General features: G+C 41.9%; 49 protein-coding genes, 1 other RNA gene and 2 pseudogenes (2 of these 52 only partly in view). 23 read left to right on the top strand and 29 right to left on the bottom strand.

The features are described from left to right. Positions 1-397, bottom strand: the 5' end (the start) of a protein-coding gene (locus ACNS8M_RS04330; RefSeq protein WP_168418632.1) for an extracellular solute-binding protein. Its footprint begins 1,442 nt before the window's first position; 397 of the gene's 1,839 nt are visible here — the first part of the coding sequence; its start codon is at positions 395-397; the stop codon falls past the left edge of the window. 64 nt (positions 398-461) lie between these two features. Further along, a complete protein-coding gene (locus ACNS8M_RS04325) occupies positions 462-3,737 on the bottom strand; it encodes a LysM peptidoglycan-binding domain-containing protein (RefSeq protein ID WP_419225204.1) in 3,276 nt (1,091 codons plus the stop codon). A 212-nt stretch (positions 3,738-3,949) separates the two neighbouring features. Between ACNS8M_RS04325 and dnaQ the strand changes: the two genes are divergently transcribed. From dnaQ to nudC, 3 genes are all read left to right on the top strand, one after another. Continuing rightward, positions 3,950-5,413: a DNA polymerase III subunit epsilon gene (dnaQ, locus tag ACNS8M_RS04320; protein ID WP_419225203.1), complete on the top strand. Its 1,464-nt coding sequence runs from the start codon at positions 3,950-3,952 to the stop codon at positions 5,411-5,413. Positions 5,414-5,540: 127 nt separating this feature from the next. Beyond that, positions 5,541-7,184: a chemotaxis protein gene (locus tag ACNS8M_RS04315; RefSeq protein ID WP_419225202.1), complete on the top strand. Its 1,644-nt coding sequence runs from the start codon at positions 5,541-5,543 to the stop codon at positions 7,182-7,184. Next, the gene (gene nudC, locus ACNS8M_RS04310; RefSeq protein WP_168418636.1) at positions 7,184-7,957 is read left to right on the top strand and encodes an NAD(+) diphosphatase; all 774 of its coding nucleotides are present in this window, start codon (positions 7,184-7,186) and stop codon (positions 7,955-7,957) included. Before ACNS8M_RS04315 ends, nudC begins: the two co-directional genes overlap by 1 nt. Positions 7,958-8,050: 93 nt before the next feature. Here the strand turns inward: nudC and ACNS8M_RS04305 are convergent, their stop codons facing one another. The 3 genes from ACNS8M_RS04305 to ACNS8M_RS04295 form a co-directional block, all read right to left on the bottom strand. After that, positions 8,051-8,944 carry an alpha/beta hydrolase gene (locus ACNS8M_RS04305; RefSeq protein ID WP_419225201.1) on the bottom strand — a complete coding sequence of 298 codons (894 nt, stop codon included), beginning with the start codon at positions 8,942-8,944 and terminating at the stop codon, positions 8,051-8,053. Beyond that, positions 8,934-9,611: a BON domain-containing protein gene (locus ACNS8M_RS04300; RefSeq protein WP_419225200.1), complete on the bottom strand. Its 678-nt coding sequence runs from the start codon at positions 9,609-9,611 to the stop codon at positions 8,934-8,936. Before ACNS8M_RS04300 ends, ACNS8M_RS04305 begins: the two co-directional genes overlap by 11 nt. Before the next feature lie 110 nt (positions 9,612-9,721). Then, entirely contained in the window at positions 9,722-10,168 is a 447-nt protein-coding gene (locus ACNS8M_RS04295) for a YraN family protein (RefSeq protein ID WP_286428509.1), read from the bottom strand. A 193-nt stretch (positions 10,169-10,361) separates the two neighbouring features. Here ACNS8M_RS04295 and rsmI point away from each other — a divergent pair, with 193 nt between their 5' ends. After that, the gene (rsmI, locus tag ACNS8M_RS04290; RefSeq protein WP_286428511.1) at positions 10,362-11,204 is read left to right on the top strand and encodes a 16S rRNA (cytidine(1402)-2'-O)-methyltransferase; all 843 of its coding nucleotides are present in this window, start codon (positions 10,362-10,364) and stop codon (positions 11,202-11,204) included. Positions 11,205-11,323: 119 nt separating this feature from the next. Here rsmI and ACNS8M_RS04285 read toward each other — a convergent pair whose 3' ends face one another. The 5 genes from ACNS8M_RS04285 to ACNS8M_RS04265 form a co-directional block, all read right to left on the bottom strand. After that, complete coding sequence (locus ACNS8M_RS04285; protein ID WP_019836366.1) at positions 11,324-11,572, bottom strand: hypothetical protein; 249 nt, start codon at positions 11,570-11,572, stop codon at positions 11,324-11,326. Positions 11,573-11,748: 176 nt separating this feature from the next. After that, positions 11,749-12,999, bottom strand: coding sequence for an FAD-dependent monooxygenase (locus ACNS8M_RS04280; protein WP_168461729.1), 1,251 nt, complete (start codon positions 12,997-12,999; stop codon positions 11,749-11,751). Next, positions 12,996-14,207: a 2-octaprenyl-6-methoxyphenyl hydroxylase gene (gene ubiH, locus ACNS8M_RS04275; protein WP_168461728.1), complete on the bottom strand. Its 1,212-nt coding sequence runs from the start codon at positions 14,205-14,207 to the stop codon at positions 12,996-12,998. Before ubiH ends, ACNS8M_RS04280 begins: the two co-directional genes overlap by 4 nt. A 42-nt stretch (positions 14,208-14,249) precedes the next feature. Further along, a complete protein-coding gene (pepP, locus tag ACNS8M_RS04270) occupies positions 14,250-15,581 on the bottom strand; it encodes a Xaa-Pro aminopeptidase (RefSeq protein ID WP_286428513.1) in 1,332 nt (443 codons plus the stop codon). Positions 15,582-15,677: 96 nt separating this feature from the next. Continuing rightward, on the bottom strand, positions 15,678-16,316 hold the full coding sequence (locus ACNS8M_RS04265) for a UPF0149 family protein (protein ID WP_168418643.1): 639 nt from the start codon (positions 16,314-16,316) through the stop codon (positions 15,678-15,680). A gap of 64 nt (positions 16,317-16,380) precedes the next feature. Between ACNS8M_RS04265 and ACNS8M_RS04260 the strand changes: the two genes are divergently transcribed. The 6 genes from ACNS8M_RS04260 (at position 16,381) to ACNS8M_RS04235 (ending at position 19,918) form a co-directional block, all read left to right on the top strand. Further along, on the top strand, positions 16,381-16,932 hold the full coding sequence (locus ACNS8M_RS04260; protein ID WP_168461725.1) for a hypothetical protein: 552 nt from the start codon (positions 16,381-16,383) through the stop codon (positions 16,930-16,932). 1 nt (position 16,933) lies between these two features. Further along, entirely contained in the window at positions 16,934-17,218 is a 285-nt protein-coding gene (locus tag ACNS8M_RS04255) for a cell division protein ZapA (RefSeq protein ID WP_168418645.1), read from the top strand. A gap of 110 nt (positions 17,219-17,328) precedes the next feature. Continuing rightward, a non-coding RNA gene (ssrS, locus tag ACNS8M_RS04250) (6S RNA) lies at positions 17,329-17,511 on the top strand. A 140-nt stretch (positions 17,512-17,651) separates the two neighbouring features. Next, complete coding sequence (locus tag ACNS8M_RS04245; protein WP_419225199.1) at positions 17,652-18,197, top strand: integrase arm-type DNA-binding domain-containing protein; 546 nt, start codon at positions 17,652-17,654, stop codon at positions 18,195-18,197. A 56-nt stretch (positions 18,198-18,253) separates the two neighbouring features. Beyond that, a protein-coding gene (locus ACNS8M_RS04240) for an IS3 family transposase (protein ID WP_419225198.1) occupies positions 18,254-19,329 on the top strand; the annotation gives its coding sequence in 2 pieces (ribosomal slippage) (positions 18,254-18,506 and positions 18,506-19,329; 1,077 coding nt in all). Between the two features lie 151 nt (positions 19,330-19,480). After that, positions 19,481-19,918 (top strand): DUF302 domain-containing protein, encoded by a 438-nt coding sequence (locus tag ACNS8M_RS04235; RefSeq protein WP_168542650.1) that lies wholly within the window; start codon positions 19,481-19,483, stop codon positions 19,916-19,918. A 66-nt stretch (positions 19,919-19,984) separates the two neighbouring features. Here the strand turns inward: ACNS8M_RS04235 and xseB are convergent, their stop codons facing one another. Both xseB and xseA read right to left on the bottom strand, forming a co-directional pair. Next, a complete protein-coding gene (xseB, locus tag ACNS8M_RS04230; protein WP_168418647.1) occupies positions 19,985-20,185 on the bottom strand; it encodes an exodeoxyribonuclease VII small subunit in 201 nt (66 codons plus the stop codon). Further along, entirely contained in the window at positions 20,175-21,440 is a 1,266-nt protein-coding gene (xseA, locus tag ACNS8M_RS04225; protein ID WP_419225197.1) for an exodeoxyribonuclease VII large subunit, read from the bottom strand. Before xseA ends, xseB begins: the two co-directional genes overlap by 11 nt. A 359-nt stretch (positions 21,441-21,799) precedes the next feature. On the opposite strand from xseA, the gene ACNS8M_RS04220 reads away from it, so the two are divergent. The 3 genes from ACNS8M_RS04220 (at position 21,800) to ACNS8M_RS04210 (ending at position 24,547) form a co-directional block, all read left to right on the top strand. Then, on the top strand, positions 21,800-22,777 hold the full coding sequence (locus tag ACNS8M_RS04220; protein WP_168461869.1) for a DUF1852 domain-containing protein: 978 nt from the start codon (positions 21,800-21,802) through the stop codon (positions 22,775-22,777). A gap of 23 nt (positions 22,778-22,800) precedes the next feature. Next, positions 22,801-23,829, top strand: a complete 1,029-nt coding sequence (locus ACNS8M_RS04215) for a methionine synthase (RefSeq protein WP_168418650.1) — start codon at positions 22,801-22,803, stop codon at positions 23,827-23,829. A gap of 226 nt (positions 23,830-24,055) precedes the next feature. Beyond that, positions 24,056-24,547, top strand: coding sequence for a flavin reductase (locus ACNS8M_RS04210; RefSeq protein ID WP_168418651.1), 492 nt, complete (start codon positions 24,056-24,058; stop codon positions 24,545-24,547). A 66-nt stretch (positions 24,548-24,613) separates the two neighbouring features. Here ACNS8M_RS04210 and ACNS8M_RS04205 read toward each other — a convergent pair whose 3' ends face one another. Both ACNS8M_RS04205 and ACNS8M_RS04200 read right to left on the bottom strand, forming a co-directional pair. Further along, entirely contained in the window at positions 24,614-28,072 is a 3,459-nt protein-coding gene (locus tag ACNS8M_RS04205) for an MASE3 domain-containing protein (protein ID WP_419225196.1), read from the bottom strand. A 330-nt stretch (positions 28,073-28,402) separates the two neighbouring features. After that, complete coding sequence (locus tag ACNS8M_RS04200) at positions 28,403-28,858, bottom strand: universal stress protein (protein WP_168526109.1); 456 nt, start codon at positions 28,856-28,858, stop codon at positions 28,403-28,405. A 286-nt stretch (positions 28,859-29,144) separates the two neighbouring features. Between ACNS8M_RS04200 and ACNS8M_RS04195 the strand changes: the two genes are divergently transcribed. The 4 genes from ACNS8M_RS04195 to ACNS8M_RS04180 all read left to right on the top strand — a co-directional run bounded on the left by ACNS8M_RS04195 (position 29,145) and on the right by ACNS8M_RS04180 (position 33,801). After that, a complete protein-coding gene (locus ACNS8M_RS04195; protein WP_168418654.1) occupies positions 29,145-29,846 on the top strand; it encodes a VIT1/CCC1 transporter family protein in 702 nt (233 codons plus the stop codon). A 223-nt stretch (positions 29,847-30,069) separates the two neighbouring features. Next, positions 30,070-31,788: a phosphoethanolamine transferase gene (locus ACNS8M_RS04190; RefSeq protein ID WP_419225195.1), complete on the top strand. Its 1,719-nt coding sequence runs from the start codon at positions 30,070-30,072 to the stop codon at positions 31,786-31,788. Next, complete coding sequence (locus tag ACNS8M_RS04185; RefSeq protein ID WP_419225193.1) at positions 31,781-32,449, top strand: response regulator transcription factor; 669 nt, start codon at positions 31,781-31,783, stop codon at positions 32,447-32,449. The genes ACNS8M_RS04190 and ACNS8M_RS04185 overlap by 8 nt, the downstream gene beginning before the upstream one ends. Positions 32,450-32,454: 5 nt before the next feature. After that, a complete protein-coding gene (locus ACNS8M_RS04180) occupies positions 32,455-33,801 on the top strand; it encodes a sensor histidine kinase (protein ID WP_419225192.1) in 1,347 nt (448 codons plus the stop codon). Here the strand turns inward: ACNS8M_RS04180 and ACNS8M_RS04175 are convergent. The 5 genes and pseudogenes from ACNS8M_RS04175 to ACNS8M_RS04155 all read right to left on the bottom strand — a co-directional run. After that, positions 33,798-34,490 (bottom strand): phosphatase PAP2 family protein, encoded by a 693-nt coding sequence (locus tag ACNS8M_RS04175; RefSeq protein WP_419225191.1) that lies wholly within the window; start codon positions 34,488-34,490, stop codon positions 33,798-33,800. The genes ACNS8M_RS04180 and ACNS8M_RS04175 overlap by 4 nt on opposite strands. A gap of 42 nt (positions 34,491-34,532) precedes the next feature. After that, entirely contained in the window at positions 34,533-34,919 is a 387-nt protein-coding gene (locus tag ACNS8M_RS04170) for a diacylglycerol kinase (protein ID WP_419225323.1), read from the bottom strand. A gap of 231 nt (positions 34,920-35,150) precedes the next feature. Continuing rightward, positions 35,151-36,281, bottom strand: a complete 1,131-nt coding sequence (locus ACNS8M_RS04165) for a DUF389 domain-containing protein (RefSeq protein ID WP_419225190.1) — start codon at positions 36,279-36,281, stop codon at positions 35,151-35,153. Between the two features lie 33 nt (positions 36,282-36,314). Then, positions 36,315-36,638 carry a GGDEF domain-containing protein gene (locus ACNS8M_RS04160; protein ID WP_419225188.1) on the bottom strand — a complete coding sequence of 108 codons (324 nt, stop codon included), beginning with the start codon at positions 36,636-36,638 and terminating at the stop codon, positions 36,315-36,317. A gap of 57 nt (positions 36,639-36,695) precedes the next feature. Further along, positions 36,696-37,259, bottom strand: a pseudogene (locus ACNS8M_RS04155) (IS30 family transposase); the annotation flags it as partial. A gap of 48 nt (positions 37,260-37,307) precedes the next feature. On the opposite strand from ACNS8M_RS04155, the gene ACNS8M_RS04150 reads away from it, so the two are divergent. Beyond that, positions 37,308-38,336, top strand: coding sequence for a transposase (locus ACNS8M_RS04150; protein ID WP_419225187.1), 1,029 nt, complete (start codon positions 37,308-37,310; stop codon positions 38,334-38,336). Between the two features lie 14 nt (positions 38,337-38,350). On the opposite strand, the pseudogene ACNS8M_RS04145 reads toward ACNS8M_RS04150, so the two are convergent. The 9 genes and pseudogenes from ACNS8M_RS04145 to ACNS8M_RS04105 form a co-directional block, all read right to left on the bottom strand. Next, positions 38,351-38,833, bottom strand: a pseudogene (locus tag ACNS8M_RS04145) (IS30 family transposase); the annotation flags it as partial. Positions 38,834-39,008: 175 nt separating this feature from the next. Then, entirely contained in the window at positions 39,009-39,908 is a 900-nt protein-coding gene (locus ACNS8M_RS04140) for a LysR family transcriptional regulator (RefSeq protein ID WP_168418659.1), read from the bottom strand. A 48-nt stretch (positions 39,909-39,956) separates the two neighbouring features. Then, positions 39,957-41,672 carry a D-lactate dehydrogenase gene (gene dld / locus ACNS8M_RS04135; RefSeq protein ID WP_035311162.1) on the bottom strand — a complete coding sequence of 572 codons (1,716 nt, stop codon included), beginning with the start codon at positions 41,670-41,672 and terminating at the stop codon, positions 39,957-39,959. 90 nt (positions 41,673-41,762) lie between these two features. After that, positions 41,763-42,917 carry an FMN-dependent L-lactate dehydrogenase LldD gene (lldD, locus tag ACNS8M_RS04130; protein WP_016659249.1) on the bottom strand — a complete coding sequence of 385 codons (1,155 nt, stop codon included), beginning with the start codon at positions 42,915-42,917 and terminating at the stop codon, positions 41,763-41,765. After that, positions 42,914-43,663 (bottom strand): transcriptional regulator LldR, encoded by a 750-nt coding sequence (gene lldR / locus ACNS8M_RS04125; protein WP_005179260.1) that lies wholly within the window; start codon positions 43,661-43,663, stop codon positions 42,914-42,916. Before lldR ends, lldD begins: the two co-directional genes overlap by 4 nt. A gap of 24 nt (positions 43,664-43,687) precedes the next feature. Further along, positions 43,688-45,358: an L-lactate permease gene (gene lldP, locus ACNS8M_RS04120; protein ID WP_419225186.1), complete on the bottom strand. Its 1,671-nt coding sequence runs from the start codon at positions 45,356-45,358 to the stop codon at positions 43,688-43,690. Between the two features lie 520 nt (positions 45,359-45,878). Continuing rightward, positions 45,879-46,376 (bottom strand): hypothetical protein, encoded by a 498-nt coding sequence (locus tag ACNS8M_RS04115; protein ID WP_004970693.1) that lies wholly within the window; start codon positions 46,374-46,376, stop codon positions 45,879-45,881. 97 nt (positions 46,377-46,473) lie between these two features. Next, positions 46,474-47,724: a YncE family protein gene (locus ACNS8M_RS04110; protein ID WP_419225185.1), complete on the bottom strand. Its 1,251-nt coding sequence runs from the start codon at positions 47,722-47,724 to the stop codon at positions 46,474-46,476. 447 nt (positions 47,725-48,171) lie between these two features. Beyond that, positions 48,172-51,159 (bottom strand): heavy metal translocating P-type ATPase, encoded by a 2,988-nt coding sequence (locus tag ACNS8M_RS04105; RefSeq protein WP_419225184.1) that lies wholly within the window; start codon positions 51,157-51,159, stop codon positions 48,172-48,174. An 84-nt stretch (positions 51,160-51,243) separates the two neighbouring features. Here ACNS8M_RS04105 and ACNS8M_RS04100 point away from each other — a divergent pair, with 84 nt between their 5' ends. From ACNS8M_RS04100 to lon, 3 genes are all read left to right on the top strand, one after another. Then, positions 51,244-51,624: a MerR family transcriptional regulator gene (locus ACNS8M_RS04100; RefSeq protein WP_168417816.1), complete on the top strand. Its 381-nt coding sequence runs from the start codon at positions 51,244-51,246 to the stop codon at positions 51,622-51,624. Between the two features lie 68 nt (positions 51,625-51,692). Continuing rightward, entirely contained in the window at positions 51,693-52,283 is a 591-nt protein-coding gene (locus ACNS8M_RS04095) for a 5-formyltetrahydrofolate cyclo-ligase (RefSeq protein ID WP_419225183.1), read from the top strand. Between the two features lie 213 nt (positions 52,284-52,496). Then, on the top strand, positions 52,497-54,923 hold the full coding sequence (gene lon, locus ACNS8M_RS04090; RefSeq protein ID WP_419225182.1) for an endopeptidase La: 2,427 nt from the start codon (positions 52,497-52,499) through the stop codon (positions 54,921-54,923). A gap of 358 nt (positions 54,924-55,281) precedes the next feature. Here the strand turns inward: lon and ACNS8M_RS04085 are convergent, their stop codons facing one another. Continuing rightward, the gene (locus tag ACNS8M_RS04085) at positions 55,282-56,247 is read right to left on the bottom strand and encodes a M28 family peptidase (protein ID WP_419225181.1); all 966 of its coding nucleotides are present in this window, start codon (positions 56,245-56,247) and stop codon (positions 55,282-55,284) included. 158 nt (positions 56,248-56,405) lie between these two features. On the opposite strand from ACNS8M_RS04085, the gene rlmH reads away from it, so the two are divergent. Both rlmH and ACNS8M_RS04075 read left to right on the top strand, forming a co-directional pair. Further along, complete coding sequence (gene rlmH / locus ACNS8M_RS04080; RefSeq protein WP_168417820.1) at positions 56,406-56,888, top strand: 23S rRNA (pseudouridine(1915)-N(3))-methyltransferase RlmH; 483 nt, start codon at positions 56,406-56,408, stop codon at positions 56,886-56,888. 150 nt (positions 56,889-57,038) lie between these two features. Beyond that, a protein-coding gene (locus tag ACNS8M_RS04075; RefSeq protein ID WP_419225180.1) for a dioxygenase crosses the window boundary here: on the top strand, positions 57,039-57,671 show its 5' portion. 144 nt of this gene lie beyond the right edge of the window; the window shows 633 of its 777 coding nt (coding positions 1-633); its start codon is at positions 57,039-57,041; its stop codon lies beyond the right edge, outside the window.

Raw genomic sequence — 57,671 nt, 5'->3', positions numbered from 1 at the left:
TGCCATCGCTAAACTTTGCTTGAGGATTCAAATGAAAAATCACAAAGGCTGTTTGCTTCGGGTCATAGCTAACTTTTTCAGCCAATAAGGGATACATCACTCCCGGCTCGTCTAAAGAACTGCTCATGAGTGAATCAAACAAAAAATTCACCCCATCGGTGGAGCTGCCTTTGCCATTCATGTCATTTAAATTGTCAAAAGTGCCATTACTGGCGCGAATCAAATCTCCACCTTTGGGTGCATGCGGATTGGCATAAGGCATGGCTGTACGCCCCGCATACTGAGGTTGGCTATGCACCGCAATATATGGTGTAGTTTGAATGGCAGCCCAACCGAACTGTGGCAATGCCAGACATCCCACTAGACAGAACAATGTTTTGTGTAGCGCGAAAGACATGCGCACAGCTCCTTGTGCAGTATCACTCAGGATGCAGCCCACAGCGCATCCTGGAGATTGATCATTACAGATTCGGGACTTTAATCACATCACCAATGCGCAATTGCGTATTCGGCTGCATGTCATTTAAATCGGCCAAAGCTTTGCTGTCGATACCATAACGGTTGGCCAAACCAATCAATGTATCTCCACGTTTGACCTTATATTCAGTCACAGTTTTTGGAATTTGAATACTTTGACCAATCTGTAAGCCTGAACGTGGGGTTAAGCCATTTAAACTAGCCAATTCAGCAACTGAAATACCAACACGGTTGGCAATTGAATTTAAGGACTCGCCACTTTTTACGCGATAAGCTTCAGTCGCTTTAGTACTGCTACTTTTAGCTACGTTTGATACTTCGGCTTTTGCATCAACAGTTGCAGCGCTGGCATCAACTTTTAAGCGCTGCCCAATACGCACATTGGCGGTACGCGATAATTCATTCAGCTCTGCCAAATAACTCAATTGCAATTTATATTGGCGAGCAATACTGCTTAAAGTTTCCCCTGCTTTCACGACGTGAATATCATTGGCAGTTTCAGTCGCTGCTTCAACTTGGGCTTTTTTATCAGGAACATCACCCGTGAGTTTCAGACTTTGTCCTGCTCTTAAACCACCGTTACGGCTAATGTTATTCAACTCTGCTATGTATTCCTGACTCAAGTTATATTTGGTAGAAATAGCAGATAAGGTATCTCCACGTTGTACCGTATAACGCTCAGGTACATTAACGCCCGCAGGTACTTTTAAGCTTTGACCAATGCGTACCCCACTTTGGGTGGTTAAATTGTTCAAACTGGCCAATTCAGCCAACGAAATTTTGGCTTGGTTGGCAATACTGGATAAAGTATCGCCACGCTGTACCTGATAATTTTCTGTTGGATAGTTTGGTGCTTCAGTTTTTGCTTCTGACTTACTGGCCTCGGCTTTGTTCGCTTCAGCTTTCTGAGTCGTTGCTTCATTTACAGGGACATTAATACGCTGACCCACCAATAAACTGCTGCCCGCCGTCAGACCTGGGGTTAAATCTGCCAATTCCTGATTAGACAAAGCATAGCGATCAGCTATCAGTTTTAAATATTCGCCACGTTTCACCACATAGCTTTTGGTCACGACTTTTGTGGCTTGTTCTGCCGCTTTTTTATCCGCTTCCGCTTTGGCTTTAGATGCCGCAGTTTCTTTTAAACTTAAACGCTGTCCGACCAATAAACCACTGGTAGTGCTCAAATTATTATAATCTGCCAATTGTTTAACGCTTAAACCAAACTGACTGGCAACACCTGTTAAAGTATCATTGGCTTGCACCACATATTGCTCAGGCATGGTTTTCGGTTTGGCTGGCTCTGCCTGTGGCTTGGCATCGTACAAATAAATACTGGTGCCTACATACAAAGTTGCATCGGGTGCAATTTGGTTCCACTTCGCAATATCACGCCAATTCAAACCATTTTTCATGGCAATACTGGCCAAAGTATCGCCCGCCAATACGGTATAAGTAGTCCGTTTGCCTTTTGGCGGAATAACCACAACTTCAGAGTCCGTACGCACAAAGTTTTTACCCTGATTGCGCTTGGCTTCTTCTGAATCTACACGTGTGCTTTCTGCCACACTTTTCGGGTAAGCAAAGCCTTTGGTTAACTCTTTACCTTGCTGCTCTGCCACAGACTGGCTGGTTTGAATTGCTGTAAGCTTAATTTTCCCATCGTATGGATCGACAATCTCAGTGCCTTGAGGTGCAATTTGTTTTAGTTCCGCCACAAGTTGCTCTTGCTCTGCCTTAGAGGCTACAGGCTGCAACACCTCTTCCACCGTTTTATTACTGCCTTCTGCCTGTACCGCAGCAAGAATCTGTTCACGCTCGGTCGTTGAAATTGGTGGTTCAATCCGTACAGGTTGAATATTTGCCGCAGGCGTAACTGCAACAGGAATACGCGGTGCACTTGGTACATCACTCCCTGCTGCAAATGCAGCCAAGGCATCTGAGCCTCGTGGTGTACGTGACAAACGTGCAGGTGTTGTTGATGCAGGTTTAGACGCACTGGCTGTCGTGGAGGTATTTGAGGGTGTGGTGCTTGCGGCTTTTGCGGTTGCTGCTGGCGTAGCAGATGCTGTTTTACTCGTTGTCGTTCTACTGGTGGTTGCCGTGGTCAATGCGGGTGGCGCAGATTTAGACGGTGTGATCGTTACTCCAGATGAAGAAAACGACGGCGTGTTACTTGTATTGCTTGCCCATAAACCACCACCACTTTGTAATTTTTTTAATCGTGCATCTACCGTTGGACTTAAATCTGCAGGAATTAAAATTCGCATTGGGCTTTGCGTGTCGATCCGATCACCACGATGCCCTGGGTTAAGCGAATAGAGTTCCGCACGGCTTAAACCTGTAATGCTGGCCACATCATTTAAATTTACCGCACCTACATTTAACTCACGGAAGTGAGGACGGTTGGCAATAGGCGGTAAAGACACGCCATAAGCATGTGGACTTTTAATAATTTGCGCCACAGCCAAGAAACGTGGCACATAATTCATGGTTTCCTGAGGCAATTTCAAAGACCAATAATCGGTTGGCAAGCCAGCAGCTTTATTACGGTTAATCGCTTGCTGAATACGACCTGGCCCTGCGTTATAGGCTGCCAATGCCAATTCCCAAGAACCAAACTGATTATACAAACTGCCTAAGAACTCATAGGCAGCACGAGTCGACTCCACTACATCTCGGCGGCCATCATACATTGAGGTTTGTTTTAAGCCGTAAATACGGCCTGTACTTGGAATAAACTGCCATAAACCTGCAGCAGCAGCACTACTGGTTGCAGCGGGGTCATACGAGCTTTCAATGACAGGCAACAATGCCAATTCAGTTGGCATACCACGGCGTTCAGCTTCTTTTACCGTGTGATACAAATAACGCGAAGCACGCGCACTTAAACGATCCAAATATGGCTGACGTGAAATAAACCAGCCACGCTGTGCTTCAATACGCGGGTTCCAATGGTTTAAATCCATTTTGAAACCCACGGTCATACGCTTCCAGACATCGCCATGTTTTAAAATTAATAGACGATCGCCTTCAACTGCACGCATATCGGTTGCAGATAGTAAGTCTTCCAAACCATCCAGTGTGCTGGCATCTAAATAACCCGACCCGACCTGACTTGAAGTAAGTGGCTTGCTCGCACCCTGGGTCGAGCTACAGCCAGACATCAAGCCCAAGGCAGCCAATGCTGAACCTAAAACTGTAATTTTAAAAAATGAAGGTAAAGTCGGCTGCCACAAGCGCGTGGTTGGTTTATACATAAAAGAATCCAAACAACTCGTATATAAATTATTTTTTAGACATGCCATTGTAGAGGAGCTAGACAACGACACAAGGCTTTAATTTAGCGTGTTTCCGCTATAAATGTTACAAGAAATTAAAAAAATAGCAGGAATTTTGGGTCTAAACTAAATTTGCGATATACAATAGCTTTTTGTTTTGAATTATTTTGCTGAGTTTTCGGATCTGATTTATGTCTCAAACAATCACATTATATGTTGATGGTGCTTGCCGTGGTAATCCTGGCTTAGGGGGTTGGGGGGCGTATATCATCACCGAACAGGCAGAGCATAAATTACATGGTGGCGAAGCACAAACCACCAATAACCGCATGGAACTTACTGCAGCCATTGAAGGAATTTTATTTTGTCCAACCGATGCCAAATTGATTATTTGGACAGACTCCAACTATGTCAAACAAGGCATTACCGAGTGGATTCACGGCTGGAAAAAGAAAAACTGGAAAGATGTCAAAAACCCAGACCTTTGGCAAAAATTAGATGCCACGTGTCAGGGGCGTGAAATTGAATGGAACTGGATTAAAGGCCATGCAGGACATGCAGGCAATGAAATGGCAGACCAATTGGCCAACTTGGGTGCAGATCAAGTTCAGAAAACCTTGAATTCTCCATCTAATGCAGCACCCACTTTGGATGCACCGCAACAGGATAAAAAAAAAGCTGAATCTGACTGGTTACTAGATGATCCTTTCGGTTTTGACCTGATTGAAGATGAACCTGAAATGGAAAATACAACACCAGACAGCAATTTAGAAAGTAACGATCAAAAACACAGCATTATAGAGGATGATGAAAGCACACAGGCCGCTACTGGTGATACTTTAAATAATGATCGTGAAATAGCACTAAACTCAGAAAATGTCACCTCAAGTGAAAATATTGTGGATGCTACATCTGCAATGCACCCGCATATTGTGGTGACGCCTGCCACACTTGCGCTACACGGCCCGCGCCAACTGATTTTAGATACGGAAACCACAGGTTTTTATTATCAGGACGGTGACCGTATTATTGAAGTGGGTGCGCTGGAAATGATTAACCGTAAACTCACGGGCAGTTCTATCCACATTTATATCCAGCCTGAAAAACTGGTCGGTGAATCAGAAAATATTCACGGTATTTCAGATGAGTTCTTAAAAGATAAACCAAAATTTGCCGAAATTGCAGATGTGCTGTATCAATACCTCAAAGGTGCAGAAATTATTGCGCATAACGCTACCTTCGATATGAACTTCCTAGACATGGAATTCAATCGCGCAGGTTTGGGTAATTTATCAGAAGTGTGTACCGTAACGGACTCATTGCTGATGGCAAAAAGCAAACACCCTGGGCAAAAAAACTCCTTGGATGCTTTGGTCAGACGTTATGAGATTCCTGCGCGTGACCGTACCTTCCACGGCGCATTACTGGATGCCGAAATTCTTGCCGATGTATACTTGGCAATGACGGGTGGACAGGTTGCATTTGATATGGATACCCTGTCTGCAAGTGAAGAACAACAACGTCAAAGTGACCGTTTAAGTATTGATATTGACCTAGCGGTAATATTACCTTCAGAAGATGAACTGGCTGCGCATGAGAATTGGGTCAAACAATTTGAAGAAAAACACGGTAAACCTTGCTTTTTTGCCAAATAAAATCTACGAGTTTTGTAATTTTATGTATTTAAAGATTCGCCAGTTCAGTTATAGTTAAAGCAAATAGGACTTTGTATTTTTGCAAAGAACCAACAAACAGATAAAACACTAGGAAAGGTGCAGATCCATGTCTTACCAAACCTCTATACATTTTGATCCAACTGCCTTGCTGATAATAAAAAATGAGGTTGATAATTCTATCAAACTGGTTGAATCCGCAGTAAGCACCTTAGCAGAAGATCAAACTTTACCTTTTGGTATTGATGATGCACTGAATCAATTTGAACAGTGCGCTCAGGTTTTAGCCTTAATTGATATGGAAAGCTTGGCAAAAATTGCGCAATACTCTGCAGAACTGATGCGCAAAATTATGGGGAACCCAAGCAATATCAACACACAGGAAGTGATTGCGCTCAGCGAAGGCACAACTATGCTCAAGCGTTATATTGAGTTTATTTGCCTGCGTGAAGTTAAAATTCCACAATTTTTGCTCGATACCTTAAACCGTTTAGAACTGCCTTTAGGTAAACCATTAACGCAAGAAGGTCAACATATTGAAGGCCTGCTCGATTGCATCACCCCTAGCTTTCAATTGCCGCAAGCGCCTTCATTAGAAAAGTCGGCTTATGTGCATCGCTTGTATAAATTGTCATTACACAAATTACTCAAGCAAGAAGAATCTGAAATGGATCTTCAAGCAATCAAATTAGTCGGGACATATTTGGCAGGCTTGGCAGAAAGCCATCCGAGCCAACAATATTGGGGTTTGGTACACGTTGCCTTCAACCATATTGATGACTTGTTGCTAAATGAGCCACGCTTACGCACCCTCATTGGTATTGAACACAATATGCGTCAATACTTTGCAGCGCCAGAAACATTCACTGCGACCTTGACTGATCTCGCGAACATTTTAAGTCTGTGCATTAGTCAAGAAGATGAGATTTCACAACATATTCGCAGCCAGATGAATCTTGGTGAAGACTTATTGACTGACACACAATTACAAGTATTCAGCCGTCATTTATATGGTCCAGATTTTGACACCATGCACACCATTAGCGACTTAGTGACCACAGAAATGGCACAGATTCGCAATGACATTGAATACAACTACCAAAACATGAGTCCTGAAAAAACACAGGAATTGCAAAGTAAGTTAAAAGAGTTGGCGAACTTATTTAAAGTACTGAACTTAAATGAAGCCAATCAAGACTTAGAACGTCAGGCAGAATCATTAAGCCGTCCTGAATTGCTCAAAGATGAAAACTTTGCCCAGCAATTAATGAACGTGATTTTATCTGCCATGAACTCAATTGGTGTGCTTGAACGTCATCACACCTCTAGTCGCTTGCAGTTGCGCGTCAACAACATGAATATTTCGCTAGATCGTTTAGATGAAGCGCATGAAGCCTTGTTGACCGAAACCAAATTACTGATTGATTTGATTACGCAAACCCTGACTCAGCATTTGCAAAGTCAAAATATTGCAGAATTGGAGCATACTTCTGCTCAAATTCGTGAGGTTGCGGGTGCAATGTTGTTCTTAAATGCAGAAAGTGGTCAAAAAGCCCTAAAAGTCTCTGCCGATTTTGTAAAAACACAAGTTGAAGCAGGTCAGAACTTAACTGCAGAGCAAGTCAATCACATCTTGGATACACTTGCCAGCGCAGATATGCTGATTGACAATTTAAAGAACAAACAGCCTGTTCTGCACAGCATGTTTAAGGTAGCATTGGACAGTAGTGAAAAATTGAAAACTGTAGCCTAATGACTGAACTCTCACTTGCATATATTTTTCAGCAACAACAACTTTTGGTCGATGAAAACTTCCAACTGCCCCGTGTGGAAAAACTGGCAAGTGACTTAAGCTTTAGCTCGGGCGATCAAGTGATTGCCCGAGACCTCCTCGAAGATGAACCAATCCCAAATGGCTTTCAATTAATTCCTATCCGACAGTTATTACAACTGTGGAACACTCAGCAATTTGAGCAAGCCAGCCGTGCCATCCAGTTATTGGAATGGCGTCGTAATCATAAATTCTGCAGCCATTGTGGTCACAAAACTGAAGTGCATGCCACCCAATATGCCATGGTCTGCCCTGCTTGCGGCTATCATCAATACCCACGTGTCAATCCATGTGTGATTACCGTCATTACTCGCGGTGAAGACGAAGTACTACTGGCGCGCAATGCACGCAACAAACAGCCAATTTATGGCCTTATTGCAGGCTTTGTCGAAGTGGGTGAAACCTTAGAAGAAGCGGTACGTCGTGAAACCGTTGAAGAGGTTGGCGTGCAACTTAAAAATATTCAGTACCTAGCCAGTCAGCCTTGGCCATTCCCAAGTAATCTGATGATTGCTTTTAAAGCCGAATATGCAGGCGGTGAAATTCAGTTACAAGAAGAAGAAATTCGTGATGCGCAGTTCTTTAAATTTGATCAGCTACCTGAAATTCCCTTTAAAGGCAGTATTGCACACGCCATGATAATGCACGTGACGCAAGGCACTGCTGTTGCAGATGATACCAAAGCTTGGCTATAAGTCTGCTGTTATCCTAAATACAAAAACCGTTGCCACAAATTTGTTGCAACGGTTTTTTATTGCTACTCAACCAAATACTAGGTTGAAGATCAATCAATATAACTCATCTTCAAGGGCCTGATCTAAAGCTCGCATAATTTGAGTCTTGGTCGCAAAGAAACGACTAAACAAACTGGATACCGATGCCATAACACTGACATGCCCTGTTCTTGGAATGACCATAATTTCACTGTGATTGCCGTATTTCTTTAACACGTGGTCGAAGTCAGTGGCATTGCTTGGCCCGACAATTTGATCCTTTTCTGCCACCAGTAAATAGTGCTTAACTGGATTCGCCTCAACAAAATAGTACGGCATCACATCTTGATACGGTACATCCTGATCAAAAGCATCGGCACACAGTGGGTCATCCTTATAATCAAAGTGATAAGGCCCTGCCAAACCAATAATTGCACGGATGTGATTCTTACAGCTTAAGGCATAAGGCTGCGGATGATATAACAAAGACATCACATTAAATGCCCCTGCCGAATGTCCCATCAAGACCACCTGTGCAGTTGCAATACCCAATTTATGTTGATGCCGAGTCAAATAATTCAACGCTAAGGTTAAATCATCAATATAGGTGGGAAAAATATGCTGTGGCGCAAGCTGATAGTTAATGATCGCAACGTCAAAGCCTTCTTTTGCAAAAGCTTCACCCACAAAACGATAATCCTGTTTATCACCGCGTGACCATGCACCGCCATGCACAAATACCAGCAATGGACGCTGCGGGCGTGGTGTTGTGGTACGGTACACATCCAGACGATGCCTTGCCCGCAAACCATAAGCAATATTACTTTGAAGGGTATAGCCCTGCCGTGGGGTTAAGCGATTGAGCGCATAACTGCCTAGGCTATACAGACGAAATTCCTCATAAATGCGTTTCGCCTGTTCTAATCTTTTATTGAACTGTTTAAGCCAGTGTTCCACATTATTGAACATGTGCAGGTTCAACCTGATCTGGATCTATCGCAACGGGTGTCTGTGTTTCAGGCGCAACCATCGGGCTTACAAAATTGGCATTATTGCTTGGCTGGAGTTCAATATTATCAATCAGGGTAATAATTTTGGTGACGTTTCCAACTTGTTGCAGCACTTGATTTAGGTCTTGCAATTCTGCGTTATTTAAACGTCCCATCACATACAACACACCATCTTCAGTATGAATACGCACTTTACTGTCAGATACCACAGGCGCTTTCATAATCAAACCACGGGTATTTGCAGTCACTGTGGTGTCCTGCATAATGGTGCTGTAACTGATTTGATTACCTACCGTAATATAATTATGGATGGTTTTTACATCACTCATGGCACGTACATTGTCTTCTGCCAATTGCTTTAAATGCGCATCAGGCACTTGTCCTGTCAGTAATACATTGCCATGAAAACTTTCAACATTCACGCGAGACTGTTTAAAGCGCGAATCTAGTTTGTATAAATTAATTTTAGCGGTACGTTCAATTGAATTATCAATAAACACTTGCCCAAGTGATCGTGCGCCACTTTCTGTTCCTACTGGCGCTGTACCTGTACCACTTGAAATAAAACTTGCACAACCCGATAAACTTGCTACACACAGCAAGGTCACTGCAATACGGTTTAACACTCAGCAAGACTCCTCATTATTTTCTTTCAACTCTGGCAGTGCTGCACATTTCATGCTTCAGTTTTTACGACAAGCACTCACCAGCTGATGTTTTATGCTTTAAATTTCACTCAAAGATTAATCAACTCTGCATCAAAAGTAAAAGCATTTTCAATCCATTGCAGATCATACGGGAATTTGGAAAAGTCTTGCTGTACTGTTTTTGCAAATTGCCCAGAAAAATCAAAACAAATCACATCAAAACGACAATAAAATTCTGAAAATTGTGGATTTTCTGCCAAAAACTGCAAGGCGGTTTTCATGATTTTCTGCTGCTTAGATAATGACACCACTTCATAAGCTTTTGCATAACTGCTTTTAGAGCGCGCTTTCACTTCAACAAATATCAATTGTTGTTGCCGAATCAAAATACCGTCAATTCCACCAAACACACTATGATAATTTTGCTGTAGCAATGTCCAACCCTGCTGCTGCAAATACTGCCATGCAAATTGTTCGGCCCATGCACCCAATGCCTGACGCATCAAATTTTTATTGTTGGTTTTATTCATTTTCATTTTTATATTCACAAGTGCTGCATGATTGATACAGATTCTGCCTAGTTTCGCCTTACATACATACATACGTCAGATCGCAATTCAGGTAGAATAGCCATTCGGTCAGTCGTTAGTGAATGACTCAGAGCAATGCTGTATTTAATCGAATTTTAATTAATTTTTTTAGTATGTTATTTCCCACGGAGAAAACTCAATGAGTGCCCAGTTATTTGTTGTTGCCACCCCAATTGGTCACTTAGATGATATGAGCTACCGTGCGATTCACGTACTCAAATCAGTAAGTCTGATTGCCGCAGAAGACACTCGCACCTCTGCACAATTGATGAAACATTTTAATATTTCTACCCCACTCACTGCCTGTCATGAGCACAATGAAAGCAACAAAATCGAGATTTTAGTACAAAAATTACTGAATGGCGAAGACATGGCGCTGATTAGCGACGCAGGTACGCCACTGATTAGTGACCCAGGGTTTAAGTTGGTACGTGCCGCACAGGCCAATGGTATTCGTGTGATTCCTGTTCCGGGCGCTTGCGCAGCCATTGCAGCATTGAGTGCGGTTGGCTTACCGAGTGATCGATTCAGCTTTCAGGGCTTTTTATCTGCTAAACAATCTCAACGGGTACAACAACTTGAAAAACTCAAAGATGAAACCCAGACGCTAATTTTCTATGAAGCGCCACATCGAATTTTAGATTCAGTCAAAGATATGGCTGGGGTGTTTGGAGCCGAACGCCCTGTTGGTTTTGCCCGAGAAATTACCAAAACCTTTGAAACTATTAAAAAAATGACTTTGGGTGAACTGGTTGAGTTTATCGCTGCAGATCATCACCAACAAAAAGGTGAAATTGTATTGGTGGTAGGCGGTGCCAGTGAAGAAAAAGACCTAGAACAAGAAAAACTAGATCAACTGTTACAGCGCTTATTGCAAGATTTATCGGTGAAAGCTGCATCACAATTGGCTGCTGACTTAACAGGGATTAAAAAGAAAATCGCCTATCAACGTGCACTGGAGTTAAGCCAAGCAGCAGACTAAGCACATTTAGTTTACTGCGTTGTCTTGAATATTCATTCAATAAAAAAGCATCACCTTGAAGGTGATGCTTTTCTATATATTTCGACCGTAGTCAGTACAGTTAGCCTGAATACGACCACTTAGTCGCGTGCTGACTCATCTGGTGGTACTTCCGTAATTTTTCCACCACGTGCCAAGAACGCTGCAACTTCATCTTCCAAAGCCTGACGCTGTTTCAGTTTAGCAGTCACGGTCAAAGTTTCTGCTTCTGCTAAATCTCCATCTGCAGCGCTTTCTTCTGAATCTGCAGCGCCTTTTTCGGCTGCTTTCGCTTCATCTTCGTCTACAGTTGAATCTTCTACATCATCGTAATCGTTCATGTCCGTCATCTTAATCTCCCCACAAATGACTTCAACTTGGTCCAATTGAAAACTGGTTATGAATTACGATGAAATTTAGCAATCTCTTGGCCTTTCGCATAGAGTCTAAATTAAAAAATTCGTATCTTTTTTAATCAAATTCGTAATCAGGTATGTATGACCGTACAAAAAACGACTCTTTAGGGTTAAACCGCGTAACGGGTATCTTGTAACAGACTTAATCCATTGGCTTGTGCCATAAAGGCATCTTTTAGTGCAGGCTGTTGTTCAACCTGTTTCAAACCAAAATTACGCGCCCATACCACAGGGAATAAAGTCGTGGTTTCCATCCAGCCAATAGCAGACATACTGTGCATCATGGCATCGTTCTGCCCTTTACGACGGTGTTCATAACGCTTTAAGGTCTGCTCATGCGCCCAGACACCGCGTTTAAAGTCATGCAGTAGTACATCACAAAGTACTGCAGCGTCTAAACAGCCAATGTTCACCCCTTGTCCTGCAAGTGGATGAATCACATGCGCAGCATCACCAATCAATGCCAGCCCCTCTTGCACATAGCGCTGTGCTGCACGGGCCTTGAGCGGGAAAATAGCACGTGGTGTTGCCTCTAATACCTCTCCCAACATGTGATGACTTTCACGGGTCAAGAGTTGAGTAAAATCGGCATCATTCAGCTTGGCGTATTCTTCGGCATAGTCATCGGGCAAAGTCCAAACAATAGACTGCCAATGCCCTTCTTGCTCATCCTGTAAACTGGCCATTGGTAAATACGCCAACGGGCCTGTTTCCAAAAATATTTGCCGTGCTACATGCTGATGTGGCAATGCAGTACGAATCGCACAGGTTAAACCTGCCTGACGATAATCCAGCACATCAAAATCAATAAAGGCCTGTTCGCGCACAAAGGAGTTGGCACCATCTGCACCAATCACCAGTTTAGTTTGTAATTGGGTACCATCAGCCAAATGAATATGCCAAACTCCTACACCACGCTCCAAACGTGTCACTTTGACTTGCGTGCGATAATCCTGCACTTGCTCTAGCATTCGTTGCTGAATCGCAAGGTTTAAAATACTTGGCTCTACCATTGAACCAAGCGCTTGTTCAATCACGGGTGTATTCGTAGCACTACTGCCAAAATTAATTTCACCATAGCCATTTTTATTCCAAACCTGCATGCCGCTATACGGCATGTGGCGCACAAGTTTAGGCCAAACACCTGCGGTTTTTAATAGGTGGATCGTAGCCTGACTGAGCGCCAAAACACGTGGATTGGCAACCGCTAAAGTTTTCTCTGCATCTAAAATGGGTGCAGCATCCAAGACTGTAGCTTGCACGCCACCCTGTGCTAACAGTAATGCGGTTAAACCGCCAACCAAGCCACCACCAATAATGACTGCATCTAACACTTGCACTTGTTGATTTGCTGTACTCATGCTTTTAACCCCATTGCATAGTTGGCTACCAATGGCTTAATGCCTGGAATCGTATCAAAAGCAACGAGGCCTGTATTACGCATGAATTTTAGGATTGGGTTTTGATTGCTAAAGCCACGTACAACACTATCGCAGAATTTAATAACGCGTTGCTGATCCTTTAAGCGAGATTGCTCATAGTCACGTAGTACAGCTGGGTCACCTAAATCTGCAGATTTTGCTGCCTGTTCGGTAAGATAACGCAATAAAACATAGGCATCTCGCATACACAAGTTAAAACCTTGCCCTGCAACAGGGTGAATCGTATGCGCTGCATTACCCATCAATACCACGCGACCAACCGCCTGTTTTTCTGCTAAAACTTGTGACAATGGAAAACTAAAACGACGTCCTGTTTTTTCAAATTTTCCTGCGCGGTCGCCATAAGCTTGTTGCAGGGCATCTAAAAAGTGTTGGTCGTTTTCATCGCCAATCCATTCATGCTCTGTTCCCTTTGGTACAGGCCACACCACAGAACGACGATATTCACCTGGCAATGGCAGCAACGCCAAAGGCCCTAAATGGCTGAAACGCTCAAAGCCAACATGCGCATGTGGCTTAGAGGTTTGCACCGTAGTCACAATAGCCACTTGGTCATAATCGTGTTCCGATGCACCCACGCCCAAAGCTTTACGGCAGAAAGAATCACGACCATCGGCAGCAATGAGGAGTTTTGCAGAAAGTTGTAGTTGCTCCTGACCACGCACCGCCTCGATATATGCAAAATCTGCGTCTTGTTTCAGTGCTGTCACCTGCACGCCATCAATTAACTCAATAAGCGGCTGTTTACGCACTTCGGTTAACAACACACGACCGAGCCATGCATTTTCAATGACCTGCCCAAAACTTTCGACTTTTTCTTGTTCAGCCAATAATCGCGCCTTACCAAAACTGCCTTGCTCTGTAATCTGAACTTCTAAAATAGGCGTGGCATGTTGCTGCAAGGCGTCCCATAAACCCAGTTCTTGGTAAATTTGTACACTGCGACGTGACAATGCGCTGTTACGGGCATCGAAACTGGAATGATACGGTGCTAAATTGGCATCTTCATAATTGGGGTATTGAATCGCTTCCAGCAACTTCACCGCAATATTGGCTTTGGCTAACATTAAGGCAAGGCTTAAACCCACCATACCACCACCGACAATGATGACTTCTTGTTGCTGCATTTCGTTCCCCAATCTGCTCAATTTCACTGAATCATACTGAATTTAGGCTTTGGCTTGAGCCATGAGCGCTTCAATCTCTGCTACTGTTTTTACTACATTTGCAGTCAAAACACGAGGTCCATTTTGTGTTGCCACCACATCGTCTTCAATGCGAATCCCAATACCACGCCATTTTGCATCGACTGTTTCATCATCTGGGGCGATATATAGACCTGGTTCAACCGTAACAACCATGCCTTCCTCATACACACGCCAGTCTTCGCCCTGCTTATAAGTGCCGACATCATGCACATCCATACCCAGCCAATGGCCTGTGCCATGCATATAAAATTGACGATAACTTTCCGAATCAATAATTTGTTCTAAATCGCCCTGCATAATGCCCAAATCAAGCAGCCCTTGTACCAAAATACGTACCGCAACATGATGTGGTTCTTTATAAGAATTACCAATTTGCACAGCATCAATGGCTGCAATTTGCGCATCCAATACAATGTTATACAGTGCTTTTTGTTCTGGGCTGAATTGACCATTTACAGGGAATGTACGGGTAATGTCTGAGGCATAGCACTGATATTCACAGGCTGCATCAATCAGGACCAAATCACCATCTTTAAGGATTTTGTCATTTTCGACATAATGCAAAATACAGGCATTTTCTCCACCACCGACAATGCTGTTATAGGCAGGAACACAGCCATTTTTGCCAAAAATATAATTCAGTTCGGCTTCTAATTCATATTCCATCATGCCCGCTTTGACCGTTTGCATGGCACGGGTATGTGCCTCGGCACTAATGTCTGAAGCAATTTGCATCAACTCCAGTTCAGACTCGGTTTTATGCAAACGCATTTCATCCAGCAAACGATCTAGTTGCACAATTTTGGCGGGTGCAGTATTGCCTTGACGATGTTGTGCATCGGCTTGTTGGTTCCATGCAGCTACACGTGCATCAAATTCAGCCTGATGACCCAAACGGTAATATAGCGTGTCTTTGTTAACAATTTTCGCAATGATTTCTGCATCTAACTGATCAATTGCAAAAGACTCATCTGCCTCGTACTGCTCAATTGCACCTTCTAGCCCTGCCCGATAACCATTCCAGATTTCCATTTCACGGTTACGTTCACGGCAGAACAAGGTGTAAGTGTAGCCTTCATCAATCGATTCATAAGTTTCAATTACTGCAACTGCTTCAGGTTCTGCAAAACCTGTCAGATAGAAAAAACTGCTGTCGGCACGATATTTATAGTCTGCATCACGATTACGTATTGCAACAGGACTGGTCGCAATAATAGCAACACTGTTGGGGCCCATGCGTTCAGCAAATTGATCTCGACGTTCTTTAAATTCGACTTGAGTCAGTTTTTTCATATTGGGTTCTTTCATTGAAAATATGTTGATGAAATTAGAATGATTATGATGCGTTCAATTAACTTACACTTTCGCAACTCAAGCCACAACGCCCGATTAACTCGGACGATGTGGTGTAAACATTTCTACCACTGAAGATGGATTTTGCCCTGTTTCTGCGGTCTGTACACGTGATTTAGCGTGTACGTTTTGCAATAAAGAGCTTTCTTCCACAGCTACTTTTTTACGGCCCACAGACAAACTCACAGGAATTAAACGAACAAATTCATACAGTTCCTGATAACTTTCCTCGCCTTCTTCATCATTATCTGAGTCTTCAAATTCAACTGCAGCCACATCTTGTAAATGTTCAATCAGTTCAATTTCGTCTGAACGGATATGCCCAGAAGCCAAACCAAAACCGAGTACGACACCCGCACACCAGTCGGCTAAAGCTTGTACGCGTTCTTGTAAAAGATGTTCATCATCTGGCAACAATGGCAAATAATCCAATTCATCTTCACACAAGGCATGTGCCACATCTTCAGATTCATCGGTTAATAGTGCCAGGGCTGCTGGCTCTAAATCGGGCACATTTAAGGTTTGCAAAATCTGCTGCCACTCAGTTTCTGTTGGTGCATTTGTCACACAAACTATACCTGTGAGTAAGCCGTGTAACTCACTTGGACTTGAAATTTCTTCAATGCCAGAAAAATTGCGAAACCATTCTGACCAACCTGAAATATCGTCTTGCATTCGTTTATCCAATCTCTATACTTCGTATATATTACCTTTGTTTGCAATACTGTGCGACCACGATATGTTAGAAGAATTACAGCGTCTACAAGCGCATATTGGTGTTTTAAAAACACGAATTGACCATTATGAAAGTGAAAACACGGCCCTCAGCACAGCCAAACAAACTGCTGAGGAACAGCATCATGCACAAATTGTGCAAAGAAACGGCATTATTACCGCAAAACAAGATGAAATTGAAAGTCTGACCGAGCAATTAAGCAGCACACAGGCACAGTTGCAACAACTGAATCAGGATGCAACGGCTTTGGCAGATCGTTATGGACGTTTAGAAAAAAGCTGTACCGATCTTAAAAACCGCTTTCAGGAAATTTTGGCAGAGCGTAACGAGTTACGCATTTTGAAAGAAAAGATGCTAAATGATCAACGTATGAATCAGCATGAAATTCAAACCCTGAAGCAAGAACGTGATAGATTGTTACAAAAAAATGAGCATGCCAAAGCCAAAGTTGAAGCCATTATTCAGCGTTTGGCAATTTTAGGTACGGCTCAAGACCATCATGCGCAAGAAATTCAACAACTTGCCCACCCTGCCGAAGTGAGTGAGGAAGGTTAATATGTCAGTTCAAATTCCAATTGATTTACGTGTTTTAGGACATAGCTTCCGTTTGGCCACCACTGAAGACCAAAAAGCAGATTTAGAACGTGCCGCGCAATTATTGAATGAGCGCTATGATGAATTTCGTCGTAAAGCGCCACGTATGGAACCTAGCAAACTGATTATTATGGTTGCATTGGAATTGATGCAAGAGGTTCTTTCTATGAACAAATCTTTGCAACATTATGCGCATTGTGAGCGTTTGCTGAGTACGATTCTGCAAGAAGTTGAAGCCTTAACTTAAGTGTTGGTTTTTTAACTTAAGTTTGCATAAAGGCTGTGCAAACAAGATCAAACTTTACAGTTCAACTGTGAACATGAGTTGCCAAGCCCCTGAGATGGGGTATACTAATTCTAACTCTGAGATGTTCGCCAGCGAGTCTATATCCCTGCCGATACTTAAATCTTAGGATTGCGTTCTGCATATTTAGAGCGTATGCCCATCTTGTATGGGAAACCCAGCAAGTATGCGTCGCGTCCGCCTTGAACTTCTTCGGGTTCAGGGTAACGACATGCAGCGGCATCTTCGGAGTGTTTCTAAATGATTGTTTTATAACGATCATGAACAAAATTCTTCAAATCTCCACCAAATGAATTTTCATTTTTTAGATCTTTGTATACTCCATGTATACCCAAGTTCTATTCACTTATTCAGCGACTGCTGATAGGAAATGAAAATGTCCAATAAAAAAACACATATTACCCTTTCATTTGTTAAAGGTCTCATTAAACAACTAAGTGATCCTTATGCAGATGAATCCCTTAAGGATTCCAAACAATACTGTTTTGATATTCCAAGTGGGAAACAACTTTTTTTTCGTGATCTTAAACTGATTGGATTTGCTATCAGAGCGACTCGCCACTCTCTTGTATATACTGTTGAAAAGAAAATGCCAAATGGTGTTCCCTGCCGTGTCACTATTGGAGATCATGGTATTTTTACACCAGAAACTGCTAGACAGAAAGCAACCGAATATCTCCTTGAAATGTCCCAGGGAATAAACCCAAACGACAAAAAAGAACAACTACGCCAAAAAGCCTCCCAAGGACGATTAAATTATCAGCAAATCCCAACTTTGATAGATGCTTATAAACACTACATAGAAGCTAGAACAGAGCTAAAGCCAAATACAGTTGCTGTGTATGACAGAGATATGAGCTTGTACTTAAAAGATTGGCATCATTTAAAAATTACAGATGTAACGATGGGTAATCCCCCCTAAAAATAATAGGATCTAAAAGTAGAATTTTCTCTTAAGATACGAGCAGGAGATTCTGCATGAAAACATCTAAATTTACTGACAGTCAGATCATGTCCATCTTGAAACAGGCAGAATCTGGCACACCTGTAGCGACCCTTTGCCGTGAACACGGCATGAGTAATGCTACCTTTTATAAATGGCGTGCCAAATATGGTGGTATGGATACATCATTAATGGCTCGACTGAAAGAGCTAGAAGCCGAAAATACCAGACTTAAAAAGATGTATGCGGAAGAGCGATTAAAGGCCGAAATCACCCAGGAAGCGATGGCAAAAAAGTGGTAAAGCCATCTTGCCGGCGTAAGATGGCACAACAGGCAGTTGCCCAGCATGCCATTAGTATTCGTTTGGCTTGTAAAGCATTTGGCATTAGTGAAACCTGCTACCGCTATCAAGCCAAACTCAGCGATGACAATGCACTCATTGCTGAACAGCTCATTGAACTCACTGAGGAAAATTCCGATTGGGGCTTTGGTTTGTGCTTCTCGTATTTACGGCATGTTGAGAGTTGCTGCTGGAATCACAAGCGGGTTTACCGCATTTACTGTGAGTTGGCACTGAATCTGCGTATTAAACCGAGAAGAAGACTAAAACGGCATGCGCCTGAACCATTGAAAGAACCAATCCGAGAAAATCAGGTTTGGTCATTAGATTTTATGCATGATCAGCTTTCCGATGGTCGCAAGTTTCGATTATTGAATGTGATTGATGATTACCGCCGCGAAGGCCTAGCCATTGAAGCAGGGTTCTCATTGCCCACAATCAGGGTTATTCGTACGTTGAATCAATTGCTGGAGTGGAGAGAAAAACCGTTAGTGATCCGATGCGATAATGGTCCCGAATTTATCAGTCACGAATTTGTGCGCTGGGCTACTGAGCACGGTATTCGTATTGAATATATTCAACCGGGTAAGCCACAGCAGAATGCGTATATTGAACGCTATAATCGGACCATACGTTATAGTTGGCTGAGCAAGCATTTATTTGATACTTTGGATGAAGTACAAGATTATGCAACAAACTGGTTGTGGCATTACAACCATGAAAGACCACATCAAGCTAACAAAGGAAAGCCACCTCTAATGGCTGCTTAACCTCTACTTTTAACTTCGGTTATTTATGGGAGGATTACCTTACCAGATGCATAAAAGCTTAAAATCCGTTTCAATGAACTATTCAAAATTATGGAAAATTCCCAGAATTGTCATAACACAGCGTACACAATACAGAATTCAGGAGATAAAAATGAAGTTTTTAAAAGCAATCGTAATTTCTGCCGTAATGATGGGAGGTAGCATGAGTTTTGTACAAGCAGGTGAACTTTTGCACATGCAAAGTCATCGTGAATTTAAAGAAACCGTAACGCATTTACGTGACGGCTTGGCTGCAAAAGGGATGCATATCTTTGCTGAAATTGACCATGCAGCTCAGGCCAACAACGTTGCTCTAAGCATGCCAGCAACAACGGTTTTGATTTTCGGTAATCCTAAAGCAGGAACACCGCTCATGCTCTCTGCTCCAGATGTTGCACTAGATTTGCCTTTAAGAGTGCTGATTCGTCAAAACGGTGAACGCGTTGAGGTACTCATGCACCCTGTGAACGACTTGAATTTACCGCAAGAATTAAAAGAAAAGTTAAGCCCTGTGGAAGCTTTGGTTAAAAGTTTAGTTGAAAGCCGTTAATCAATTGAAGATAGATGCGTTTGCTTTGGCAAAGTTAAAGCAATGTTTTAACAAATAAAATTACCTTTAAGATGTTTCCTTAAAGGTATCGTTCAATGCTTGCTGCACCGCATCTATTCTAGCTTTACAAGCTTTATAGGCCTGCATAGATTCTTCAACAAGATTCATCAGGTTATCAATATCTGGCTGTTCTTGTGCTTCCAACAATTCTGCATTTTTCTTCAGAATTTCATAGCCTTGCTTAAAGCTCAGTTCTTCATGATTCATGGGCGTGTACCTGCTGTACGGTGGCATCAATTTTGCCATCCTGTAATTCAATTTGAATGTGTTGATCTGTAATTTGCTGCACTGAACGAATGGCCTTACCCTTGCTTCTTGCAATTGCATATCCCTTTGCCAAAACTGTTTTCGGGTTCTGTAATAAAGTCTCACGCATTAATGTTTCAATCTGGGTCGAAGCAAGTTTAATCTGTTGCTGGGCAAAATATTGATGATTATTTTTTAGGTCTTCAATGCTGCGCTGTGCTTCTGCAATATGCTGTTGAGCCAGTGTTTTAACACGCTGTAAGCATTGATCATTTTGACTTTGATAGGCCACCAATTGATGTTGTGATACCAATTTGATGGTTTGTAATGCACTATTCGCTTCATTGACACGCTCCACAATTAAATTGCGAATCCCTGCAATCACTTTGCTAGGCGTATCAAATGAGCGATGTGCGATTTCATCTAAAATAGTACGGTCTTTTTCATGGCCAATGCCCACCCAAATAGGCACACTGCGTTTGCATAATAAAGCCGCAAGTTCATAATCATTCAAATAGGCCAAGTCATTAACTGCACCGCCACCCCGAATAATTACAATTAAGTCTGGTGCGGTTGGGTAATCCACGACCCACTGTTTCAATGCAGTCGCTAAAGCAGACATAATACTTTGAGGAGCAGTATTCCCTTGAAAAGTCGCAGAATGATAAACAAAGTGACAGACCTGCGCACGAGCCAAAACATCGGCGTCTTTTTTAAAATCTCCTAAACCTGCCGCATTTTCAGGTGCAATCACCAATACATTTTGTATATCAAAAGGTGCAGCTAACTGTTTATTTTTATGAATTAAACCTTCTATGGTCAGGCGCTGTAAAATTTGCTGATAGCGTTTGGCTAAATCACCCAGCGTAAAACTTGAATCAATTTCTTCAATATTGACCGAAAAACCATATTGCGGGTCAAAACGTGCTTTGACTTTAATCAGCACATTCAGGTCTTTTGTAAGCTCTATACCACTTTCACGTTCAAATTTTAAAACAATTTTTTGTGCGGTAAATTTCCAAATGGTGGCCTTACAACTTGCCACGACTTTATGGCTGTCTTCATCTTTTTCAGCCAATTCAAGATAATAATGCCCTGCTTTGATATTCAGATTGCGTATTTCGGCTTTTACCCACACAGCTTCATCAAAGGTCAACTGGATGACTTCTTGAACCGTTGCTAGGTATTCACTGAGGCTGAGCTGAAAATCTGACATATCTTAAATACAAAACGAATCTCCGCTATCTTACAAAATTATTTGCACATTCACATGATTAAAACTCAATCTAAAGCTGAGCCATTTGGCATGGTTTTCATTACTTAAAACACATAAGTGAATTTAATTCACTTACGACTGAGATTAAATCATTTTTATTCATGTTTTAATTGAGGTATAAATCTGCTCATGCTTTTAACGACACACATATTTATCGTTAGTTTTTGATTAAACCATGTGATTTAGCCTGTAAAACAAGCATGCAACTGATTGGAGAATGCCAAAACAGCATTTAGCAACTCCCAAAACAGCGTGAATAAAATTCAGGTTTTTCACAGAAATTTAGGTATTCGATCATCATGAGTCAAGAGTTTACATTTACACTAAAAACCATTCGTTTTGATGAAAATTATCATCCATCTGCGAATACACGCCTCACCACTAACTTTGCGAATTTGGCGCGTGGAGAAAGTCGTCAAGAAAATCTGCGCAAGACGTTAAAGATGATCAACAACCGTTTCAATGATTTAGCTCGTTGGGATAACCCAAACGGCGATCGTTACACGGTTGAAATTGAAATTGTTTCTGTGGATATTGATGTAGAGGGCAACGGCAAGACATTCCCAACGATTGAAGTCTTAAAAACCACAATTGTCGATCATTACAAGAATCAACGTATTGAAGGTATTGTGGGTAACAGTTTTTCATCTTATGTACGGGATTATGATTTCAGTGTTTTACTGCGTGAACACAATCAGAATCGTAATCAATTCAGTACACCAGAAAATTTTGGGGATTTACACGGAAAAATCTTTAAAAGCTTCTTAAACTCGAAAGCGTATCAAGATCACTTCAAAAAGTTGCCTGTCATCTGCTTAAGTGTTTCAAGCAGCAAAACTTATCATCGTACTGAAAATCAACACCCGATCTTGGGTGTGGAATATCAGCAAAATGAATTTTCACCTACCGATGAATATTTCAAAAAAATGGGCCTGCAAGTACGTTATTTCATGCCGCCAAATAGCGTTGCGCCTTTTGCTTTCTACTACACAGGTGACTTACTGAGTGATTACAGCAATCTTGAGTTAATCAGTACCATCAGCACCATGGAAACTTTCCAAAAGATTTACCGCCCAGAAATTTACAATGCCAATTCGGTTGCAGGTCAGTGCTATCAGCCAAGTTTGAACTATCAAGATTATTCATTGACTCAAATTGTATATGACCGTGAAGAACGCACACAACTTGCGATTCAACAAGGTAAATTTACCGAAGAAAGTTTTATCAAGCCTCACAAAGCCATTCTTGAACAATGGGCTGCCAACTACGTTGCTTAACTGACCCAAATAGATGATTGATTATGAAAATTTTATTGCCTACATCTACCGCTGGTAGCCTGCCTAAACCTGCATGGCTTGCAGAACCAGAAAAGCTTTGGTCGCCTTGGAAATTACAAGATGAGCAACTGCTTGAAGGTAAACAAGATGCACTGATTGTCGCTTTACATGAACAACAACAGGCTGGCCTTGATATAGTCAGTGATGGTGAGCAAACCCGTCAGCACTTTGTTACCACTTTTATTGAACACTTAAATGGTGTCGATTTTGAGCAACGTGAGACGGTGCGTATTCGTAATCGTTACGATGCTAGCGTTCCAACAGTTGTGGGTGAAGTGACCCGTCCTAAATCTGTATTTGTGCAAGATGCCAAATTTTTACGTCAGCAAACCAATCAGCCAATCAAATGGGCGTTGCCTGGCCCTATGACCATGATTGATACCTTGTACGATGCACATTATAAAAGCCGTGAAAAACTCGCCTGGGAATTTGCCAAAATTCTGAATCAGGAAGCTAAAGAACTGGAAGCCGCAGGTGTCGACATTATCCAGTTTGATGAGCCTGCTTTTAATGTGTTTTTTGATGAAGTTAATGACTGGGGCATCGCGACCTTAGAACGTGCCATTGAAGGTCTGAAATGTGAAACCGCTGTGCACATTTGCTACGGTTATGGCATCAAAGCCAACACTGACTGGAAAAAAACACTCGGTTCAGAATGGCGTCAATACGAAGCAGTATTCCCTAAACTACAAAGCTCCAACATCGACATTGTTTCACTAGAATGTCACAATTCACGTGTGCCACTTGAGCTCATTGAACTAATCCGTGGCAAAAAAGTCATGGTGGGGGCTATTGATGTTGCAACACATCAAATTGAAACAGCTGAAGAAGTGGCTGACACATTACGCAAGGCATTGCAGTTTGTAGATGCAGACAAACTCTACCCTTCAACCAACTGCGGAATGGCACCTTTACCACGCAATGTCGCCCGAAGCAAAATGCAGGCTTTAACTGCAGGTGCAGCATTGCTCAGAAACGAACTTGCTTTCTAAAACTGCGCACTCATCTTTCTGCAATTTTCTGATGGGTTCAGGCAAACTGGGCTGTTAAATCGGGTGTCATTTCCCAGTTTAACAGCGCAGTTAAAATGCCATTCATCACATCGTAATATCCACAGCCTCATTTAAATTCTTACTCATGTGACACAGCACATGATGATTCTTGATTTATTTATAGAGCAATGCTGAAAGTTCTAATGAGGAGCTTAGGAACAAAGTAATGGTTGAAGCAACTGACTTTAAAAATGCAATGTCTTGGTTAACAGGTGCGGTAAATGTCGTGACCACATCGGGAGCCTCTGGTCAGCATGGATTTACTGCATCTGCGGTATGCAGTGTGACAGATACACCACCAACGCTATTGGTCTGTATGAATCAGGCTGCACGTTCACATCTACATTTTATAGAAAATAAAATTTTGAGTGTGAACGTTCTGGGTGCACATCATCAACATCTTTCAAATGTGTTTTCTTCCAAAATGAGTTCAGAAGAACGCTTTGAACATGCCACTTGGACAAAACTTAAAACAGGCGCACCCGTACTAGAAGACGCGTTGGTCAGTTTTGATTGTCAAATCGAGCAAACGCAAGAAGTTGGCACACACACTATTTTTATTTGCCGTATTGTCGCTATTCAACATAGCCCACATGAGCAAGGCTTGGTATATTTCAATCGTGCTTATCACCATGTCGGACAAGCATCAATGCTTTAAAATTTAGTCAGAAAATGTTAAAGCAGCCGATTTGCTCATGCGAGACCAACAAGCCACGTATATGGATTAGTTGGGCAAGGTATAGCCTTTTTCATTAAATAAACGTAACGCAGCATCACACACCTCTGTATCGTAAATGGTACCGCGTCCACGCATAATTTCAGCCAATGCCACATCTACCCCCAAGGCAGGTCGGTATGGACGGTGTGATGCCATAGATTCAATCACATCTGCCACAGTCAGCACGCGTGCTTCAGGTAGAATTTCATCACCTTTTAAGCCATTTGGATAACCTGTCCCGTCCATACGCTCGTGGTGCTGCCCAATAATATCTGCAATCGGTATAATAAATGGCACATCTTTTAAAATGTCATAACCTGCTTGCGCATGCCCTTTCATCATTTCCATTTCAATTGGGGTTAAGCGTGAAGGCTTGGTTAAAATTTCTGAAGGTATCGAAATTTTACCAATATCATGCACCAAGCCAATTTCTTCCATTTGTAAACAACGCTTATCATCCCACCCCATTTCTTTGGCAATTGCACTGGCAATTAGGCCGACACGTCGCTCATGACCCGCAGTATATGGGTCTCGCATTTCTACCATAGTCGATACCGCTTGCAAAGTACCGTACATGGTGTCTTCGAGTTGTTTCACGAACATGGCAATTTGTTCTTCGGCTTCTTTTTGTTCGGTAATGTCTTGTGCCATGACAATCGTTGCAGGTAAACCATCATCCCAAATAATCATACGTGCATGTAGTGCAAAGGCACGGACTTGGCCATTTTTATGGCACATGGCAACAGTGCAAGACACGTTTGAACGTCCGCCCGCTTGTACCTGTTCCTCTGCATGCCGAACCACCTCAAGATTTTCTGGCGTTTGATCTATGAAATCAAATACATATTGACCAATCAACTCATCAACTGACCAACCCAACATTTCAGAATAACTTGGGTTCACATATAAATAGTAGTTATCGCGCTGCACATACATGCCCACCACGGTTTTTTCAACCATGCCACGGAAACGTTGTTCACTATCAATTAACGCCTGTTCAGTTTGGCGGATGGTGGTTAAATCTGTCCAAGCCACAATGGCGTCTTGCCCGACAATTGCCAATGTACGATGTGCAATACGTAAACTTCCATCTTTGGCTATTAAGCTAATTTCAGGGAATTGAATCTGTTTGCCCTGTTTCGCCGCAACAATCGCATCATGCCAATTGTGTCGCATAAACTGTTGTAACTTTTCATCGGGTGCAACTTTGTTCACCCAATGCTCACGGGTGACTAGCTCATCGCCTTTATATCCAAGCCAGTTTTCATAAGCTAAATTGACCGCCACAATGCGTTCATTTGCCAAGGAAATAATTTGCATTGGCACAGGTGACTGAAAAAACACTTCTTCAAAGCGTTGTTCCATTTGCTTAGAACGACTTTCGGCAAGCCGTCGCTGTTGTTCTGCAGAAAAACGCTCTAAAGCCGATGAGATATCTTTAGACAGATTTTGTAATAACTGAATTTGCTCATGGTCAAACTCATCACTACTTGTGGTATAGAGTCCAATTAAGCCCCAGAAATATCCTTGAAACATCAACGGCGTTAGTGCTGCTTGGCAGATTTTTTCTTGTTTTAAATAGCGACGCCACGCTTGGTATTCCTGCGATGCATTTTCATACTGATCATCATTTAAAACATAGGTATACACATCAATATCGGCACTGCTGTTTTTCACTTTTTGTAGTGGATATGGCGCTTCTTGGTTCAATGCCTGCTGCAACGTCATCAGGATGTGTGCATCGATATTGTGATGAAATTCTATAGACAGCATTTGATCTGCATGGCTATCTAACTTCATAGCAATAAAAATTTTGTCAAAGCTACCTAGACGCAATAACACATGCTGTAGTTCTTTTAACAAACCATGTTGGTTTTTGCTATGTGCAATAACACGGTTTGTTTCACTAGATAATTGATATAAATAGGTCAAGCGCTCCACACGTGCTTGAGACTTTAAGCGACTATAGACCTCTGTAATTTGACTGCAGATATGATCAATTAAATTTTGTTCTTCTGGCGTAAATTCGGGCATCAGCTCGGGCTGTTCGTACCAAATTCTGAGCATACCAAAGCTTTGTTGTTGATGCTGAAATACAGATTGCAACTCAGACTGATTTTCAGTTGTACGGGCATCGCCTAAATTGCCCCACTCACTTTCAATATTAATGCGTAGCTGTTTAGGGTGTGAAAAGCCTGAAGGAATAATCTTTAAAGCTTTGCCAAGCAAATCTGCCATATCGGCTTTATGTTCATTACACAGCTGATTAATCTGATTTAAGCAACGTACTTCTTTTACCCGATCACGTAAATCTCGGAGTAATCGCTCACGTTGTGTGACATCACGAACCACCATCACCCACACGGTTTTTTGACCTAAACGCTCAGTAAAAGGTGCGACATGACATTCAATGGTTTTCTGATCGGGCAAAGCCAGTTGTACCAAAAACTCATGTGGTTTTTGATTTAAACGTGAACATACAGGGCAGTTTTCAGCAAGCACGCGCGGATCATGCAATAATTCATGTACAGAACAACCCACTAAGCGTGCTGCAGACCTACCATGCACACGTGTAGCTGCTAAATTTGCCTGCTGAATTGTTTGATTGGCTTTTACAATATAGGTTGGGTCTGGAATGGTGTCATAAGTGCTTGCTGCTTTTGACAACATGCTAAACGGCTCTTTCAGGGTCGATTCCACTAAGGCAATATAAATAAACCAGTACGAATAAACCTTGAGTACATGCCCCCATAAATTGGCATCTGAATAAATCGATACATATTGAGTAAAGGTAAATTCCGAAGCCATCATGGTGAGCATGGACAAGCTAATACCAAAGGTCAGTTTTGGATTTAAGTATTTACGGCGTTGCCATAAATAAACCAGAGCGACTGCCAAAACCGCAATAATCAGATATTCACTATAAATTTTAAAGGATGTGAGCCCCTGCCCATCCACAAAGGCGGCTGGGAAATACCCTTGCATAATGGCAACCACCAGTGAAATGCTCACCACCCCAAAAAATACATTCAGCTGCAATGGCTTAATGGCACGGGTGAGCATAAACGGCGCGGCTAACATAGCAAAAGCTTGCAACAATCGTGCTGCTATCCAAAGCTGAGTGGCAGGGTTTGCACTTTCAATCGGCAGCAGTTGCATGCCTTGAAAAAGTAACGTGTGGAATAAGTCAATCAGTCCACACCAACCAATTGCGATGGCAATAAACACCACAAAATAGTTTCGAGTAAAATGCCGAGAAATGAGGGTCACAATCAAGGTTGTAACCGCAATCACAATTGAAATTAATTCAGCTAGTGTATGGGTGAATAAAAAACCAAGCGAACGATTGCTACACCAAATCAGCACTGCAAAATAGGTGGGCGTCAAGATCATCATATAAGGAGAAATAAACGACTTTAAGTCGAATACATCTGGTGATAACTGGTCACGAGATGATTTAGCCATAATATTTCCCCTATGAGATAACCTCATGGTATTGAATAAAATCGCACATCCATACCCTAAAGTATTTTAAAGCACGACTTACACCTACAGCCCCAATACATCAGGGACTACCGCTTTGTAAAATTAAATCCTACCCCTACATTTTGCCAAATTTATGCAACTTTTCAATAATTTAATTCTGAATTTGCATCATATCAAACAGACACAAAGGTCAAATCATCGGCTATTTATGCAGCTTACTTTCACTCAAACTTAAGTTTTACTTAATAATGCTAAAATAATTTCACTGGGGTGTGAATCTATACAATACTGATCTAGCAAAGGCTTGCTTTATGCTTCTGCCTTCACCACCAATACTGGCAATTGCGTAGAACCCAATACATGCGCAGCCACACTGCCCAATAACATTTTTTGCATTCCTGTACGGCCATGCGACCCCATAACAATACAATCGGCTTCCAGTTCTGTAGCGAGCGACACAATACTCTGCCCAATAGATAAACTTTTAATCACTCGAGTTTGCGCATCTACACCAACTCTTGCCGCAATATCACTGGCTTGTTGCAAAGCTTTTTCTGCATTGGCATAGACTTGTACAAAATATTCTTTCATTGGCGCAGAAACGTAGTAATAGGCAAAATCTAAATCTTTATACGGGTCTTCTGCCACAAGGCTAATCAGGGTCAATTCACCATTACAGGCTTTTGCAATTTCAGCAGCATGCTGTACCGCTGCTAAAGAAATTTTGGAACCATCTACAGGTACTAAAATATTCTGAAATGACATTTGAATTTCCCCTTTAAATTTATCAATTTATGTTCAGTACGATGACATTCATCTTACAGTCTATTGATCAATTTACAAGGAGCCTGTTGCTATACAATCTATGCTCGCCCGCGATGTTATAACCGATACAAAAATATGGATTCCGTACAGATCGCCTGAAATTCCAATCAAATTTCGCAGCAAGACTGCCCCTGATTTGACGATTTATTACGATAAATTTTATAGAATAATTTATGCTATAAATCACATATCCATTGATGAAAATTAAATAACAAGAGAGTTGTCTATGCCGCATTCTTACCACCGCGAAAAACATTATATTGAACGCTCTGGATGGTTACGCGCTGCAGTATTGGGTGCAAATGATGGGATTATTTCAGTCACCAGTTTAGTGGTCGGCATGGCAGCCAGTGGTGCCTCTTCACAAACTTTATTGGTCACTTGTATTGCGGGTTTAATTTCAGGTGCAGCCTCTATGGCCGCGGGAGAATATATTTCGGTCAAATCGCAACAAGATATTGAACAAAATGACCTTGCCATGGAAGCACGTGAGTTAGAATTGCATCCTGAACACGAACTAAAAGAGCTTAAAAATATTTATATGTTGCGTGGTTTAGATGAAAACCTTGCCGAACAAGTAGCGCAACAATTAACTGCGCATAATGCTTTAGATGCACATGCACGTGATGAAATTGGAATTTTAGAACATACCTCTGCCCAGCCTTTTACGGCGGCATTTTCATCGGCCTTGGCATTTACCGTGGGTTCACTGTTTCCATTGGTATCCATTCTACTGTTACCAGAACAACAACTCGCTAAAGGCGTCATGTTGGTGGGTGTCATCAGTTTAGGCATCATGGGGGCTTTGGCGAGCTATGTAGGCGGTGCAAGCATGTGGAAAGGTGCTTTGCGCGTCATGGTGTGGGGTATTGTGGCCATGTTGTTCAGTTCATGGATTGGCTCAATGTTCCATGTCGCTGTTGCCTAATTTTAAATTCAGTTAAAGCAGCCCTTAATCTAAACACAGAGAGGGCTGCTTGATCTCTAAACAAGTTACATTTATTCTTAAAATGCTTATTTTTCTCTAAACCGTTTGCATTGCTACACAATAGCCCTACCTGCTTTACACAATTTTTAAAAATCATTTTAAGCCAAGCTTAAGTTTGCAATTCTAGGCTAAAGCATCTCACAACATCTTCGATTGCATGACGATGACTCAACAACCGCAACCACATCACCCACCTTCTATTTTTTCGAGATTCAGATGGGGCGCTCCATCTATTTCATTGTTTAAGTTTAATTTACTGCTAGCTGTTTGGCTGGGTTTAGTCTTAAACTATGGATTTTATGAAAAAATTCATCAATTTACGCCGTATCAGGGTGTCAAAGCCACAGGCTTATTAATCGCAACAGTGCTTGTGATTGTGGCGGCGTATCATCTGTTATTGCAGTGGCTGAACTGGCGCTGGAATGCCAAAATAATGGCCAGTATCTTCATTGTGGTGGGTGGTTTTAGTGCCTATTTTGTGAATAGTTTGGGTGTTGTCATCACCCCTGACCAAATTCAGAATATGCTGCAAACCGATGTGCGTGAAGTGCGTGATTTGTGGTCTATACGCTTGATCATTTGGAGCACCCTATTGGTGATTGCTCCCCTGTGTTTGGTGTGGATAGTCAATATTCAAGCTACATCACTGCCACGCCAATTGCTACAAAAAACCTTGGCCAGCATGCTGTCACTGGTGTTTATTTTAGGATTATTGATTTATTTTTATGTTGATTATGCGGCTATTTTTCGTGAGCATCGTGACTTAAAAGGCATGCTATCCCCCCAAAATGCCATCGCGTCTAGCCTGTCTTATTATAAAAAGAAAGCACCCAAACAACATTTACCCCTGCTGCACTATGGTGAAGATGCGCATCGTATTCAACGCACCCAAGCAGGTACACCACCCAAAATTATGTTGCTGGTGGTCGGTGAAACCGCACGTGCTGAAAGTTTTTCACTCAATGGCTACACTAAAAATACCAATCCAGAATTGTCTAAATTGCCTATTCTAAACTTTAATCAGGTCAGTTCTTGCGGTACAGCAACCGCTGTGTCTGTACCTTGTATGTTCTCTGGCATGCCCCGTGCAGATTATGATGAGCAACTGGCTAGCCACCGCGAGGGGTTACTTGATATTGCACAACGTGCAGGCTATCAAGTGACTTGGATTGACAACAATTCAGGCTGTAAAGGTGCATGTGATCGGGTGCAGCAATATCAGATACCCGCTGCGTTAAAACAGAAATGGTGTGATGCCAGCGGAGAATGCTTGGACGAAATTTTAGTCGATAGCTTGCAGAGCTATTTAAGTCAACTTGACCCAAAAGATACACGCTCTCATCTGATTGTGTTGCATCAAATGGGCAGCCACGGACCTGCATATTACAAACGCTCTACTGCGGCTTATCAACCTTTCCAGCCCATGTGTAACAGTAATGCCATTCAAGGTTGCAGTGCCAATGCCTTGACTAACACGTATGACAACTCAATTGTGTACACTGACCATGTATTAAGTCAGTTGATTCAAACCTTGCAGCAACAAAAACATTATCAAACTGGCTTCTGGTATGTGTCAGATCATGGCGAATCGACAGGTGAGCATGGCTTATATTTACACGGTGCACCGTATTCAATGGCACCAAGCCAGCAAACTCATGTACCTATGCTCATGTGGTTTTCAGAGGCTTGGCAGCAACAACAGCCTGCTCAAGTTAACTGTCTGAAAGCACAGACTGCTCGCACCTTAAGCCATGACAATCTTTTTCCGAGTTTATTAAGTCTATTGGACATAAAAAGCCAAGTGATTGACCCTAAAAATGATATGCTCAATCAATGCGCATCCTCAACATCTACGCTCAACCACGAGTCCGCCCATGCCTAAAATATTAATCATTGAAGATGACTTTATGATTGCCGAGTCGACCCAGACCCTGTTAAAGCTGCAACAGTTTGAGGTTTCGTGGGTCAATAATGGTATTGATGGGTTAAAAGCTTTACAACAGCACAGTTTTAATTTGGTCTTGCTGGATTTAGGCCTACCCATGATGGATGGTATGCAGGTACTGAAAAATATACGGCAACTCTTTCCACAATTACCTGTACTGATTATTTCCGCACGTGATCAGCTACAACAACGGGTTGAAGGTTTAAATCAGGGTGCCGATGATTACTTAATTAAACCTTATGCTTTTGATGAGCTATTAGCCAGAATTCATGCTCTGCTCCGACGCAGTGGACAACCAATTGTTGGCAATGACAGCAGCATTTTACGCTATGGCGATTTAAGCCTAGACACCGAGCAACATCTGGCTAAATTTAAAGGGGACTACATCGAACTGTCTAACCGTGAATGGGCCATATTATTGGCATTAGTCAGTCATCCCAATAAAATTTTTTCTAAAAGCAATTTAGAAGATAAATTATATGATTTTGACAGTGAAGTCAGCAGCAATACCATTGAGGTGTATATTCACCATTTACGCGCCAAACTTGGCAAAGACTTTATTCGTACCATTCGTGGTTTGGGCTACCGTTTAGGATAAAATTAATGCCTTCCTATTCTTTGCAAAAACGCCTGATTATTTATGTTTCTGTTTTTAGTGTAATGCTGGGCTGCGTGTTGGTTTTTGCGGCCTATCGTATTGCACTTGAAGAAATGAACGAAATATTAGATGCGCAGATGCAAAGTCTGGCAGAACGTATTGCAGCCACTCAGCCTCAACCCACCCAAAGCCAAATTGATCTACAACAACGTTATAGCGAAGAAGATTTATTTGTCGATATCTGGTCTTATGCAGATACCGAATCTCCACAACATCCGCATGGCGTCTTGCTCGCTCCTGTCCCTAAAGCGGGTTTTTATAGCCATCAAACTGCATCGGGCTTATGGCATACCTATATTTTGCCGCAACAGGATGTGCAAATTCAGATTAGTCAGCAAAATAGCGTGCGGCAGTATTTGGCACTCGAATTGGCAGCGAATATGTTTATTCCTTATGCCTTATTTTTACCTTTTGCCCTACTCACTTTGGGCTGGCTGATTCGACATAATTTTCAGCCTTTAAATGCCTTTAAAAATGAATTGGCAAGCCGTAAAGCACAAGCACTGGACCCAATTCAGATGCAGCAATACCCTGTAGAGCTTGCTCCTACCATTCAAGAAATGAACCAGCTATTTATGCGTATTTCAAGCGCACAGCAAGAACAGCGCCAGTTTGTGGCAGACGCTGCGCACGAACTACGCACACCGCTTACCGCACTCAATTTACAAGTGCAGATTTTGCTGCAACAGTTCCCGCATAGTGATGCATTACAAAATTTAAGCCAAGGTGTTTTACGCTTGCAACACTTGGTTAATCAATTGCTGAGCCTAGCCAAACAAGATGCATCTGACAGCTTGACCGAACCCAATCAAAGCTTGTCTTTAAATCAAATGACCATTGCCTGCGTGGAACAACTGATTCAACTGGCACTGCAAAAAAACATCGATTTAGGTGTAGAACAACAGCAGGAGCTGAATATTTATGGACAAGCCTCTGCAGTCCATTCCATTATTTATAATTTGATTGATAATGCGATCAAATATACCCCTAAACATGGGGTAATTAATGTGTCTATTCTTCAACAAGCTGAAGCAGTGCTGTTGCAAATTGAAGACAGCGGTACAGGTATTGACCCTGCGCAATTCAACCAGATTCGACAACGTTTTTACCGCATTCACAACCATGCAGAAATTGGAAGTGGCTTAGGTCTTTCAATTGTCGATAAAGCAACACAGCGCTTAGGCGCAACGCTCGAGTTTTCTAAAAGTACCAGTTTAGGCGGCTTGTGCGTACAGGTAAAATTCCCCTCTACTGCAACGCAATCCCATACAATCCACTCAACAGAGGCTTAAATATATTCTACCGTTTCTGCCTTAGCGAACCGATCTGCAAACAACGCATAAGCCATTACATTTAAGCCCCAAATAATCCAGCCCGTCCAAAGCGTATGGCTTAAAAAATGCGCCCCGCGCATCATTTGTGCCCAGCCCATGGTAAAACCTAAAATCAAAGCGGCAAGTAGAAAAAAATACGCCCGCTTAGGCCGTGTAGTGCGATAAATAAAATATCCGACCAATAATGCAAAACCGCTTGAAGCATGTCCACCTGGGAAACAATGCCCTGCGGTGGCACTTAATTCCCATAAAATTCCCTGCGTTGTAGCCACTGCCATATCCCATGGGCAGGCATGCGCCGATTGTGATTTTAAAATGGCAATTGTGCTCGTTGCGAGCATCACCATAATAAAGAAATACCCAAATTCCCAGCGTCGTGGCTTGAATTTTTCAGAATAAAAAGACATCAGCCATGCAATGCCATAACTGAGATACACCGCAATTAATACATATTTAACATAGCGATGATTCAACTCTGCCAAAGCCCAGTGCTGACGCAACGGAAATGCAGCATTAACATCAATATAAGCTGTGATCAACTTTAAGTCGACTGCACCCGCAACCGTAAAAAAGTTAAGTAGCAGTATCGCACTGAGAATTAAAAATAAGCTCTGAGTCAATAAAAAGCGTGTGGTCTGGGGCTGCATATAAAATGCTCTGTAATATAGATAATGGGATGGCTGTGATTTTTAGTTTACTGATGCAGGCAGCAGACACAGCACCCACGTCACTACAATCATGCTTAAGGCAACAAACTGCGCTGCACTACCCATATCTATAGCATTTTTAGACAGTGGATGTTGTTCTAGTGAAATCCGATCGACCACTGCTTCAATGGCAGAATTCAGCAATTCAACAAGAAGTGCCAATAAACACACCGCCACCATAACCACCTGTTCAGCACGACCGACAGGTACAAAAAAACTGGATGGAATTAAAATTAGATTGAGCAACACAATTTGCCGAAAGGCCGCTTCTTGGGTAAATGCCGTTTTAAAACCTGCCCATGAATAACGAGTGGCATTGAGAATTCGTTGCACACCAGTTGTGCCTTTATAGGGAGAACGAGAAAGCATCATTCCATCACATTCTAAATGAAGGTGACTCATGCTAGAGGACTCATCTTAAAACTGGCTTAATTGCAGTGGGTTAATTTATTAAAAATAATTCTTGTTCCATCGTGGGATATTGAAGAAAGCTAGGATCTATAACTTTTTAATATCTAAAAATCATTGTTTTAGAAAAAAATCTCACCTTTTTCAATATCAGAATATTTTAAGTTTTGGATTACCCTACCGCAAAACAACTCACGGTTGCACCAACTGCTCTGCTTCCACTTTTTTCATATCAAATTCAGGACTTTCCTTCGCCTGAATAATTTGTACTGGAATAAAACGCACCTGTACCATACTTGGTTTGCCTCTTGGGTCTTGTTTTAATTTCTGATTCAAATCTGAAATTTTCTGTGCTTGAGGAGCAAGATCACCACGTAAAACTACCCGAACCAAAGTCATGTCACTACGACGGTCAAACTGAACTGTATCAATTAAATTATTATGCTGATTCAATTGTTCAGCAATGGTCGTTTCTATATGGTTTTCATAAATTTGCTTATTAAGCATAAAAAGAAAATTAAATGTTAAATAAACTCCTAAACCCAATAAAAAAATCAAACTCATTGCATTTCTTTTTATGAATTCGAGTACATTACTCTGTACTTCTTCATCTGAACCACGTCTAAAACCGGCCATCCACAATACAAGTGAAGAACTAATTTGTATGGCAACAATATTGGTCATGGCCAATAATGCCGCATTGGCCGCATGTTTCCATTCTAAATGAGCCAATAAAATACCACTCGCTACCAAAGGTGGAACCAAAGCTGTTGCGACCGCAACCCCAACCACTGCCACCGACAGACGTGGAGAAACTGCTGCAAATGCACCCGCTGCACCACCAGCAAGTGCAATCATCAAATCCATAATGGTAGGTTGAGTGCGGGATAAAATTTCATGGGTAATTGGAAGATTAATATTGATTAAACCCAACACCACACCAATCACAACAATCATAATCACGCCTAACACAAGCGTTTTGAATGCTGTTTTAAACAACAACCAACGGTTATCAATAAATGCTAGCGCAATCCCCGATATTGGCCCAAGCATCATCGCCACTAACATTGCACCAATGACCACTGCAGCTGAATTTGACAATAAGCCATAACCTGCAATAACAGCAGCCAAAGCATTCATAATAAAAAAGGTTTTACTTGGCAGAGCATCGGCCTGAATATTCAGACGCACCTGTTTATGATCAATTTTCTTGGAGTTTTCTCTGGCCGCTTGTTTATATTTGAGCTTTTCCTTGAGCAACTCGTATTTTTCTTGTTCGGGGCCATCATCTACCACAATGGTTGCTTCTTTATCTTTATCCATCTTCTGCCTCGGTTAGGCTAAGTAGGTATAACCTTAAGATTCCTGCTCAGCCGTAGAACGTGTGCAATTACGCCCACTGTGTTTTGCTTCATACAACTTATTGTCTGCTATTTCCAAAACTTCAGAGACATCTTGCGCATCTTTAGGCCAGAAAGAAATGCCTATAGAGATCGTGATTTGCCCCATGTCATGAATAGTGCTTTCCTGCATAGTTTTGCGCAGACGCTCTGCAGCTTTATATGCCACACTTGGCTCGCCTGTGGTCATTAACACAAAAAACTCTTCACCACCACTACGGCAACAAATATCATGCTCTCTGAAATTATCTTGCATAAATCGTGCAAGTGTCTGCAACACTAAATCACCTTTAGCATGCCCATATTGATCATTGACCCTTTTAAAGAAATGGCGAATTCAAACATGAGGTGCGACAGTTTCAAAAGCCTTATGATAATCAACAAGCTGAACAAACTTCTCTAATGGTGTAAGCCAATCTAACGCTTTTCTAGGACGAGTGTTCAGTGACATGGCAACTTGATTTAAATAATGCTGATCTGCCTGATTTAAATAAATCCCTTTAGGTAAATATTGCCTAATTAAACCATTCATATTTTCGCATGTGCCTTTTTGCCAGGGTGAATGTGGGTCACAGAAATATACATCTATGCCTAAATCTTCTTCGAGTATTTTATGTTCTGACATCTCACGTCCACGGTCATAGGTCAACGTTTTACGCAGTTCTGCAGGTAAATATTTCAGAGCTTCAGTTAAAGCCTTGCGCACTGATTCTGCCTTTGCATCAGGTAATGTTGCCAAGATACAGAGCCGTGTATTTCGTTCAATAAGTGTTGCTATCGAACTTTTATTGTCTTTACCTTTAATTAAATCGGCCTCCCAATGAACCGGTATTTTTCTTTCTTGAACTTCGGCTGGGCGCTCATGAATAGTTTTAATATCCTGTAATATAGAATAGGACTTACGCATTGACGGATTCAAAAAAGTATTAAAATACTTTATAAAGTATCTGTGATCAGACGAATTAAACATGCTTCTACAGCAACTTGTACATTACCCATTTATATGGGCTTTCTCATGACAGAACCGAACTCTATTAGCTGCACACAACTTGCCGAGACTTATAACATCTCGCATGATAGTGTAAATCGCTTTCTAGAACGTGAAGACTACACACCTCACGACCTATATCAAGAAGCAATTCAACATATTGATAATAATAAACTTATAGTCAGTATTGATGATACTGTTTTAGATAAACCATATAGTCAACATATGGACTTGGTTAGCTATTTTTGGTCAGGCAAACACCACCGATCCGTCAAGGGTATTAATCTCATTACCTTGTATGCGACAGATCAGAATGGTCAAAATATTCCAATTAATTTCCGAATTTATGACAAATCTGAAAGTAAAACCAAGAATGATTACTTTATGGATATGTTAAGTGAAGTACTCAGTTGGGGTGCAAAGATTCAATTTATTACAGGTGATAGTTGGTATTCATCGACTGGAAATCTAAAAACCATAAGAAAATATGGTATTCGATTTATGTTTGGTATCGACTGTAACCGTAAGGTTTCCCCAGAAAAAGGACAATGGTTTCAACTGCGTTTATTGCCAAATTTCCATCAGGGTCAAGTGGTCTGGCTCAAAGATTTTGGCTTTGTACAATTATTTAAGACTCAGTTAAAAGAACAGCAGAGGTTTTATATTGTGCATCAAGATGAAGATGATTTATTGTCCTTTGAAGGTTTTCATGAATTACATTCAAGTCATTGGAAAATAGAGCAATATCACCGGGTGATTAAACAGGTTTGTCATATTGAAAAGTTTCAAGTAAGACGATCTAAACTGATTTTGAATCATATTTTTTCAGCCTTGATGGCCTACATTGAGATACAAAAGAACCAGTTTGAGCGGATCTTTGAAAATATATATCGTTGGCAGAAGAAATTATTTAGACCAATTATCAAAAACTTCATTGATGACTTTATTCTCGATAAAAATCATCTGCTACCACAGAGAATCTATAAATAATAGTGCGTAAGTCCTATAGAATCTTTTTTAGGTTCACCGTTAGCTTTTCGCTTTTTATTTTCATGACGCAGACAGGATAATAAGTCTTTTTTCAACTCACCCTTTGGTAATGCTCGTATAGTTGAGTAAATCGTTGTATGGCTTACATTCATTGTTTGATCCAAATCAGGAAATGTCTTTAAACGCTTCGATATTTGATGAGGAGACCATAAACAACGGATCGCTTCAACAATAAATCTCCAAAGGATTGAGTCGATTTTGAGTTTTCTGTGACTACGTCTACGTCTACGTCTAGCGAAGGTGTTATCAGAAGCATATCGAGCTTGATAAACGTCATTGATGCTATTTCTTTTAAGTTCACGATAGATCGTACTAGGATGTCTTTTAATAAGTTCAGCAAATTTTCTGGGTGAAAAGCCTTCTTTTCTTTACTCAAGCATTAATGCAGTACGATCTTCAAAGTTAAGATGATGGTATGACAATTTTATATACTCCATAAACCCTTTAAATTAATTAGGTGGTTTATGTCGCACTTCAAGTTTTACTCTGCCCATCATTGCAGTCAAAATCGTGGTCAAAAATTTAACCTGATCGCTTTATAACTTAAGCACAATATTATTGGATGATGACCTGTTAAATATTTATAGGTCATCATCTAAAATTACACTTTCATTATGGCTGCTGACTAAATAAATTATAAATCACTTTTCTGAGCCATTGATGACTGGTTTGATGGTGGCATGAAGTATGCCAATACTGTCTTACTGGATAGGTTGGAAAACTTAAAGGTGCATTTACAACCTTTAAATTCCCTCGTGCCAATAATACTTCACTTAAATAATAAGGCACGGTCGCAATCATATCGGTTTCTTGCACAATTAAACCCACACCCAAATAACTTGGGATACTCATTAAAATATTTCGCTTTAACCCTAAATTACTTAATTCATTTTCAATATGATAATGCCCGATACTGGTATCCACATCGACATGCGATTCACGGATATACGCATTCACATCTAAACTATTTTCACAAATTCTTGGATGATCCTTACGACACAACACAATATAATATTGCAAGAATAACTGTTGCTGATAAAAACCTTGTTCTAACTCAGGTAAAAAACCAATGGCAAAATCAATTTCACCATTTGCCATTTGATAACTGGTTTCACGGGTAATTGGACGAATTTTGATTCTGACCGTGGGTGCATGTTCTTTTAAATATCGACTCAGTTTAGGCAACAATACTAAATGTGAAACATCTGTCATCGCTAAAGTAAATAATTGATCTGAATGTGTCGGATCAAAATCTACCTTAAAATTATTGACCGTTTCTATTTTATTAATAATTTCACTAATTGGAGAAAAAATCTGTTTTGCCAATTCTGTAGGCAGCATTTCATTGCCCACCCTCAAAAATAATGGGTCATTAAAATGCTGACGAATTTTATTTAAACAGTTACTAACCGCAGGCTGACTCATGCCCAATGCATCTGCTGCTGCAGACACATTTTTTAATTTATATACATAGTAAAAAATCTGTAGCAGTTTGCTATCTAACTTAAACATATCCATCTTTCCTTAGAATCAGTTTCACTGCTCAGTTTTCATCCTTATTTAACGCCAAGCTTTTAATTTAGAGCTATGCCCAATGCCCACATTAAAACAATTGGTCGGATCCAATTTTTGATAATGCTGCTTTAAGGCAGGCTTCGCCACATATAAATGCCCAACATTATGCTCTGCAGGATACTCTGCCCCACGTGCATCAAGCAATGACCACATTTGATGTTCCATCGCCAACGGGTCTACGCCTTTTTTAATAATATAGTCCTGATGAAAGACATGACATAAAAAATGACCATAATACAACTTATGTATAATCGCCTGCTCCAACTCTTCGGGCAAGGTTTCAACCCATTGCTGATCATTACGTCTTAACGCAATATCTAAAGCAACAATGTCTTCCACTTCATTTCGATGTGTATCACGATAACGAATTGCAGCACCTGCCACTGCAAAGCGATGCAGAAAAGCCTTGCGGCCTTCATCTTCATTACATAGAAAAAAACTGCCGGAATTGCGCGTGATAAAATAATCCATTAAAAACTGCTGTACTGCCGCAACATCTTGCTGCTCAATGCGCAAAATTAAATGATGTTCATACAAATCACGAAATTGGTTCATGCGTTCTGGTAAATGATTTGGCAGTAGTTTCGTGAACATTTGCAAAACTTTATCCGACAATCCACGCATGCCCCAACGGGTTAGAAAACCATCAACTTTGTCTTTCATGGCAAAAGCTGCAGGTACTTTACTGGTGCCAAACTTCTCGATAAACAAGAAGCTGTCTTTGCCATATTCTGCACCAATGTCATAGGCATCTCGATGAATATACTCGCCAGCAATCGGTACACGCGGCAAATCACGTAATAAAAAACGGCGAATCGCGGTTAAATCATCCTGCTGATTGCTGCCGATATAAAACACCTGACTCGGAATTTTCTCAAACGTATCCAAACGCACTGCAAACACACAGACTTTACCTGCCGAACCCGAAGCTTCAAACAAACGGCTCGGGTCGGCATTAAACCGTGCAGGCGTATCGGCATCGACTTGGGCAACATCATGCACGTAACGCTGATCTGAAGCACAACAATGTTCCGAATATTCAATATCTTCAGGGCGATATTGTTGTTGCTCAAGTTTGGTTAAAATTTCTTCTGGCGAGTTCCCTAAATTCACCCCCAAATGATTGATGAGTTGCAACTCGCCCAGTGCATCGACTTGTGCATATAAGGCCAACTCAGTATAGGCAGGACCACGTCTGACCAATGCACCACCTGAATTATTACATACCCCGCCCAACACTGAAGCGCCAATACAAGATGAACCAATGACTGAGTGTGGCTCACGCTGATGCGGCGCCAATTGCTGTTCCAAAGCATCCAATGTTGCACCAGGCAAGCAAATCACTTGCTTGGCATCGTTGATGAGCTGAATACCTTTTAAACGTTGGGTGTTGATCAAAATTACAGGACGATCATAGTCATCACCAAAAGGGGTAGAACCACCCGTGAGTCCAGTATTGGCGGCTTGCATAATAATAATGCAATCTGCTGCCACAGCCACTTGTAACACTTGCCACTGCTGCAATAAAGAACCTGGCGTGACCACCGCAAAAACCTGTCCTTCGCCAAAACGTCGCCCTTGACGATATAAACGAGTATCTGATTCATGGGTCAATACATGCGCTTTTCCCACAATATCGACCAAGTTTTTGAGGGTTGCTGCAGCATCAAATTGTGTTGCAGAAGAAATTGTCTGTGGCATAGTGTACAAGTCCTGAAACAAGGTGAAAAATACAATTAAGCGATTCAGCCAAATGCATCGGTTGATGGATTGATCGCTCCTGTTGGCAATTTAGCCTTTCAGTTCACGCTCAAGTTGTACCAAGCAATCTGAGTTAATCGCTTGAATGTTTTTAGCACCCGTTAAGGTCATTGCGACTCGCATTTCTTTATCAATCAATTCGAGTAAATTACTCACACCCGCCCCACCTGCTGCACCTAGTGCATAAATAAAGGCACGTCCGAGCATACAAGTATCCGCACCCATCGCCAACATGCGCACCACATCTAGGCCATTACGAATACCTGAATCCACTAGAATTTTTAGATCTCCTTTTACTGCATCGGCTATTGGCGGTAAAGCACGTGCAGTCGAGAGCACACCATCTAACTGACGACCACCGTGATTGGACACCACAATTCCATCAGCCCCAAAACGAACAGCATCCTTAGCATCTTCTGGGTCTAAAATGCCTTTAATGACCATTGGGCCATCCCAGAATTCACGAATCCACTCCAAGTCTTTCCATGAAATAGATGGGTCAAAGTTATTGCCTAACCAGCCAATATAATCTTCAAGTCCTGTTGGTTTGCCTAAGTATTTAGAGATATTGCCCAAGTCATGCGGACGACCTAGTAAGCCAACATCCCATGCCCAGTTTGGATGCATCACTGCCTGCATATAGCGGCGCATAGCAGCATTTGGACCACTCATGCCCGAATGTGCATCCCGATAACGTGCGCCAGGCACAGGCATATCTACTGTAAAGACCAAAGTTGAACAGCCTGCTGCTTTAGCACGTTCCAAAGCATTACGCATAAAACCACGGTCACGCAATACATATAATTGAAACCACATTGGCCGTGAAATGGCAGGTACCACTTCTTCAATTGGACACACCGACACTGTAGATAATGTAAACGGAATACCCTTTTTGTCTGCTGCTACCGCAGCCTGTACTTCACCACGGCGCGCATACATGCCTGTTAAACCGACTGGCGCCAAAGCCACAGGCATCGACAAAGTTTCATTAAATAACGTGGTTTCTAAACTTAAAGCCGACATGTCATTTAATACACGTTGGCGCAAGGCAATTTGTGAAAGGTCTTCTACATTTCTTTTTAGCGTTTGTTCCGCATACGCACCTCCATCTATATAGTGAAATAAAAATGGCGGTAAACGGCGTTTAGCTGCTTCGCGGTAATCATTCGCAGAAGAAATAATCATGGCGCTATCCTGTTTAATCGACTCGCACGCTGACGACGCGCATCTTCCTCGTCTATCATGCGTACTTGTTGAACTACAAATTCAATATGTCCACACACTGCCGCACGGGCAGCTTCTGGATCCTGACGTTCAATTGCATCCATCACTTGAAAATGCTGATCATGCAACTGATCGAAACGGTGGGCTTCGGTATAAACTTTACGTCGACCCAAAACCACGTTGTATTGCAACAAATCAAATAAGCCGCGCATCATTTGAATAAGCACCAAATTGTGCGATGCCTCGGCAATTGCCAAATGAAACTTGGCATCGGCAATTGCCGCCTGATCATCATCACCCAAAATTTGAAAATGGGCGATTTGCTCATAACAAGCACGGATTTTTTTCAAATCCTCAGCGGTTGCCCGCTGTGCGGCATACCATGCCGTACCACCTTCAAGCACCATTCGTGCTTCCTGCACATCAAAACGATAAGCAGGATCTTCATCAATCAGGTTACTTAAAGGCTGCACAATTTGATATTGCGACCAATTGGTTGGCAGCTGTTGCAAAAAAGTACCCGCTCCAACTTTGCTGACCAGCATGCCCTGACTGGTCAATTGCTGAATAGCCTCACGCAAAGAGGAACGGGAAACCCCGAGTTGTTCACACAACTTTCTTTCGGCAGGCAATCGGTCTCCGACTTGCATCTGATTTTTTTCAACCAGTGTGCGCAGGTCTTGAACAACTTTGTCGGAAACTTTCATGCGGCTATCCTCTTGTGCATGTGGTTATGGAATCATCCATGGGAACACATAAGCTTGTAGAGTGATAATAATACCGATCATTACGGTGAACGTGATACTGTGTTTCACGGTAAAGCGGAATAAATCCGATTCTTTTCCGACTAAACCGACTGCCGCACAGGCAATTGCAATCGATTGTGGTGAAATCATTTTGCCTGTTACTCCACCACTGGTATTGGCAGCAACCAACAGAACTTCTGGCACACCAATTTGCTGTGCAGTTGTGGCTTGCAAGGCAGCAAATAAGGCATTGGCTGATGTATCTGAACCTGTCAAGAACACTCCAATCCAACCTAAAAATGGCGAGAAGAATGTAAAAGCATTGCCTGTGTGTGACAAAGCCAGTGCCAAAGTCGCAGACATGCCTGAATAATTGGCAATAAAAGCAAAAGCCAACACCATTCCAATCGAATAAATTGGTGTTTTTAGCTCGTTGATGGTTTCTGCAAAGGTTTTGACAGCTTCACGTGGTTTCATTTTTAAGTAAATGATGGTGATGACAGCCGCAATCATAATTGCAGTCCCTGTTGCACTCAGCCAATCGAACTTAAAGATCGCATCGTAGTCTTTGACATCTGCCACTACAGGCGGCATTTTTTGCACCAATTGATGTAAAAATGGCACCTTGATGGAAATTACCCAGTCGTGCATTGCCCCATCTTTGGCAAATAAATCTTTAAACGGTTTGATGCTCCAAATGGTGACCATCACCGTTAACACTGCAAAGGGTGACCATGCTTTAACAATCTGCCCCATGCTGTATTTTCGCTGTTGTTCTGCAACCAAGTTGGCATCCACTTTTGTGTCTGCATCGCTAAAACGGAAAATGTGTTTTGGCTGCCAGAATTTAAATAAGACCGTTAAACTAATCAAAGAGGCAATTGCAGCTGTAATGTCAGGTAACTCAGGCCCAACAAAGTTAGAGGTCAAGTATTGTGCAATGGCAAAAGCACCACCACCCACCAACACTGCAGGCCAAGTTTCTTTCACACCGCGCCAGCCATCCATAATTGCCATAATCCAGAACAGCACAATAGGCACCATAAATGGTAACTGACGCCCCACCATCTGGCTAATTTCCATGGTTTCTACACCCGAAACCTGACCCGCCACAATAATTGGAATCCCCATCGCGCCAAACGCAACCGGTGCAGTGTTCACAATCAAACATAAACCCGCAGCGTATAGAGGCTTAAAGCCCAAACCAACCAATAAAGCTGCAGTAATTGCCACTGGCGCCCCAAAGCCCGCTGCACCTTCTAAAAATGTCCCAAACGCAAAGCCCACCAGTAGCATCTGGAGACGCTGGTCTTCTGTAATAGACAGAATAGACGAGCGAATAATGTTAAATTGTCCCGTTTTAACGGAAATTTTATATAAAAATAATGCGCCAATAATAATCCATGCAATTGGCCATAAACCGTAAAAAAAGCCATATACCAATGAAGCAAAAGCCATCGGTGCCGGCATGCCATAAGCAAATAACGACACCAATAATGCCAAAATAACCGTAATGGTTCCCGCAACACTTCCTTTTAAGCGAAATACCGCCAATGCTAAAAAGAAAAAGATAATCGGGATTAATGCAATAAGACTCGAAATCCAAATATTTGCCATTGGATCATAGATCTGTTGCCAATGTTGAAGCATTGTCATCTCCTTGAAATGCTCACTCAAACGTAAACATAGGTCTAAGCATAGAGGTAAAGTTCTAATTTTGGTCTGACCAATATTGAGATAAAAAAACACCAAAACACTCAATATCGCGCACAAATAATAATTTTATTCATTCAAATGTCAACATTGGTCTGATTTATTATTTTAATGGTCATACCAATTATTATGATAAATATGGATATCCCTGCACGCAAAAATCGCTAGCAGAAAAATTTAAACTTTGTTTTTTCTGTAGTTTTTAAAAGGAAGGAAAAACCAAATTTATTCGGCACAGCCTTATACAACTTTCGTCTAATACAGTAAAATACGTGTGCTTTCTTCTAAGATGAATTGAACGCTTGATCAAAGGAATCATGGATAAATTCAGCTCAAGTGGCCGCTATTCGGCTTAAAAACATGTGGATTAAAAGAATTTTTTAGACAAAAAAATAACGCCATTATTGACTGCAACAATGGCGTCATCGTGTATTTATAACAGCAACTCACACCTTACTGTGGCTTAACCTGTCACCACGTTCAGGCGCTTTAAACGCGAAATATGCAAATCAATTTGCCCTGCAATTTCAGGTAAAATTTGCTTTAAAAACTGGCTATAGTTCATTGCATCTTCTGCTCTTAATACGCCTGCTTGTACCAATTGTTCCTGCTGTAGCAACATACTTTGTACACGGTTTAAATCAGGCTTTTGCCCTTGGCTTAAACCTGTACTAATTTGCTTAAAGCCTAAATACAACTGATCACGTTGCTGGATTAATTGCTGCATTTCAACTGCAGATACCGCAGCACGCTCTAGCATAGCGTTTGTTTCCAGTACATTTTCAGATTCATCTGAATATAGACTTTGCGTTGTTTCTATCTCTGTGGAAGCCGTGTTCGGTTTCACCCACACTGTTTCCGAAACAGTCTTATTCGGTGGTTGAAACACATACACCACGGTAAACAACACCGCGACCGCCAAAACAAAAAAGCCAATACCGAGCCATCGAGTCCCATTCATGTGCATGCTCCATAAGCAAACCATCCTAAAATGCGCTCAATTCAAATATCGTCTTGAGCGCCTTAGCATGCTTTGCCTGTTATGATCGGCTTAAAAATTACGGCGTCGACCAATCGCTAGGAGCGTAGCCCAAACGCACCCGTTGTGGATGATTGCCTACAGGCACGCTACGCACTTTTTCACCTGTAGCGAAGTCAATCACGGTCACTACATCAGTTTCACTTTCTGAAATCACACAGCTTTTTCCATCAGGACTACGAGTTGCCCAATACGGTTTACCCGCCGCAATTAACTTGCCTGCTTTTAAGCTTTGACGGTCTACGATGGTCGCATAATCATCCATCGTGCCTGCTACACATAGTTTTTCACCATCAGCGCTGATAGATAAACCATGATGACGTGAATCATTGACCCATTTGGTGCGGTCTTTCGGAATCGTACTGCTACCTGGTAACTGTGCAACACGTGTCACCTTATCGGTTTTTAAATCATATTCAACCAAACCATTGAAGAACGATACCTGTGCATACAATTTGCTTTCATCTTTACTCAAGACCATAGGACGCACAGAGTTGGATAAATCTTTACGTCCAAAAGCATCTAAAGCAGGTCTAAAATCAATTTTTTTCAGAACTTTATAAGTGTTGGCATCGGCAATGGTAATTAATCGCTTACCTTTGGTGAAATCTTGCCATTGTGCATCCATCGAGGTTTCTACATTGCCAATTGCAGAGTTTAAAATTTTGCTTCCACCTGCAAAGTAAATATTTTCATGCGGTTTATCTCCCGTGGAGAAACGCCCCAATTCTTTACCCGTATGAATATCTAGAACATGCACCACATTCCCAGAAGATGCCGATACTGCTACACGTTGACCATCTGGCGAAACAGCCATGTGGTCGGCACGAAAACCTTCTACAGGGGTACGCCAGTTGATTTTTCCTGTTTTAATATTGATAGAGACGACATCAGCAAAACTTGGACGCGATGCCACAATAGACTGACCATCTGGCGTGGAGTACATGTCATCCACCAGTTGATCATTGCCCTCGCCTGCGGTTTGCTGAATGTAGGTATAGGCAATTAGTTTGATAGGGTTCAGATGGATTTCCAGTAGCCGTTGTTTCCGATCGGGAATCATGTTGACCACCCCAATTTTGCCAAAATCTTGCGATGGACGAATCACTGTTACTGTTCCATCCCAGTTATTCCCCACAAAAAACACCTGTTGTGTATTTGGCGGCTGTGGCAAATTACTGGAATCGGCATAGCTTTGTGCACTCACTGCAGCGCTTAAAGCAAGCACGGTTTTGCAAAGATATTGCAGCATCTTGTTTGAATAATTCATGTGTATGTTCTCCCTGAACGGCAAAATGCATGTTGTTGTTTTTATTTTCACGTGTGTTTTTACGTCATTTTTATTGTTGACTTCAGTTGTATTTGAATAGCGTATGCTTCATTTTCTTCAGCTTATTCAATGTGCATAGCATACGCATATTGAATATTTTGCGTCTACCACTACAGCCAAACTATCCGATAGCAGACCAACTTTCAGATAAACTGAAACACTTAGCTTAAAGTGAGCAATGTTCAAAACCTTACTCACGACTACAACGACTATTCATACAAACAGCCCTACTTTTCGCAATTTTCTATCAACAGCAAGCCATAAAAAAGCCCTATCACAATGACAGGGCTTTTTTAAAAGTTCACGACAACTTGCTCAGCTCTGGTCGATCAGTCTCGGCAAAGCATCAATCATTGCACCGAGCCAAAGTGTTGCAACTAAGCCAAGTTATTTTGACTTTTGCAAGCGCAGTGCATTAATCACAACTGACAATGAGCTGAGCGACATAGCCACGGCAGCAAACATTGGGGTGAGTAATAAACCCGTGATTGGGTAGAATACCCCTGCAGCAACTGGAACGCCCAAACCATTATAAACAAAGGAAAATGCAAGGTTTTGTTTCATGTTTTTTACCCCCAGTTTGGCCATGTGAATTGCATGTGCTACACCACGAATATCTCCTTTAACCAAGGTCACTTGTGCAGTTTGCTTGGCAATATCGGTACCATTCCCCATGGCAATCCCCACATTGGCCTGTGCCAGTGCAGGTGCATCATTAATACCATCTCCCGCCATCGCAACAATTTTACCTTGGGCTTGATACTGTTTCACAATTTCAAGTTTTTGCTGTGGTGTGCAGTTACCGTGTACATGCTGAATACCCAATTCATTCGCCACTAATTGCGCATTTTTCTCGTGGTCACCTGTTGCCATCACCACTTCAATACCATCTGCAATCAGTTGATCAATCACCTGATGCGCATTGTATTTTAATGCGTCATGGATGGAAATGTAGGCCAGAACTTGTGTCGAACTTACCAAGAAACTGATTACATTTCCTGCAGAGCGTTGCTGATCCATTTTGGTTTGAACCTCGGAACTTAAAGATAGACCTAACTGTTCAATCAGTTTTTGACTGCCTACATAATAAGTTTGTCCTTCAATTTCACCTTTTACCCCAAAGCCTGATACATCTTCAAACTGTTCAACTTTGCTCAACTGCGTTTGTGGTACCAATTGGGTTAAAGTCTGTGCAATCGGATGGGTTGAAAATTGCTCCAGCGAGGCAATCCATTGTTCTGCCTGCGTTTGAGTCAAGTCACTGCTCAATACCTGAATTTCTTTTAAACTTGGCTTACCTTCAGTCAATGTCCCTGTTTTATCTATAATCAAGGTAGTGACCTTACTCAAGGCTTCAATTGCTTCGGCATCTTTAAACAGTACGCCTTTTTGTGCTGCACGTCCTGTCGTTGCCATGACCGACATCGGAGTAGCCAAACCTAAAGCACATGGGCAGGCAATGATCAGTACCGCCACCGCACACATTAGTGCTAAATCAAATTGTGCCTTGCCAAAAATCATCCATGCGATAAAGGTCAGCAAGCTAATTACTAACACACTCACCACAAAGTATTTAGCAAAGATATCGGCCAAGCGTTGCAACGGTGCTTTAGAGCGTTGTGCTTCTGCCACAGTCTGAATCATTTTAGCCAAAGTGGTATTACTGCCCACCGCAGTGGTTTGAATACGAATACTTCCCTGCTGATTGACAGTGCCACCAATAACCTGATCATTCAGCTCTTTTTTCACAGGTACAGGTTCACCCGTCATCATAGCTTCATCGACGTAGGTTTTACCCTCTACCACCACGCCATCTAATGGAATTTGCTCACCCGATGCAATTTGCAAAATATCACCTTTTTTGACCATGGCAATATCTACTTCGGTGATTAAATCACCCTGTACCAATTTGGCAGTATTGGCTTGAAGTTTTAACAAAGACTTTAATGAATCTGCAGTTTTGGCACGTGCTTTTAACTCTAAAATTTGCCCGAGCAAACTTAAAGACACAATCATACAAGCAGCTTCATAGTAAACCGCAACGCCATGCCCTGTTTTAGCTTCCATCGGAATCACACTTGGGAAAACTGTAGCCACCACACTGTAAATAAAGGCAGCCAACACCCCAACGCCAATCAAACTCCACATATTTAAATTGCGGGTTTTATAAGAGCTAAAGCAACGTTCAATAAACGGTTTACCCGCCCAAAGCACGACTGGAATAGATAAGACCAGCTCAATCCACGGTTGAATATGCTGTGGAATAAAGGCATGAATATGCGAACCCATCGCCAAAATAAAGACGATTAGGGTCAGAGGTAAAGTCATCCAGAAACGATGACTAAAATCCACCAGTTCAGGGTTCGGGCCTTCGTCCAAGCTTGGTTGCATTGGCTCTAAAGCCATACCGCAAATTGGACAGGTACCCGGCCCTTTTTGAATAATTTCAGGGTCCATTGGGCAGGTGTAGTCCATATCTGCCGCACCTTCAGGCACAGGACGCTGATCGGGTGGAATTAAATAAAATTCTGGATCATGCGTAAATTTATCTAAACAAGATGTGTTACAGAAATAATATGTCTGGTTTTGATAATCAGTTTTTAGGTCTGTGCTCACATCTACCGACATACCACAGACAGGGTCAATTTCGGTATCACCACTCACCGCTTGTGTAGAACCACAACACCCCATTTTAGGTGCAGTTTCAACATTTTTAGGTGCACAGCAAGCTGAACTTTGTGAAGTCGAAGCAGGTTCCACCTTGCTAGATGAGCCGCCACAACAAGTACTTGTTTTGATAGGAGCAGCTTTTTCTGTATTACAGCAGCCACTTTTTGTACTGAGATATTGCTCAGGCTGCTGCTGAAATTTGGTCAAGCAGCTCGCACCACAAAAATAATACATCTGCCCTTCATACGTGGTGTGTGGCTTATTTAAATCTGTCACGGTCATGCCACATACTGGGTCAATATAACTTGGCTGTGTTACCACATCTGTTTCTGGCGTATTACTACAGCCACAACCTTTGCTTACAGGCATTACTGTAGTTGCTGTTTTTTCTTTACCTGCGCAACAAGTTGAAGATGCTGCTGTTACATCAGTACTTTGCGCTGTATTCGAGTCAGTGTTTTGCATACTGGTTTGATTTTGCACACTTGTACCCTGCTGACGATACATTTCAGGCTGTGCAATAAATTTTTTCTGACAATGTTCACTGCAAAATAAATAGCGTTGCTGCTGATGTTCGGCATCGACATCATCTACAAAAAATTGGGTGTTTGGTTTTACCTGCATGCCACACACGGGGTCAATGCTGAATACCTCAGTGGCTGTTTGCTGTTTTGAGCAGCAAGATTTTTTATGTTGTTCGCTCATCTTACTTACCTACTCTGCAGATTCATTTGTGGTAGCATAAAGACTGTACCTAGGTACGGAGTCAACCCTTTTTATGAGGTTTTTATGCTCACCATTGGAAAACTTGCCAAACATTGTCATGTGAATGTGGAAACCATCCGCTATTATCAACGTATTGGTTTATTGCGTATTCCTGAAGTACAAGGCAGCTATCGTTATTACAGCGAACAAGACATTGAAACCCTAAACTTTATTCAAAAAGGTAAAGATGCAGGCTTGCAATTGAATGAAATTCAGGAATTATTGCAATTACAATTAGATGACCGTGAGCAAGTGCGGCATGTGATTGAACAGCGTTTGGCAAAAATTGACCAACGTATTCATGAATTGCAGGCTTTAAAAAACCGTCTTGTGACCTGGATTGACCATTGCAAAAGTACCCAAGATAGTAATTGCCCTATTTTGCGTGAACTGAAAAATAAATAGTCAATCTTGTAGTGTTTAATTTTGGCTCAAGGTGCCGCTTTAATTTTTACCCATAAGGATCAGTTTGAATGCAGTTGTCGGAACTCAAAACTTTACGCAAACAACTTCGACAACAGCGCAGAGCTGTGACACGCACACAACAGCAGCAAGCCCAACAGGCCGTTTTGCAGAGTCTTATACGCTTCCCAAAATTTCAGCAAGCACAAAAAATTGGCCTCTATTTACATGCTTTTGGTGAAATTTACACCAAAAACATCATTGAATATTGCTTTGCTCAAGGTAAGCAGGTGTATTTACCCATCATTTGCAATATGAATCAGCGTTTACGTTGGGTAGGCATCAGCCAACAGCAATACCGTAATCGACGCTTTTCGCATCATCCATTAGGTATGCAGGAACCCATGAGCAGTCGTGGTTTGGCAGTCACCCACCTAGATCTTGTCCTGATGCCATTACTCGCCTGCGACATACATGGCACACGCATTGGGATGGGGGGTGGTTATTATGACCGCACTTTGGCTACGGCTCCTCGCCATCCCTATCGTTTAGGTCTGGCACATGATTTTCAGTTTATTCAGGCAAACTTGCCACGTGAAAGTTGGGATCAACCCTTAGATGCCCTGCTCACACCACAGCGGTTTTTACGATTTAAGCGTTAAAAAAATGAGCAACTGGGCGTTATTTTCAGTCATCACCGCAGATAAACAGCGAATACATTGGCCTGAATTGATCATTTTGACTGAGTAGATCAATTTAAAATCACATATTTAGCTACTTTTTAAACAATTTGTGTTGACCTGCCCTTGTATTTTAAAAAATACCCATCACTATTAAAAACATGGCAACACCGTTGTCACTCATTAGGAGTGCCCATGTCTGAAATTATTATGAATCAAGAAACCTTAGAGCCTCAGGTTCCAAGTGTATTACCGCTTTTAGCGCTACGTGATGTGGTCGTTTATCCGCACATGCAAATTGCGCTATTTGTAGGTCGTGAAAAATCGATCAATGCAGTTGATGTGGCTCGTAACAGTGACAATCTAGTATTTGTAGTTGCGCAAAAAGATTCGCTTACAGAAGAAATTGATCACGACAATTTATATCAATACGGTACTGTCGCGAAGATTGTGCAAGTTGTGAATCACGAAAATGATGAAAACTGTATCAAAGTGCTGATTGAAGGCTTATACCGCGCCAAACTCGAAAAAATTATTGATGAAGACGCGTATTTGACTGCTGAGCACAGCTTAAGCCCAATGACTGTGGCGATGGATGAAAACACTCAAGCCACTCGCCTGCAAGAACTACGTGCCCTATTTGCGCAATATGCAGAAGCAAAATTACGCAATGCACGTGAGCTGATCGCAGCAGCCAATAAAATTGATGACTTATTACAGTTATTGTTCTTTGTTGCCACACGTGTGCCGTTGAATATTGATGTGAAGCAAAAATTCCTCGAACACGATGAATTTGAAGCACACTTAACTGAATTGATGACGTATCTCTTGCAACAGTCTGAAGAACAACAGATTGAGCAAACGTTGCATGACTCAGTGAAACGCCAGATGGAAAAAAATCAGCGTGAATACTTCTTGAATGAGAAGATGAAAGTCATTCAACGCGAACTGTCAGATATGAATGGCGGCGCAGAAGATGATGTCGCTGAGATTGAAAAACGTTTGGCTGAAGCGGACTTGCCTGAGCATGTACGTAAAAAAGCAGAAGCTGAGTTCCGTAAACTTAAAGCGATGCAACCTGCGTCTAGCGAAGCGGCAGTAGTGCGTAACTATCTAGAAGTCATTTTAGATACACCATGGAACAAAGCCAGCAAAGTCAGCATCAACCTGAACAAAGCTCAGGAAATTTTAGATGCCGATCATTACGGTCTAGATGAAGTCAAAGACCGTATTGTGGAATATCTTGCTGTGCAATCTCGTGTGAAAAAGCTCAAAGGCCCTATTCTGTGCTTAGTTGGCCCTCCAGGTGTAGGTAAAACTTCTTTGGGTGAATCGGTTGCCAAAGCAACAGGCCGTGAGTTTGTGCGTATGGCTTTGGGCGGTGTGCGTGATGAAGCTGAAATTCGTGGTCACCGTCGTACTTATATTGGTGCGATGCCAGGTAAAATTGTGCAGTCATTGACCAAAGTTGGTGTAAAAAACCCACTGTTCTTGCTCGATGAAATTGACAAAATGGCACAGGACTACCGCGGTGACCCTGCTTCTGCTTTGCTTGAAGTACTTGACCCATCACAAAACAACAAGTTTAACGATCACTATTTAGATCTGGACTTAGACTTGTCTGAAGTGATGTTTATTTGTACTGCCAACAGCATGAACATTCCTGAAGCTTTACTAGATCGTATGGAAGTTATTCGTCTGCCGGGTTATACCGAAGATGAAAAAGTGAATATTGCAGAACGCTATCTTGTACCGAAGGCCATCAAAAATAATGGCTTACGTGCTAAAGAATTGACTGTTCATGAAGAAGCGATTCGTGACATCGTGCAACGCTATACGCGTGAAGCAGGTGTGCGTAGCCTAGAACGTGAAGTGTCAAAAATTGCCCGTAAAGTGGTTAAAGAAGCGGTCAGCAAAAAAGCTAAAAACCTAGAGATTGATGTCACTTCTCAAAACTTGCCAGACTATTTGGGTCCACATAAATTTGACTATGGCATGGCAGAAGAAGAAGCAGAAGTCGGTCGTGTAAATGGCTTGGCATGGACTTCAGTGGGTGGTGAATTACTCACCATTGAAGTCGCTACCATGAAAGGCAAAGGCAATTTCATTACCACAGGTTCATTGGGTGATGTCATGCAAGAGTCTATCAAAGCGGCCATGACCGTCGTGCGTACCCGTGCTGACAGTCTAGGCATTGAAGCGACTGTATTTGCTGAAACTGATGTTCACGTACACTTACCTGAAGGTGCAACGCCAAAAGATGGCCCATCGGCAGGTTTGGCACTGACTACAGCATTGGTATCTGCCTTCACAGGTATTCCAATTCGCCCTGACATTGCCATGACAGGTGAAACTAGCTTGCGTGGACGTGCAATGCGCATTGGTGGTTTGAAAGAAAAACTGCTTGCAGCACACCGTGGCGGCATCAAGTTGGTCTTCATTCCTCAAGAAAACGTGCGTGACTTATCTGAAATTCCAGACAATGTCAAAGAAGGCTTGGAAATTAAAGCTGTGAAAAGCATTGATGAAATCTTGCCTTTAGCACTGACCAGTATGCCAAAACCTTTGACTAAGGCTCCAATTGTGAAGCCTGTGGCAGCAGGTAAAGCAGCACGTCACTAAGTCAACGGCCTGCTTGAACATAAGAACTTCACAAAAGAGCACTTCGGTGCTCTTTTGTTATTAGAACTATAGGTTTATAACAAAAATATTTTTCTTAATTTTTAAGCTCTTAAATTTTATTTCACACCATTTGCTTGAAAAAAAGGCTAAGCATCCACATATATTTAAGTAAGACACATCGCGCTGTATGTTTCTTATTTTTGGGTCTGTATGGATAGACCCATTTTAAATTGATCTAGCAGCCTTAAATTATAGCTTGCTTTATGGTCTGGTCATCCATATCTCCAGGTGGATGACCTTTTAACCGCAGTCCTAGTACTATTCAGGGCTGCGTTTTTTATGAATGAAGATTATCCGATCAAGGCTGTAATACCTGCTGAACCAAGCCATTCACCACAGCAGCCATTTTTTCCACATTCAGCGTTTTAACCGTGTCCGCAGCGCTATGTCGTTGCGGATTGCGATAGCTGCCTGTATCGGTAATTAAAATGGCTGGAATATCATATTTCCAATAATTTAACTGATCTGAAACATCCATGCCTTTTACAAAGCTGGGAGCCACCACACGCTCACATTGCAATTGATCCAAACGCAACATGGCATTGCAATAAGCCAAGCTTAAATCACGCGACTGCATATTGCTGAATGCCGCAATAAAATTGCCATGACTTGGATAAATCCACTTTAAACCAATCGGGTAATTCTGTACCAAATTGCTATCATAATAGCCAATCATATCCAGCACATAGACTGCTCGAATCTTTTCTTTTTCGGCCTGTACCGATTTAGCATGCACAAAACTGCCCATCAACTCCGTTTTAAAAAATGGTGGCTCCGCCAAGGTATAAAAGACAAACTCAACATTTTGGCTCAGTTTATTTTTTTCCTGTGCCAAAATTCGGGCTGTTTCCAGTACCCCAGCCACGCCAGAAGCGTTGTCATTTGCACCCTGCTGCTGTCCATACACATCGTAATGCGCACCAAAAATTGTTTTTTTAGCCGCACCTACATTTAATTTGCACACCACATTGCGGTAAGTTTGTTGATTGACCGTATAATTCTGAAACTGACAGGGTATGCCAAATACACGCATCTGTTCTCGAATCCAAGCCGACACGCGATTCAGCTCGTTTACGTTTTTATGGTGTCGATACTGCTCGGAACTGCCAATGCCCTGCTGCCCAATCACTTGCTGTAGATATACGCTTAAATTCTGTGGCTCTGCTTCTGAATGTGTCTTTCCAGCAAATGCTGGAGAGATCATGCCAAACATAGCAATGCCAAGCATGCCTAAATTTAAACGCTGAACATGTAAAGCACGCATTGTGATGATTCCATTCCAAAATAAAGCCCTGAGGATTGCTGAGTATTAAAGCAACAGCCTGTTGGCAAATTCAATTGCAAATTGTGTCGTTACACAGCGCTTGTGTTGAATCATGGTTATAATGCAAGATTCTTAATACAGACCACCTGCACTCGCTTATGAAAATTCGAATTCTGACCATCGGACAAAAAATGCCAGCTTGGGTGTTAACTGGTTTTGAAGACTATTTCAAACGCATTCAACCCTTTGTTCAGACCCAAATTGTCGAACTCCCAATGGCAAAGCGAGGTAAAAATGACTCTGAAGCTGACATTTTGAAATATCGTCAAATTGAGGGCGACAGTATTTTAAATGCAATGAAAGCCAATGAAGTGTTGATTGCGTTAGAAGTCGGTGGCAAAGAATTTAGTACTGAAAAACTGGCAGACACCATGAAAGGCTGGATGCTAGAGGGTAATGATGTGGTCTTGGCAATTGGTGGTCCAGATGGCCATTCTGAAGCGGTACGAAAAGCCGCAGCTTGGCATTGGTCGCTGTCTAAACTGACCTTACCACATCCACTGGTTCGTGTAATGCTCATTGAACAGCTATACCGTGCCATGAGCATTAACCACAATCATCCTTATCATCGTGCAGGTTAAATACGATCATTTAATTCATCTTTGAGATACCGAAACATCTTCAATTCAAGTGACGTTGCAAAGCTGCAACATAGCGTTGAATAAAAGTACATTTCACTCATCTGCTTTTTTTGAGATGCTAGCAAGGCACAGGCTTTTAGGGATTTTGGCATGAACTTACAGACATTACCCGGTTTATTTATCTCGCATGGTTCACCCATGTTGGCACTCAATCCTGAACAGGTTGGGCCTGCGCTGCATCGTTTAAGTTCTAATTTGCCAACACCGCAGGCCATAGTCGTAATGTCTGCACACTGGGAAAGTAATTCTTTAGAAGTCAATACAGGTATTCGCCCTGAAACATGGCATGATTTTCGTGGATTTCCAGAAGAATTATACGCCCTACGCTACCCTGCTCCGGGCTTGCCAGAACTTGCCGAAGATATTTTACAACGTCTGGCAGATGCAGGCTTTGCTGCGCATGCCAACAGCACTAGACCACATGATCATGGGGTGTGGATGCCGTTGTTGCACATGTATCCCGATGCCAATATTCCTGTAATTGCAGTTTCGCTGCCAATGAATATGAGCGCAGAACAGATTTATCAGATTGGTCAAAGCCTTGCGCCTTTACGTGAGCAACAAATCTTGCTGATCGGCTCAGGCAGTATTACCCATAACCTACGTGAATTGTCATGGCACACGGCTGATGCAACTGTACCTGAATGGGCCTCTAGCTTCCGCAACCGTGTGGTACAGCATTTAGGCCACAGTGACTATGATGCAGTGCTCGACTGGCAAAAT

Source organism: Acinetobacter sp. A2, assembly GCF_048537555.1.
GTDB lineage: Bacteria > Pseudomonadota > Gammaproteobacteria > Pseudomonadales > Moraxellaceae > Acinetobacter.
Note: the sequence above shows the minus strand (reverse complement) of the source record. Positions and strands in the feature narration are given on the sequence as shown.

Excerpts from the sequence above, each read along its gene's own strand:
- ACNS8M_RS04325 (WP_419225204.1), bottom strand. The coding sequence starts at position 3,737 with ATGTATAAACCAACCACGCGCTTGTGGCAGCCGACTTTACCTTCATTT.
- dnaQ (WP_419225203.1), top strand. The coding sequence starts at position 3,950 with ATGTCTCAAACAATCACATTATATGTTGATGGTGCTTGCCGTGGTAAT.
- ACNS8M_RS04315 (WP_419225202.1), top strand. The coding sequence starts at position 5,541 with ATGTCTTACCAAACCTCTATACATTTTGATCCAACTGCCTTGCTGATA.
- nudC (WP_168418636.1), top strand. The coding sequence starts at position 7,184 with ATGACTGAACTCTCACTTGCATATATTTTTCAGCAACAACAACTTTTG.
- ACNS8M_RS04305 (WP_419225201.1), bottom strand. The coding sequence starts at position 8,944 with ATGTTCAATAATGTGGAACACTGGCTTAAACAGTTCAATAAAAGATTA.
- ACNS8M_RS04295 (WP_286428509.1), bottom strand. The coding sequence starts at position 10,168 with ATGAAAATGAATAAAACCAACAATAAAAATTTGATGCGTCAGGCATTG.
- rsmI (WP_286428511.1), top strand. The coding sequence starts at position 10,362 with ATGAGTGCCCAGTTATTTGTTGTTGCCACCCCAATTGGTCACTTAGAT.
- ACNS8M_RS04285 (WP_019836366.1), bottom strand. The coding sequence starts at position 11,572 with ATGACGGACATGAACGATTACGATGATGTAGAAGATTCAACTGTAGAC.
- ACNS8M_RS04280 (WP_168461729.1), bottom strand. The coding sequence starts at position 12,999 with ATGAGTACAGCAAATCAACAAGTGCAAGTGTTAGATGCAGTCATTATT.
- ubiH (WP_168461728.1), bottom strand. The coding sequence starts at position 14,207 with ATGCAGCAACAAGAAGTCATCATTGTCGGTGGTGGTATGGTGGGTTTA.
- pepP (WP_286428513.1), bottom strand. The coding sequence starts at position 15,581 with ATGAAAAAACTGACTCAAGTCGAATTTAAAGAACGTCGAGATCAATTT.
- ACNS8M_RS04265 (WP_168418643.1), bottom strand. The coding sequence starts at position 16,316 with ATGCAAGACGATATTTCAGGTTGGTCAGAATGGTTTCGCAATTTTTCT.
- ACNS8M_RS04260 (WP_168461725.1), top strand. The coding sequence starts at position 16,381 with ATGTTAGAAGAATTACAGCGTCTACAAGCGCATATTGGTGTTTTAAAA.
- ACNS8M_RS04255 (WP_168418645.1), top strand. The coding sequence starts at position 16,934 with ATGTCAGTTCAAATTCCAATTGATTTACGTGTTTTAGGACATAGCTTC.
- ACNS8M_RS04245 (WP_419225199.1), top strand. The coding sequence starts at position 17,652 with ATGTCCAATAAAAAAACACATATTACCCTTTCATTTGTTAAAGGTCTC.
- ACNS8M_RS04235 (WP_168542650.1), top strand. The coding sequence starts at position 19,481 with ATGAAGTTTTTAAAAGCAATCGTAATTTCTGCCGTAATGATGGGAGGT.
- xseB (WP_168418647.1), bottom strand. The coding sequence starts at position 20,185 with ATGAATCATGAAGAACTGAGCTTTAAGCAAGGCTATGAAATTCTGAAG.
- xseA (WP_419225197.1), bottom strand. The coding sequence starts at position 21,440 with ATGTCAGATTTTCAGCTCAGCCTCAGTGAATACCTAGCAACGGTTCAA.
- ACNS8M_RS04220 (WP_168461869.1), top strand. The coding sequence starts at position 21,800 with ATGAGTCAAGAGTTTACATTTACACTAAAAACCATTCGTTTTGATGAA.
- ACNS8M_RS04215 (WP_168418650.1), top strand. The coding sequence starts at position 22,801 with ATGAAAATTTTATTGCCTACATCTACCGCTGGTAGCCTGCCTAAACCT.
- ACNS8M_RS04210 (WP_168418651.1), top strand. The coding sequence starts at position 24,056 with ATGGTTGAAGCAACTGACTTTAAAAATGCAATGTCTTGGTTAACAGGT.
- ACNS8M_RS04205 (WP_419225196.1), bottom strand. The coding sequence starts at position 28,072 with ATGGCTAAATCATCTCGTGACCAGTTATCACCAGATGTATTCGACTTA.
- ACNS8M_RS04200 (WP_168526109.1), bottom strand. The coding sequence starts at position 28,858 with ATGTCATTTCAGAATATTTTAGTACCTGTAGATGGTTCCAAAATTTCT.
- ACNS8M_RS04195 (WP_168418654.1), top strand. The coding sequence starts at position 29,145 with ATGCCGCATTCTTACCACCGCGAAAAACATTATATTGAACGCTCTGGA.
- ACNS8M_RS04190 (WP_419225195.1), top strand. The coding sequence starts at position 30,070 with ATGACTCAACAACCGCAACCACATCACCCACCTTCTATTTTTTCGAGA.
- ACNS8M_RS04185 (WP_419225193.1), top strand. The coding sequence starts at position 31,781 with ATGCCTAAAATATTAATCATTGAAGATGACTTTATGATTGCCGAGTCG.
- ACNS8M_RS04180 (WP_419225192.1), top strand. The coding sequence starts at position 32,455 with ATGCCTTCCTATTCTTTGCAAAAACGCCTGATTATTTATGTTTCTGTT.
- ACNS8M_RS04175 (WP_419225191.1), bottom strand. The coding sequence starts at position 34,490 with ATGCAGCCCCAGACCACACGCTTTTTATTGACTCAGAGCTTATTTTTA.
- ACNS8M_RS04170 (WP_419225323.1), bottom strand. The coding sequence starts at position 34,919 with ATGCTTTCTCGTTCTCCCTATAAAGGCACAACTGGTGTGCAACGAATT.
- ACNS8M_RS04165 (WP_419225190.1), bottom strand. The coding sequence starts at position 36,281 with ATGGATAAAGATAAAGAAGCAACCATTGTGGTAGATGATGGCCCCGAA.
- ACNS8M_RS04140 (WP_168418659.1), bottom strand. The coding sequence starts at position 39,908 with ATGTTTAAGTTAGATAGCAAACTGCTACAGATTTTTTACTATGTATAT.
- dld (WP_035311162.1), bottom strand. The coding sequence starts at position 41,672 with ATGCCACAGACAATTTCTTCTGCAACACAATTTGATGCTGCAGCAACC.
- lldD (WP_016659249.1), bottom strand. The coding sequence starts at position 42,917 with ATGATTATTTCTTCTGCGAATGATTACCGCGAAGCAGCTAAACGCCGT.
- lldR (WP_005179260.1), bottom strand. The coding sequence starts at position 43,663 with ATGAAAGTTTCCGACAAAGTTGTTCAAGACCTGCGCACACTGGTTGAA.
- lldP (WP_419225186.1), bottom strand. The coding sequence starts at position 45,358 with ATGACAATGCTTCAACATTGGCAACAGATCTATGATCCAATGGCAAAT.
- ACNS8M_RS04115 (WP_004970693.1), bottom strand. The coding sequence starts at position 46,376 with ATGAATGGGACTCGATGGCTCGGTATTGGCTTTTTTGTTTTGGCGGTC.
- ACNS8M_RS04110 (WP_419225185.1), bottom strand. The coding sequence starts at position 47,724 with ATGAATTATTCAAACAAGATGCTGCAATATCTTTGCAAAACCGTGCTT.
- ACNS8M_RS04105 (WP_419225184.1), bottom strand. The coding sequence starts at position 51,159 with ATGAGCGAACAACATAAAAAATCTTGCTGCTCAAAACAGCAAACAGCC.
- ACNS8M_RS04100 (WP_168417816.1), top strand. The coding sequence starts at position 51,244 with ATGCTCACCATTGGAAAACTTGCCAAACATTGTCATGTGAATGTGGAA.
- ACNS8M_RS04095 (WP_419225183.1), top strand. The coding sequence starts at position 51,693 with ATGCAGTTGTCGGAACTCAAAACTTTACGCAAACAACTTCGACAACAG.
- lon (WP_419225182.1), top strand. The coding sequence starts at position 52,497 with ATGTCTGAAATTATTATGAATCAAGAAACCTTAGAGCCTCAGGTTCCA.
- ACNS8M_RS04085 (WP_419225181.1), bottom strand. The coding sequence starts at position 56,247 with ATGCGTGCTTTACATGTTCAGCGTTTAAATTTAGGCATGCTTGGCATT.
- rlmH (WP_168417820.1), top strand. The coding sequence starts at position 56,406 with ATGAAAATTCGAATTCTGACCATCGGACAAAAAATGCCAGCTTGGGTG.